At 67.2% G+C, this 57,247-nt stretch carries 53 protein-coding genes, 3 tRNA genes and 1 other RNA gene; 5 read left to right on the top strand and 52 right to left on the bottom strand.

Annotated features, from left to right (window positions below):
- The 14 genes from QUS11_11910 to upp all read right to left on the bottom strand — a co-directional run.
- Positions 1 to 708 (bottom strand): DUF116 domain-containing protein (locus tag QUS11_11910; protein ID MDM7994000.1); only part of this gene is annotated, 708 nt, incomplete at its 3' end.
- Positions 701 to 1,621 carry a methionyl-tRNA formyltransferase gene (locus QUS11_11905; GenBank protein ID MDM7993999.1) on the bottom strand — a complete coding sequence of 307 codons (921 nt, stop codon included), beginning with the start codon at positions 1,619 to 1,621 and terminating at the stop codon, positions 701 to 703. The genes QUS11_11910 and QUS11_11905, both read right to left, overlap by 8 nt.
- A complete protein-coding gene (locus tag QUS11_11900; protein ID MDM7993998.1) occupies positions 1,618 to 2,121 on the bottom strand; it encodes a peptide deformylase in 504 nt (167 codons plus the stop codon). The genes QUS11_11905 and QUS11_11900 overlap by 4 nt, the downstream gene beginning before the upstream one ends.
- Entirely contained in the window at positions 2,118 to 2,483 is a 366-nt protein-coding gene (gene yajC / locus QUS11_11895; protein MDM7993997.1) for a preprotein translocase subunit YajC, read from the bottom strand. The genes QUS11_11900 and yajC overlap by 4 nt, the downstream gene beginning before the upstream one ends.
- Before the next feature lie 22 nt (positions 2,484 to 2,505).
- Positions 2,506 to 3,378: a permease-like cell division protein FtsX gene (locus tag QUS11_11890; protein MDM7993996.1), complete on the bottom strand. Its 873-nt coding sequence runs from the start codon at positions 3,376 to 3,378 to the stop codon at positions 2,506 to 2,508.
- Positions 3,375 to 4,055: an ATP-binding cassette domain-containing protein gene (locus QUS11_11885; protein ID MDM7993995.1), complete on the bottom strand. Its 681-nt coding sequence runs from the start codon at positions 4,053 to 4,055 to the stop codon at positions 3,375 to 3,377. Before QUS11_11885 ends, QUS11_11890 begins: the two co-directional genes overlap by 4 nt.
- A gap of 69 nt (positions 4,056 to 4,124) precedes the next feature.
- The gene (locus QUS11_11880; protein ID MDM7993994.1) at positions 4,125 to 4,409 is read right to left on the bottom strand and encodes a S4 domain-containing protein; all 285 of its coding nucleotides are present in this window, start codon (positions 4,407 to 4,409) and stop codon (positions 4,125 to 4,127) included.
- On the bottom strand, positions 4,399 to 5,661 hold the full coding sequence (locus tag QUS11_11875; protein ID MDM7993993.1) for a peptidylprolyl isomerase: 1,263 nt from the start codon (positions 5,659 to 5,661) through the stop codon (positions 4,399 to 4,401). Before QUS11_11875 ends, QUS11_11880 begins: the two co-directional genes overlap by 11 nt.
- Positions 5,649 to 6,515 carry a hypothetical protein gene (locus QUS11_11870; GenBank protein ID MDM7993992.1) on the bottom strand — a complete coding sequence of 289 codons (867 nt, stop codon included), beginning with the start codon at positions 6,513 to 6,515 and terminating at the stop codon, positions 5,649 to 5,651. Before QUS11_11870 ends, QUS11_11875 begins: the two co-directional genes overlap by 13 nt.
- A complete protein-coding gene (locus tag QUS11_11865) occupies positions 6,496 to 7,317 on the bottom strand; it encodes a peptidylprolyl isomerase (GenBank protein MDM7993991.1) in 822 nt (273 codons plus the stop codon). The genes QUS11_11870 and QUS11_11865 overlap by 20 nt, the downstream gene beginning before the upstream one ends.
- Positions 7,318 to 7,336: 19 nt before the next feature.
- On the bottom strand, positions 7,337 to 8,944 hold the full coding sequence (locus QUS11_11860) for a peptidylprolyl isomerase (GenBank protein MDM7993990.1): 1,608 nt from the start codon (positions 8,942 to 8,944) through the stop codon (positions 7,337 to 7,339).
- Positions 8,945 to 8,992: 48 nt separating this feature from the next.
- Entirely contained in the window at positions 8,993 to 12,355 is a 3,363-nt protein-coding gene (gene mfd, locus QUS11_11855) for a transcription-repair coupling factor (GenBank protein ID MDM7993989.1), read from the bottom strand.
- On the bottom strand, positions 12,345 to 13,733 hold the full coding sequence (locus QUS11_11850; protein ID MDM7993988.1) for a M23 family metallopeptidase: 1,389 nt from the start codon (positions 13,731 to 13,733) through the stop codon (positions 12,345 to 12,347). Before QUS11_11850 ends, mfd begins: the two co-directional genes overlap by 11 nt.
- 12 nt (positions 13,734 to 13,745) lie before the next feature.
- A complete protein-coding gene (gene upp, locus QUS11_11845; protein ID MDM7993987.1) occupies positions 13,746 to 14,381 on the bottom strand; it encodes a uracil phosphoribosyltransferase in 636 nt (211 codons plus the stop codon).
- A 103-nt stretch (positions 14,382 to 14,484) separates the two neighbouring features.
- On the opposite strand from upp, the gene tyrS reads away from it, so the two are divergent.
- The gene (tyrS, locus tag QUS11_11840) at positions 14,485 to 15,714 is read left to right on the top strand and encodes a tyrosine--tRNA ligase (GenBank protein ID MDM7993986.1); all 1,230 of its coding nucleotides are present in this window, start codon (positions 14,485 to 14,487) and stop codon (positions 15,712 to 15,714) included.
- A gap of 78 nt (positions 15,715 to 15,792) precedes the next feature.
- Here tyrS and QUS11_11835 read toward each other — a convergent pair whose 3' ends face one another.
- The 21 genes from QUS11_11835 to QUS11_11735 form a co-directional block, all read right to left on the bottom strand.
- Positions 15,793 to 16,368 carry a hypothetical protein gene (locus tag QUS11_11835; GenBank protein MDM7993985.1) on the bottom strand — a complete coding sequence of 192 codons (576 nt, stop codon included), beginning with the start codon at positions 16,366 to 16,368 and terminating at the stop codon, positions 15,793 to 15,795.
- A 1-nt stretch (position 16,369) separates the two neighbouring features.
- A complete protein-coding gene (amrA, locus tag QUS11_11830) occupies positions 16,370 to 16,924 on the bottom strand; it encodes an AmmeMemoRadiSam system protein A (GenBank protein MDM7993984.1) in 555 nt (184 codons plus the stop codon).
- On the bottom strand, positions 16,917 to 17,759 hold the full coding sequence (gene amrB, locus QUS11_11825) for an AmmeMemoRadiSam system protein B (GenBank protein ID MDM7993983.1): 843 nt from the start codon (positions 17,757 to 17,759) through the stop codon (positions 16,917 to 16,919). Before amrB ends, amrA begins: the two co-directional genes overlap by 8 nt.
- Positions 17,738 to 18,478: a 4-hydroxy-tetrahydrodipicolinate reductase gene (gene dapB / locus QUS11_11820; GenBank protein ID MDM7993982.1), complete on the bottom strand. Its 741-nt coding sequence runs from the start codon at positions 18,476 to 18,478 to the stop codon at positions 17,738 to 17,740. Before dapB ends, amrB begins: the two co-directional genes overlap by 22 nt.
- Positions 18,475 to 19,344, bottom strand: coding sequence for a 4-hydroxy-tetrahydrodipicolinate synthase (dapA, locus tag QUS11_11815; protein MDM7993981.1), 870 nt, complete (start codon positions 19,342 to 19,344; stop codon positions 18,475 to 18,477). Before dapA ends, dapB begins: the two co-directional genes overlap by 4 nt.
- Positions 19,341 to 20,099, bottom strand: coding sequence for a slipin family protein (locus QUS11_11810; GenBank protein MDM7993980.1), 759 nt, complete (start codon positions 20,097 to 20,099; stop codon positions 19,341 to 19,343). Before QUS11_11810 ends, dapA begins: the two co-directional genes overlap by 4 nt.
- Positions 20,100 to 20,135: 36 nt before the next feature.
- Entirely contained in the window at positions 20,136 to 20,444 is a 309-nt protein-coding gene (locus QUS11_11805; GenBank protein MDM7993979.1) for an NfeD family protein, read from the bottom strand.
- A gap of 1 nt (position 20,445) precedes the next feature.
- Complete coding sequence (locus QUS11_11800; protein ID MDM7993978.1) at positions 20,446 to 21,549, bottom strand: PilT/PilU family type 4a pilus ATPase; 1,104 nt, start codon at positions 21,547 to 21,549, stop codon at positions 20,446 to 20,448.
- Positions 21,527 to 22,108 (bottom strand): nicotinate-nucleotide adenylyltransferase, encoded by a 582-nt coding sequence (gene nadD / locus QUS11_11795; GenBank protein ID MDM7993977.1) that lies wholly within the window; start codon positions 22,106 to 22,108, stop codon positions 21,527 to 21,529. Before nadD ends, QUS11_11800 begins: the two co-directional genes overlap by 23 nt.
- Positions 22,105 to 22,872 carry an outer membrane protein assembly factor BamD gene (gene bamD / locus QUS11_11790; GenBank protein ID MDM7993976.1) on the bottom strand — a complete coding sequence of 256 codons (768 nt, stop codon included), beginning with the start codon at positions 22,870 to 22,872 and terminating at the stop codon, positions 22,105 to 22,107. The genes nadD and bamD overlap by 4 nt, the downstream gene beginning before the upstream one ends.
- Positions 22,873 to 22,882: 10 nt before the next feature.
- On the bottom strand, positions 22,883 to 23,866 hold the full coding sequence (locus tag QUS11_11785) for a hypothetical protein (protein MDM7993975.1): 984 nt from the start codon (positions 23,864 to 23,866) through the stop codon (positions 22,883 to 22,885).
- Positions 23,863 to 24,489, bottom strand: a complete 627-nt coding sequence (locus QUS11_11780; GenBank protein ID MDM7993974.1) for a hypothetical protein — start codon at positions 24,487 to 24,489, stop codon at positions 23,863 to 23,865. The genes QUS11_11785 and QUS11_11780 overlap by 4 nt, the downstream gene beginning before the upstream one ends.
- Positions 24,490 to 24,567: 78 nt before the next feature.
- Positions 24,568 to 25,848, bottom strand: a complete 1,281-nt coding sequence (locus QUS11_11775; protein ID MDM7993973.1) for a radical SAM protein — start codon at positions 25,846 to 25,848, stop codon at positions 24,568 to 24,570.
- The gene (locus QUS11_11770; GenBank protein MDM7993972.1) at positions 25,838 to 26,434 is read right to left on the bottom strand and encodes an outer membrane lipoprotein carrier protein LolA; all 597 of its coding nucleotides are present in this window, start codon (positions 26,432 to 26,434) and stop codon (positions 25,838 to 25,840) included. The genes QUS11_11775 and QUS11_11770 overlap by 11 nt, the downstream gene beginning before the upstream one ends.
- Entirely contained in the window at positions 26,431 to 27,066 is a 636-nt protein-coding gene (locus QUS11_11765) for a hypothetical protein (protein ID MDM7993971.1), read from the bottom strand. Before QUS11_11765 ends, QUS11_11770 begins: the two co-directional genes overlap by 4 nt.
- Positions 27,063 to 29,372 carry a DNA translocase FtsK gene (locus tag QUS11_11760; GenBank protein ID MDM7993970.1) on the bottom strand — a complete coding sequence of 770 codons (2,310 nt, stop codon included), beginning with the start codon at positions 29,370 to 29,372 and terminating at the stop codon, positions 27,063 to 27,065. Before QUS11_11760 ends, QUS11_11765 begins: the two co-directional genes overlap by 4 nt.
- On the bottom strand, positions 29,369 to 29,905 hold the full coding sequence (locus QUS11_11755; GenBank protein MDM7993969.1) for an HU family DNA-binding protein: 537 nt from the start codon (positions 29,903 to 29,905) through the stop codon (positions 29,369 to 29,371). Before QUS11_11755 ends, QUS11_11760 begins: the two co-directional genes overlap by 4 nt.
- Positions 29,906 to 29,957: 52 nt before the next feature.
- Complete coding sequence (locus QUS11_11750) at positions 29,958 to 30,476, bottom strand: shikimate kinase (protein ID MDM7993968.1); 519 nt, start codon at positions 30,474 to 30,476, stop codon at positions 29,958 to 29,960.
- Positions 30,469 to 31,479 (bottom strand): radical SAM protein, encoded by a 1,011-nt coding sequence (locus QUS11_11745; protein MDM7993967.1) that lies wholly within the window; start codon positions 31,477 to 31,479, stop codon positions 30,469 to 30,471. The genes QUS11_11750 and QUS11_11745 overlap by 8 nt, the downstream gene beginning before the upstream one ends.
- On the bottom strand, positions 31,457 to 32,287 hold the full coding sequence (locus QUS11_11740; GenBank protein MDM7993966.1) for a hypothetical protein: 831 nt from the start codon (positions 32,285 to 32,287) through the stop codon (positions 31,457 to 31,459). The genes QUS11_11745 and QUS11_11740 overlap by 23 nt, the downstream gene beginning before the upstream one ends.
- Positions 32,280 to 33,509 (bottom strand): cobalamin-dependent protein, encoded by a 1,230-nt coding sequence (locus QUS11_11735; protein ID MDM7993965.1) that lies wholly within the window; start codon positions 33,507 to 33,509, stop codon positions 32,280 to 32,282. The genes QUS11_11740 and QUS11_11735 overlap by 8 nt, the downstream gene beginning before the upstream one ends.
- Before the next feature lie 63 nt (positions 33,510 to 33,572).
- On the opposite strand from QUS11_11735, the gene QUS11_11730 reads away from it, so the two are divergent.
- From QUS11_11730 to QUS11_11720, 3 genes are read left to right on the top strand one after another with little or no spacing between them, the layout of a single operon-like run.
- Positions 33,573 to 34,535: a hypothetical protein gene (locus QUS11_11730; protein MDM7993964.1), complete on the top strand. Its 963-nt coding sequence runs from the start codon at positions 33,573 to 33,575 to the stop codon at positions 34,533 to 34,535.
- A gap of 1 nt (position 34,536) precedes the next feature.
- Positions 34,537 to 36,195, top strand: a complete 1,659-nt coding sequence (locus tag QUS11_11725; protein ID MDM7993963.1) for an HD-GYP domain-containing protein — start codon at positions 34,537 to 34,539, stop codon at positions 36,193 to 36,195.
- Complete coding sequence (locus QUS11_11720) at positions 36,179 to 37,735, top strand: HD domain-containing phosphohydrolase (GenBank protein ID MDM7993962.1); 1,557 nt, start codon at positions 36,179 to 36,181, stop codon at positions 37,733 to 37,735. Before QUS11_11725 ends, QUS11_11720 begins: the two co-directional genes overlap by 17 nt.
- A 9-nt stretch (positions 37,736 to 37,744) precedes the next feature.
- Here QUS11_11720 and QUS11_11715 read toward each other — a convergent pair whose 3' ends face one another.
- The 17 genes from QUS11_11715 to QUS11_11635 all read right to left on the bottom strand — a co-directional run bounded on the left by QUS11_11715 (position 37,745) and on the right by QUS11_11635 (position 56,751).
- Positions 37,745 to 38,341, bottom strand: coding sequence for a type II secretion system protein (locus QUS11_11715; GenBank protein MDM7993961.1), 597 nt, complete (start codon positions 38,339 to 38,341; stop codon positions 37,745 to 37,747).
- The gene (locus QUS11_11710; protein MDM7993960.1) at positions 38,316 to 39,722 is read right to left on the bottom strand and encodes a hypothetical protein; all 1,407 of its coding nucleotides are present in this window, start codon (positions 39,720 to 39,722) and stop codon (positions 38,316 to 38,318) included. The genes QUS11_11715 and QUS11_11710 overlap by 26 nt, the downstream gene beginning before the upstream one ends.
- Before the next feature lie 19 nt (positions 39,723 to 39,741).
- On the bottom strand, positions 39,742 to 41,271 hold the full coding sequence (locus QUS11_11705) for a pilus assembly PilX N-terminal domain-containing protein (protein ID MDM7993959.1): 1,530 nt from the start codon (positions 41,269 to 41,271) through the stop codon (positions 39,742 to 39,744).
- A gap of 11 nt (positions 41,272 to 41,282) precedes the next feature.
- Positions 41,283 to 45,179: a prepilin-type N-terminal cleavage/methylation domain-containing protein gene (locus tag QUS11_11700; protein MDM7993958.1), complete on the bottom strand. Its 3,897-nt coding sequence runs from the start codon at positions 45,177 to 45,179 to the stop codon at positions 41,283 to 41,285.
- 11 nt (positions 45,180 to 45,190) lie between these two features.
- Positions 45,191 to 45,559, bottom strand: coding sequence for a prepilin-type N-terminal cleavage/methylation domain-containing protein (locus tag QUS11_11695; GenBank protein MDM7993957.1), 369 nt, complete (start codon positions 45,557 to 45,559; stop codon positions 45,191 to 45,193).
- Entirely contained in the window at positions 45,556 to 45,936 is a 381-nt protein-coding gene (locus tag QUS11_11690; GenBank protein MDM7993956.1) for a hypothetical protein, read from the bottom strand. The genes QUS11_11695 and QUS11_11690 overlap by 4 nt, the downstream gene beginning before the upstream one ends.
- The gene (locus QUS11_11685; GenBank protein MDM7993955.1) at positions 45,933 to 47,330 is read right to left on the bottom strand and encodes a hypothetical protein; all 1,398 of its coding nucleotides are present in this window, start codon (positions 47,328 to 47,330) and stop codon (positions 45,933 to 45,935) included. Before QUS11_11685 ends, QUS11_11690 begins: the two co-directional genes overlap by 4 nt.
- A gap of 123 nt (positions 47,331 to 47,453) precedes the next feature.
- The gene (dprA, locus tag QUS11_11680; GenBank protein MDM7993954.1) at positions 47,454 to 48,335 is read right to left on the bottom strand and encodes a DNA-processing protein DprA; all 882 of its coding nucleotides are present in this window, start codon (positions 48,333 to 48,335) and stop codon (positions 47,454 to 47,456) included.
- A gap of 65 nt (positions 48,336 to 48,400) precedes the next feature.
- Complete coding sequence (gene obgE, locus QUS11_11675; protein MDM7993953.1) at positions 48,401 to 49,465, bottom strand: GTPase ObgE; 1,065 nt, start codon at positions 49,463 to 49,465, stop codon at positions 48,401 to 48,403.
- A 64-nt stretch (positions 49,466 to 49,529) separates the two neighbouring features.
- Positions 49,530 to 51,098 carry a tetratricopeptide repeat protein gene (locus QUS11_11670; GenBank protein MDM7993952.1) on the bottom strand — a complete coding sequence of 523 codons (1,569 nt, stop codon included), beginning with the start codon at positions 51,096 to 51,098 and terminating at the stop codon, positions 49,530 to 49,532.
- An 83-nt stretch (positions 51,099 to 51,181) separates the two neighbouring features.
- Positions 51,182 to 51,805 (bottom strand): polyphenol oxidase family protein, encoded by a 624-nt coding sequence (locus tag QUS11_11665; protein MDM7993951.1) that lies wholly within the window; start codon positions 51,803 to 51,805, stop codon positions 51,182 to 51,184.
- Positions 51,805 to 53,670 carry an ATP-dependent DNA helicase gene (locus tag QUS11_11660; protein ID MDM7993950.1) on the bottom strand — a complete coding sequence of 622 codons (1,866 nt, stop codon included), beginning with the start codon at positions 53,668 to 53,670 and terminating at the stop codon, positions 51,805 to 51,807. The genes QUS11_11665 and QUS11_11660 overlap by 1 nt, the downstream gene beginning before the upstream one ends.
- A complete protein-coding gene (gene recJ, locus QUS11_11655; protein ID MDM7993949.1) occupies positions 53,657 to 55,363 on the bottom strand; it encodes a single-stranded-DNA-specific exonuclease RecJ in 1,707 nt (568 codons plus the stop codon). The genes QUS11_11660 and recJ overlap by 14 nt, the downstream gene beginning before the upstream one ends.
- A gap of 20 nt (positions 55,364 to 55,383) precedes the next feature.
- An RNA gene (gene rnpB, locus QUS11_11650) (RNase P RNA component class A) lies at positions 55,384 to 55,737 on the bottom strand.
- 9 nt (positions 55,738 to 55,746) lie between these two features.
- Positions 55,747 to 56,475: a hypothetical protein gene (locus QUS11_11645; GenBank protein ID MDM7993948.1), complete on the bottom strand. Its 729-nt coding sequence runs from the start codon at positions 56,473 to 56,475 to the stop codon at positions 55,747 to 55,749.
- Between the two features lie 110 nt (positions 56,476 to 56,585).
- A tRNA-Val gene (locus tag QUS11_11640) sits at positions 56,586 to 56,662 on the bottom strand.
- Between the two features lie 12 nt (positions 56,663 to 56,674).
- Positions 56,675 to 56,751 (bottom strand) — tRNA-Ile (locus tag QUS11_11635).
- 102 nt (positions 56,752 to 56,853) lie between these two features.
- Between QUS11_11635 and QUS11_11630 the strand changes: the two genes are divergently transcribed.
- A tRNA-Leu gene (locus QUS11_11630) sits at positions 56,854 to 56,939 on the top strand.
- The last annotated feature ends 308 nt before the right edge of the window (positions 56,940 to 57,247 follow it).

Genomic DNA, 57,247 nt, shown 5'->3' with positions numbered 1-57,247 from the left:
CGCTGTCTCGTGGGCTCGGAGATGTGTATAAGAGACAGCGATCAGGGATGTGTCGACCCGCGTATCGAAGCAGTCGCCGTTCGGCCGGCTGTTGAGGACTCCGTATACCGGCACCGAAGCGGAATCCAGTATCCCTGACGAAAGATCGCGGGGGCAGGCCACTGCGACGACCATGCCGGGTCTCGCCTCCTCCACCGCCCTGCGCGCGGCGGTGCCGCCCGTCGCGATCGACAGCCCGATTCCGCGCTTCCCCGCGAGTTCGAGCAGGGCCGCCATGTCGCACGCGCCGCACCTCGTACAGAGGGAATGGTCGTGGACTATCCGGTGGACGCAGACGTGCGTCTGGAGGCAGTGGGGAAGCAGCAGGAGCACCCTGTCCGGGGTCAGGCCCCCGGAGCGCAGGACGCCCTCCAGAGCCCTGTCGTTCACCTCGACGACCATGGTCTCTGCAAGCAGGGCCTTCTTCGCCCCGGGGGGCATCGCGATCCGGAGAGCGTGATACGAAACCCCGAGCAGGCCTATGAGCAGTCGGCGCATCCCGGGGGCCATGGAGGCCGATGCGGCGATCTGGGGAAGCAGTACGGCCGCGGCGGAAAGGGCTGCCCAGCCGGCTCCCCCCGTGGCCGCCATCAGGAGGAGTCCGACCAGGAGGAATGGCATGGATGCACCCAGCAGCCCGGCTCTGAAGAGCAGGACCGACCTAGCCAAGGGGTTCCCCGGGAAGGGGTCGGTAGCCCGCCAGGAACGCGCCGCCGTCCATCGCCTTCCTCGATTCGGGCTGGAGCCTCAGGAGCTCCATCGAGCCTTCACCGCATCCCGCGAGGAGCCGTCCGTCACGGACCGCCAGCGAGCCGGCGGGAATCGTGCTGTCGGATGCGGCCGCGGCCAGGACCTTGAGCAGCCTGCCCCGGAACGATGTCCTGGCGCCGGGCGCCGGGGCGAAAGCACGCACCGTCCTGAGCAGCTCCCCCGCCGGCCTGCTCCAGTCGAGCAGGGCCTCCCGGTCCGTCAGTTTGTCCGCGTGAGTGGCCTCGCCGGACTGAGGAGCCGGTTCCAGGAGTCCCCCCAGGTATCCGTCGATGATCCCTCCCATCTCGCGCGCGGCCAGTTCCGCCAGCCGCGAGGAGAGCATCCCGGAATCCTCGTCCTCCCCGACGGGGGTCCGGATGGCGCTCACCACGGGCCCCGTGTCCCAGCCGGAGTCGGTCAGCATGAAGGAGATCCCGGTCTCCGGGTCGCCTTCGAGTATCGCCCTCTCCACCGGACAGGGTCCGCGGTGCCTGGGCAGGAGGGAGGGATGCACGTTGAGCACGCCCTGCGGGAACAATGCGATGAACTTCGCGGGGAGCCACAGGCCGAAGGCCGCGGAGACCGCGAACCGGCATCCCTCGGGGACCCCGGCGACCGATGACGGATGGGCGGTCTTCACGACCGGCAGCCCGAGGGTGCAGGCCGCCGCGGCGACCGGGGTGACGGATTCCCTAAGCCCGCGTCCCGCCTTCGAGTCCACCCGGGTCACCACGAGAGAAGGGCGGTGGCGTGACCCTGCGAGCGATTCGAGGATGGGTACGGCAAAGGCGGCCGTCCCGAGGAAAACGGGTCCCGGAGGGGATCCGGTCATCCTCCGGCCAGCTTCTGGAGCTTCGCCCTCAGCAGTTTGCGCCTCAGGGCGCCGAGCCTGTCGACGAAGAGGATGCCGTCGAGATGGTCGTTCTCGTGCTGGGCTGCGCGTGCGGCCATACCGTCGAGTTCGAGCTCGAACCGGACGCCCGAGGGGTCGAGCGCGCTCATCCTGAGAAGCGACGGCCTGGTCACGGGTTCGTAGATGCCGGGCACGCTGAGGCATCCCTCCTCCCGCCTGGACGGAGGTCCGTAGGCTTCGAGCTTCGGATTCACGAACACCCTGTGGCCGCAGAGAGAGGGCAGCATCGAGGTCTCCAGGATGAAGACCCTGATGTTCTCCCCTGCCTGCGGCGCCGCGAGGCCGATCCCCTCCTCCTCCGTCAGCAGCCTGTCCATCTCCGGCAGGAGCTCGCCGAGGAGGGACGCGTCGGCGGCCGGATCCACATCCCTCGATACCGATCTCAGCCCGGGCGATCCGAAGATGCGGATCGACCTCACTGATCCGCCTCTGGGCCCTTCTCGATCAGGGCGATGGCCGACCTGTCCAGGTCGATCTTCACGCCGTCGGCGATCCTGACCGAGACCACCTCGCCCTTGATGGCGGCCACCACGCCGTGGATACCGCCCGTGGTGACGATCCTGTCGTCCTTCTTGAGCGAGTCGCGCATCGATTTGAGGTCCTTCTGCTGCTTCTGCTGGGGTCTGATGATCAGGAAGTAGAAGATCGCGACCATGGCCACGATGGGCAGGAGACTCGTTAGGCTGGTCGGATCCATGCAGCCCGGCTGCATCGCCCCGGTGGAGTCGGCGGCCTGGGATACCGTGGCGGCGAGGGCGAGATCGTGAAGGAGGCAGGCCATGATCATAGTGTCTCCCGTTCTTTCATTTCCTGGGTCTGGGAAGGCTGCTGGAGAGCCCTACCCAGCTCCCTGCAAGCCCGGTTGCGGCACCGAGGAACAGCACTCCGGCGATCCAGCGGCCGGGAAGGAACTCGTGGCCTATCGATCCGGAGAGGATGAGCGATACGGCATATGTGAACAGCAGCCCGCCGGCGGCCCCGGCTACGCCGGAGACGAGCCCCTCGAGCAGGAACGGCCCCCTGATGAAACCGTCGGATGCCCCGGAGATGCTCATGATCTCGACCGTGAGAGCCCTTCCGGCAACGGCGAGCCTGATCGCTCCGGCTACGACGAGCGAGACTCCGAGCAGGACCATCGTTCCGGCGAAGAGATCGAGCCTGTGGAGCGTCCCGATGAGGCTGGTCAGCCCCGGGAGGTAGCTCTCGCCGTACACCACGTCATACACGCCCTCGAATCCCGAAAGCGAACCGGCGAGCGTCGCCATCCTGTCGGAGTTCCTCCAGGAGGGCAGCAGGGCGATCTGGAGGGATGCGGGGAGCTGGAATCCCTCTCCCATCAGGTCGAGGAGCCCTGCCCTGTCGGGGATCTCGGCCCTGAATACCGCCTCCGCCTCGGCCGGAGAGACGTAGTAGACGGACAGCACTCCGTCCATTCCGCTCACGATGTCGGCCAGCGCGCGGGCATCGGCCTCCGCCGTGCCCGTCTCGAGGAAGACCTCGATCCCGACCTCGCTCTGCTCACGCTCCAGGATCCTCCTGAGATTCCAGGTGACGACCAGGAAGGTGTCGAACACGACGAACGACAGGCTCACCATGAGAAACGTCGAGGCAAGGGCGGACTTCTTGCCGCTCATGTTGAGCCAGGTCTCCCTGATGACGGGCATGGCGGGGATCACACGTACTCCCCCGGCCTGAAGTCCGACGGATCCCTCAGGCGGCCCTGGTCTATGAAGACGAGCCTGGCGAGCCCCGGAGGAATCTGCCTGGGGTCGTGCGTGGCCATCAGGACTGCGGTGCCGCTCCTGTTTATGTCCACCAGGAGCTCGATGACCCTGCGGGAGACAATCGGATCCAGATTGCCGGTGGGCTCGTCGGCCAGCAGCACGGAAGGATGCGCCACCATGGCCCGGGCCACGGCAACTCTCTGCTGCTCGCCGCCCGAGAGCTCGTGGGGCATGGACAGCCGCCTGTGGCTGAGCCCCAGCTCGCCGAGTAGGGAGAAGACCCTCTTACGTACGGCGCGCGGGCCGGCGCCTGCCACCTGCAGGGGCAGCGCCACGTTGTCGAAGACGGTCCTGTCCGGCAGGAGCCTGAAGTCCTGGAAGACCACGCCAATCTTCCGGCGGAGCTCGTGGAAGTCGGACGGCTTCATCCTGTCCGAAGCGAAGCCCGCCACCTCCACGCGGCCCCTCGAGGGAAGATCGCCCATCCATATCAGCCGGAGTATCGTCGTCTTCCCCGCCCCGCTCGGGCCGGTCAGCACCACGAACTCGCCGGGATCCACGGTGAAGGAGACGTCCTCGAGAGCGGGCCACTCGGAATAGGATCGGCAGACCCTGTCGAACCTTATCATCGCACGTGCCCCCGGCACCGGAGGTGCCGGCCCGGGACGGGCACTGCGGGAGGCGATCCCCCGGCGGGATCAGGCCTGACCGGCACTGCCGGGCGCTCCATCGGGCGTGACTTCGTGGAAGAGAGACGGACGGTCGCGCCTGGCCACCTGCCTGCCGGCGGGCAGGGCGTCGACGATGAACGACGCATCACGGCCGTCGGGCATGGACATGTCGATCCTGTCGCCGGCGGATATCTTCGCAGCCGGCTTGGCGGTCCGTCCGTTGATCCTGACGAATCCGCCGTCGCAGGCGTCGCCGGCGAGGCTCCTCGTTCTGAGGATGCCTGCCAGCCGGAGGAAGACGTCAATCCGCATCCCGGGTGTAGATGACGGGCACCGCCGTCCGGAGGGAGTCGACGAGCGAGTTCAGCCCGTGAGTGTAGACGACGTTCCTCACCAGGTCGTCGAGCCAGTCGCGTTCGAAGCCGGTCCAGTCGAATCCCTGCGTGGCGCCGTCGTCCCTGATGATGGCATAGGCTGATGCGTCACCGAGGAGGACGGGGCCGGATATCGACCCGGGGCTGGACGACGCCAGGAGTCCGGCCGCCTCGGGGATGGAGTTCTCGACCAGCACGATGCCCAGGGTTCCGCCGTCCCTCGATGACAGGGGATCGGCGCTCCACCGCAGGGCGGCCTCCCCGAAGGAGACGGTGCCGGACCTGACGAGCGAGGCCACCGAGTCGGCCAGGCTGCCTGCACTGTCGGCATCATCCTGTTCCAGCTCGAGGAGGATCAGGATGTGACTCGCCGTCATCATCCCGGTCGAATCACGGGAGTCGAGCCTCGCGAGGTGCGCCCCGTAGGGAGAGAGGAACGGCCGGGACATGCCGCCCGGCTCGAGGGCGTCCAGGGCGGCCACGAACGTGGGGGTCATGTCGCCCGGTCCGAACTGGCCCAGGAAGCCGCCTTCGGCCGCCGAACCAGGATCCTGGGAATACTGCACGGCCAGGTCGTCGAAGGACTCGCCGGCCGAAATCCTGTCGGCGAGACCCGCGAGGAACGCCAGGGCCGAGTCGGCCTCCGGCCCTCCGGGGAGCACGGGTATCAGGATCCACGACAGGTTCCTGGGCATCAGCTCCTCTTCGAGGATGTCGAGATTGGAGTTGAGGTAGCTCACGGGGTCGGCGGGCAGCGTTTCGAGAAGCTTCGACGTCTTCGACTGGACGAAATCCGAGACGGCCCGCTGCTCACCCATGAGGTCCGAGAGCTGCAGCCTGAGTTCGTCCTCGGAGAGCCCGGCCTCCGCGAGAGCCGTGAGATACTGCTGTTCGGATCCGAACTCCTCCCTCATCTCCTCGATCCTGCCTTCGACCATGGCCGCGACCGCCTCAGGGCCGGGGAAGAACCCGGCGTCCCTGGCGCCCTCTACCAGGAGCCTCTCCTCGACGATCTCCGAGAGGGCGACGGCGAAGGAGGCGGAGTCGTCGGGGACGGGACGCGAGAGGGTCTCAGCCGTCGCAGCGAGCCTGTCGGAGATCTCCGATCTGAGGATGGGATAGTCGCCGACCACAGCCTCGATCCGGTCGGCGGTACCCCAGGCGGAAACCAGGATCATCAGCGCCAGCATGACTCATCGACCTCTACTTCCCTGACTGCCCTGGCGGCGTCCAGGAGGCTGTCCACCACGGCGAGCCGCCCCTGTTCGAGCATCACCTGGGACAGGCTCTGTACAACCCTGGCCGTGTCCGTCAGCGGCCTCGTCTCGGTCACCAGGAAGATGTGCCATCCGAGATCGGAGCCCACCACTCCGCCCAGTCCCTCCAGGCGGCCCGTGACGGCCGGAAAGCCCCTGCCCGTGAGTTCGCCCCCTACCATGAACCCCATGTCACCGCCGATTGCAGCCTTCTGGCCCAGGGAGAGGTTCTCGGCCGTCACCTGGAAGCTCTGACCGGCCGAGATCCTTGCCCGGAGCGATTCCGCCGCGAGGCTGTCGGCGGTCAGTATCTCGAAGTAGTGCCTCTCGACGAGGTACAGCAGGCTGTCGGTGCGCATGAGGGCCATCACCTCGTCGGCCGTGGGCTCCTCCACCGACGCCAGGGCCGACTCGAGGATCAGGTCGCGGAGATAGAGCTGTCTGGCCCTGCGCTGGATGAACCCGGAGACCACAGGATCCTCGAGGCCCGATTCGACCGCGAGCTGGGCAAGCAGCTCGTCCTCGACCCACGATTCGGGCCCGGGCCCGGCTCCGACAAGGCTTATCTCGTCGGCATAGAGGCACCTGTCACCGACGCTCGCGGCCACATGGCGATCAGGATCGGCGCCGCCTCCACCGGTGGCCGGCATCCCGTCGTCGACGGCGGCGGACCGGCCTGCGAGAAGGAAGGCCCCCAGGATGACCATGACGGAGACGGCCACCGCGACCGCCGGCAGCAGCCTGCCGGTCCCGGCACCGTTGCCGGGCTCACTGGCTGACGTGCTCAAGCAGTCTCTCCGGATATACCGAAACGGCATGGAGGGTCTCGAGGGAGTCGAGCAGGGTCATGACGGCTGTTTCCTGTGCGTCCATCATGAGCTCGTCACCTGCGAGCTGGAAGATCTCCTCGTCGGACGGGGCCGGCACGATGGGCCTGGTCTCCAGCAGCTTGATGATGTGGAACCCCATGGAAGTCTCGATTATGCCGCTCGTCTGACCCGGGGACAGGGAGAAGGCGGCCTCCTCGAACCCGAGCACGGCCTGGCCGCGGCGGAGCCAGCCGAGGTCGCCGCCCTCGGCTGCGCTGGGGCAGATCGATATCTCCTGGGCCAGGACGTCGAAGCTCTCGCCCGCCTGCAGCCTGGCCTGGGCAGCCTGAGCCTGCGCCATGTCGGGGAGCAGTATGTGCCTGGCGTGGATCTCTATCTCGTAACTGCCCCTCCAGGCCGACACGTAGTTCTCGACCGTGAGGAGGGACGTCTCCACGTCCGCGGTCTGCTCTCCGAGGTAGGCCTCCAGAAGGATCTGCCGCACCGCCTGGTCGATGGCATAGGCGATCTCGGGCCTCTGATCCATGCCGTCGGCCATGGCGGCACGGACCACCAGCTCTTCGCGCACCCAGCTCCTGAGCATCTCCTCGGCTTCGGCCTCGCTGCCGACCGCCAGATACTGCCGGTTCTCCTCCCCGCCCACCATGGCTACGAGCTGTTCCCATGTGAGGGTGGACTCGTCGACAGAGGCGAGCACGTCGGCCCGGGCCGCCGTGGGAAGCAGGATGAGAATCGTCGCGGCGAGGACAGCATATCGCATTGGAAACCCCCGTCTCGTTTCAGTAGGAACCGGACCACGGATCGACGTTCTCGACCGCGGAAGTGTCTATCTCTACACCCATGTCGGCAGCCAGTTCCTCCATGAAGGAGTCGAAGGTCTCCTGGATGCGCACGGCCCTGCAGTCGTCCGTCAGGATGCCCCAGATCTCGGCGGGTTCGGCGGGCTGCCCGGGCAGGATCTCCACGACCTGGAAGTAGGCTCTGGCCCCCTCCACGCCCATCTCGAGCGGACCGCAGACGACACCCGGAGACTGCGAGAACACCGCATCCGCGATCGCTCCGAAGGCCTCCGCCGGCTGAGGCGGTGTGGGGGCGGGGGAACCGGATTCGTCGACGAAGGTCCAGGGGGAGAGCTCGTCGAAGGAATCAGGGGTCCCGACCGAATCGGCCGCCTCCTCCGGGAGGTAGGCCAGCAGTGCGGACCTTCGCTCGGGGATCATGTAGGAAGCCTCGTTCGATTCGTACCAGGCCATCACCGCGGCCGAATCGGGCGTCTCGACCGCATCCAGCACGTTCAGCCGGAGAAGGTGCTCGACCGAAGCCATGGCCGCGACCGGTGCGAGGATCGAATCCGGCACGCCCTCCGAACGGGCTCTGGCGGCCGCCCACCTGGTCTGTGCCACGGAGCCGACGTAATACCAGAGATCTATGCCGGCGCCGGCTCCCGACTGGGCCGGCGGCAGGAACGCCGAAAGCTCGACGGGGGGGTTGCCGAAGAAACGCCAGCGTCCCGTGCGGGTTGCCAGATCGACCATGTCGCCTGCCGTCACCTGTCCGCCGGTGTAGAAGGCCAGCACCTCCGACCTGTCGATCCCGGATGTGTCCGGCATCCCGTACTGGCCGCCTTCGACCGAGAGCCTGCGGCCGAGAGCCTCGATGGCCGCGCTCCTCGGATCGAGCGCCAGTTCCGACTTGAGCACCTTCTGGAATGCCGATACCGCGACCTCGGGGGGCACGGAATCGAGAAGGGCCTCCTGCCCGGTCTCGAGTTCGGCGACTGCCCAGGCGCCGTAGAGGGGTGCAATGAACGGCCCGGTTCCGGCATGGCCCGAGAACGCCTCCTCGATGTCCGCCGGGAACTGCCAGAGGTAGCCGTCCATGCGCCTGTAGCTCGAACCGTCCGTGCTCCAGGGCGCCAGGGCCATGGGCATGCCGGCCGGGAAGTCCGGGGAGCCCCATGTGTCGAGTGCGTGAACCGCACTCATGCTGTCCGGCAGGAGTATCACTTCCAGGGAGAACGTGCGGGACAGATCGATGAAGTCCTCCATGTCGGGGTTTTCCTGCATGTAGGCGGAGAACCTCTGCTCCGTCCAGGAAGCCGACAGGGCGGCATCCTGGTAGAGTGACACCCACCATTCCGATCCGGGTGCGCCCATGCGCTCCGCGGCCTGCTCGAGGAGGTCCTTGTCGATCAGCCTCTCGACGAGCGAGAGCCTTCCTCCGGGAGAGAGCACCTCCACCTGCTCGGAAGGGCTGAGCCGCTGGAAGGCCTGCTCGAAATCCTGCTCCGTGATCTGCCTGTCGCCCACTGTGGCCAGCACGTCGGGCTTCGACCCGCATCCGGCTGCGAGGACGACGGCCGCAAGACCCAGCGCTCCATAACGCATCGGTGTCACCTCTCGAAAATGTGGGTGTAGTCGGGTATTGATAGCATCTCAGGCGAGCAGCCGCAATATGGAGGTCACCGACCCGGTCGTCTCTCCGGGGCCGGCGCAGTCGATCCCGATGACCATCCTGCCGGTCTTCTCATGCCTTATGGAGAGGCCGGGTCTCCCGGAGAGCGCCTTCGAGGCCTGGGCGCCCCTCCCGGGGCCGAGGACGATGCGCACCGACCTGCCGCTCCCGATCACTTCCTCCGCGCCCGCGCCGCGAGCCAGGAGATGGATCCTCGCCCTCTCCGCGCAGTTCACCACCTGCTCCGGAGGGTCGCCGAACCTGTCCCTCACGAAGCCCTTCCAGTCCTCTATCTCCGACTCGCTCCCGGCCCTCCAGACGTACCTGTAGAGGCGCACCCTCTCGACGACGTCCGGCATGTAGTCCTCGGGCAGGAAGGCCTCCATGGGGAGCTCGATCCTGACCTGCTGCACGGCATCCCCGGCCGATCCCGAAAGCCTCTCGGCCTCCTCACGTATGAGGGACTCGAACATCGAGTACCCTATGGATTCGATGTGGCCGTGCTGCCGCGCCCCCAGGAACTCGCCCGCACCCCTTATCTCGAGGTCCCTCATGGCCATGTGCCATCCGGACCCCAGCTCGGTGAACCTCTGGATCGACTCGAGCCTGTTGCGGGCCTCCGGGCTCATGCCGGCCCTGCCGGCTGGATGGATCAGGTAGCAGTATGCGCGGAGGTAGCTCCTCCCGACGCGCCCCCTGAGCTGGTAGAGGTCGGCCATCCCGAACGTGTGGGCGTTGTCTATGAAGATGGTGTTCACCCTCGGCAGGTCGAGGCCGGATTCGATGATCGCGGTCGACAGGAGCACGTCGCAGTCTCCCTGCATGAAGGAGGACATCACGTCCTCGAGCTGCTCGGGCTTCATCTGGCCGTGGGCCGTGGCGATCCTGACGCCCCCCAGGAAGCCCGCGAGTTCGGCCCGCACCTTCTCGAGGGTGTGGATCCGGTTGTGGACGAAGAAGACCTGCCCTTCGCGCTCCAGCTCCCGCTGGATGGCCGTCTGTATCACCCTTCGGTTGAAGGTGACGAGCTCGGTGTGGATGGGGTACCTGTCGCGCGGCGGGGTGGCGATGATGGAGATGTCCCTGAAGCCCGAGAGGGCCATGTGCAGCGTCCTGGGGATCGGAGTAGCGGTCATCGAGAGGGTGTCCACCGAGGTCCTCATCTCCCTGAGGTATTCCTTCTGTCTGACCCCGAACCGGTGCTCCTCGTCGATTATCACGAGCCCCAGCCTGTTGAAGCGCACGTCCTTCGAAAGCAGCATGTGGGTCCCGATCACTATGCCGGCCGTGCCTTCCGCCAGTTCCTCGAGCACCTTCCGCCTGGTCTCCCTGTCCTGGAAACGGCTCAGGCAGGCCACCTTCACCGGGAACTCGGCCAGCCTGTCGCGGAAGGTCTGGTAATGCTGCTCTGCGAGGATCGTGGTGGGCACCATCACGGCCACCTGCCTCCCGGCCTCGGCCATCCTGAACGCCGCACGGAGCGCCACCTCCGTCTTGCCGTACCCGACGTCGCCGCAGACCAGCCTGTCCATGGGCGTGTCGGAGAGGAAGTCCCGTTTCGTCCTGTCGATGGCCTCCTGCTGGTCGGGCGTCTCCTCGAAGGGGAAGGTCCTCTCCAGGGTCTCCATCAGGTGTCCGGCCGGGCCTAGGGGTTCGCGCCTCCTGGCCATCCGCTCCGCATAGATCACTGCGAGCCTGCCGGCGATCTCGCCCGCGCGGGCCCTCGCCCTCGAGACCTTCGCGTTCCACTGGCCGGTACCGATCCTGTCGAGCTGCGGGGAGGCATCGCCGGGGACCATGTACCTGTGGACCTGACCGACCTCGGAGACCGGGATGAGCAGCCTGTCGCCGTCGGCATACTCGATGGCCAGGCAGTCCAGGATTTCTCCTCCGGACTCCACCCTCTCAAGGCCCCTGAACAGCCCGACGCCGTACTGCCTGTGGACCACGAGGCTCCCCGGCGGGAGATCGTCGACCGACGAAACCGCCTCGCCGCCCCTGAAGCGCCTCACGATGCCGGGCCTCCGCCTGCCCGAGAGCAGCCGCCGTTCGACGAGCACCGCAATCCTCTCCTCCGGCATCCTGAAACCCTCGGAGAGGGAGGCCACGTCCACGGACACGGAGGACTCCAGCGCAGGCGGCAGGAGGGAGCGGAAGGTCTCGGCCTCGGCAGGCGTGTCGCAGCAGATCCCGATCCTGTATCCCTCCGACCTCCACTGGGCGAAGAGCCGCATCATCTCCTCGGGATGGCCCAGGAAGCTCTCCTGCGGCATGGTGTGCGTGTAGCAGTCGACGTCGGAGGAGGGAGCCAGCTCCATCACGAGCGACCTGGGGCAGGCCGCCAGTGCCGCGAGCACCTGGTCCGGCTCGAAGAACTGGTCTCCGAACCCGAAGGGCAGGCTCCCGGGGAACGACTCCCGCAGGACGGCGTGCGAGGATTCCATCGATTCGCGGATCCTGTCCGGCTCGACCAGGACGACGGTGCCGATCGAGGGCAGGTAGTCGAGGAGCGACGAAAGCCCGTCCATGAAGACCGGGAGATGGTGCTCGATGCCGGGAAAGCTGGTCGAGCTCATCAGGAGCGGCTCCAGGACGTGTCCATCGCCCAGCCTCTCCAGAGCGGCGTCCCATGCCTCGGGGGGGAGGAACACCTCCCTGGCCGGGAGGAGCGTCACCGACTGGACCTCCCTGATGCTCCTCTGGGACCTCTGGTCGAAGATCCGCAGGGACTCGACCTCGTCCCCCGCGAACTCGAGTCTGACGGGGTTGTCCAGGCCGAACGAGCCGACGTCGATCACTCCTCCGCGGAGCGCCCACCTGCCCTGCTCGTAGACCGAGTCCTCGCGGGCGTAGCCGGCGGAGACCAGCCAGCTCCCGAGGGCGTTCATCTCGATCTGCATGCCCCTGTAGACCCTGAGGCGCTCGAAGCGGGCGGGGGGCGGGATCTTCTTGACGAGGGCCTGGGCGGGGACGACGACTATCGTCCCGGCCCTGCCGGATGAGAGCCCGGCCATGCACTCGACCCTGTCCGCGACGACTCCTGGATGGGCGGGTTCGCCCTCGTAGGGGAGCATGTCGTACTGGGGGAAGTACAGGACCTCCCCTGTTATGGCCCGGAGATCGTCCCGCAGGCTCTCGGCTTCACGCGGGGAAGGCGCGACCACGACCGTGGGGCCTGCCAGCCTGTGGACCGATGCGATAGCCAGGCTCCGGGCGGCGCCACCCAGCCCTCCCGAGCGGGTGGTCCTGAGGGTGGACACACGGTCGAGCAGGGAGGAGAAGACCCCGTCCCAGTAGAGCTCGTCGGCCAGCCATCCTCCGGGGGCGCGATCCTCAGGGGGCAACTGGCTCCTCCGGAGGAGGGGGGAGATCGTCCGACATACGGGCCCAGCAGGCTTCGATAGCCGTGACTCCGGCCTGGAACGCCTCGAGTTCGGCGCCCTCGAGTGGGTCGACCGGCGGCAGGATCTCCTCGGAAGGGTTCACGTACGTCCCGTTCCTCTTCATCTCGAAATGGACGTGGGGGCCCGTGGAGAGCCCCGTGGAGCCCACATAGCCGATGATCTCGCCCTGCCTCACGTAGGTCCCCACCGACTGCCCGGCGGCGAACGAACTCATGTGGCCGTACCCCGTCTCGTAGCCGTTGCCGTGCCTGATCCTGACGAGGTTGCCGTAACCGCCGCTCGACTGCCTCACCGTGATGACCCCGTCGCCGACCGCGTAGATCTCGGTGCCTTCCGGAGCCGCGTAGTCGGTTCCGTTGTGGGCCCTGCTGTAGCCCAGGACGGGATGGAGCCTCGACCCGGAGAAGGGAGAGCTGATCCGGCCGAACGGCACGGGCATCTTGAGGAACATGGTCCGGATCGATGCCCCGTCGCGGTGGTAGTGGTCGAGGACGGCGACGTCCGACGAGTCGGGGACGTGGTAGAACGGGAAGACCTCGATGGTCCTCCCGGCGGCGAAGGCGTACTTGACCGCTATGATGCGCCTGAAGCCGGTCTCCGAGGCGTCGGGGTACCTGACCTCCTCGAGGAGGATGAAGACCCTGTCGCCGGACTGGACGTCGTAGTAGAAGTCGATGTCGTATGCCAGCAGCCTGTCGGTCAGCTCGTGCTGCAGCTCGGAGATGTACGCCCAGGCCCTGGAGGAGTCCCTGTCGGTGATGATCGAACCGCTGGGAGTGAGGTCCTCCGGCAGGGCGCCGTCCCACAGGCTCTGCCAGACGGTGCTGGTGACCGTGCAGGACACGGCTCTGATCCTCGTCCACTCCTCCTGCCTGACGTACTGCCAGGATTCCGGGCCGCCCCCGGCGCCGAAGAGGATCGAGTAGAAGCCCCTGCCGCCCCGCGGCAGGGCTCTTACCTCGACGAGCCGCCCGCGGGTGAAGGAAGCCTCAATCGTGTCGCCGGCGTGCTGCACGGACCAGCCCAGGCTGTCCCTCAGCACGGTGCAGACATCCACATAGTCGTCGCCGGTCACGCCCACGTCCCACAGGGCTCCGCCGAGGAAGCCGTCACCTATCGTGGTCACCCTGACCTGGAGGGTATCCGCGAGTATCGCCCCGAGGGAGTCGACCATGCGGCAGAGCCTCACCCGGTCGTCGCAGAAGCTCCAGGCCGGTCCGGAATTCCAGGCGGGCGGCTCCATGAAGAACAGGGTGGCCGCTATGCCGGCCGCCACGGCGAGGATTATCCTCTTCCTCAGACGGAACAGGCTCGGCAAGACTTTATGAGGCTAGGGCCCGGGTTCCGGGGAGCCCTCTCCGAAGAGCCTGTCCCCGTAGTCGCCGAGACCTGGGAGGATGTACCATCTGTCGTCCAGTTCGCGGTCGACCGCCGCCGCGATGATGAGGAGCCCGTCGAACCTGCAGAGCTCCGCAACCCCTTCCGGCGCGGCCACCACGCATGCGAGGGTGACTTCTGCCGCGCCTCTTCCGAATACGTACTCCACCACGGCCCCGGAGGTTCCCCCGGTGGCGAGCATCGGATCGAGCACGATCACCTGCCTGCCCTCGAGCGGAGGGACCGAGTCGTAGAACCAGAGCGGTTTCGCAGTGGTCTCGTCGCGCCTCACCGCCACGAAACCCACCGGAGAGCCCGGAAGAAGGTCCTGGAATGCCGGCAGCAGACCCATGCCGGCCCTGAGGACGGGAAGGAGCACGGGGGGCATCGTGCACAGCTCGCCGAAGGTCTCCTCCAGGGGCGTCTTCACCTGGATAGGCGAGGTTCCGAGCCTCCTGGTGCACTCCACGGCGAGGAGGTGGCCCATGGCGCGCGACAGGGACCGGAAGGCCCCGGGTCCCGTCCTCTCGTCCCTGAGCCTGCAGAGGATGTCCCTCGCAAGGGGGTGTTCCATCTCGACGATGTGCATCCCGTCCTCCCGTCACGGGCTCCGGGGAGCCCAGTCCGTTGACAACATATCGACCTGTCCGTACTGTCCGCCAGTCGCGAAGAGATGGAGGTGCCTCTTGGACGTGCTGAGAACGCTCGACGAACGCGGGCTCGTATACCAGATGACCGACGAGGAGAGCCTCGGAAGGCTCCTTTCGGGCGGGAAGCTCGTGTTCTACGTCGGATTCGACGCCACTGCCCCGAGCCTCCATCTAGGGCACCTGGTCCCCCTGATGGCCGCATCCTGGCTCCAGAAGGCCGGACACAAGCCCCTGATACTCGTCGGCGGCGCCACGGCCCTGGTCGGTGATCCCACCGGCAGGAGCACCGAGCGCACGCTGGAGGAGCGGGAGACGATCGATTCCTGGGCCGGTTCGATCTCGACCCAGCTCCGCAGATTCCTCTCGTTCGGGCGCGGACCCTGCGATGCCGAGCTCCTCAACAATTCCGACTGGCTCGGGAAGCTGGGCTACATCGACTTCCTGAGGGATACCGGCAGGCACTTCAGCGTGAACCGCATGCTGACGGCCGACTCGGTGAAGGCCCGACTGGAACGCGGTCTGTCCTTCCTCGAATTCAACTACATGCTCCTGCAGGCGTATGACTTCCTCCACCTCTACAGGAGCCGCGGATGCACGCTCGAGATAGGCGGCGCGGACCAGTGGGGGAACATCGTGGCCGGGATCGAGCTAGTGCGGAGGACCGAGGGCGGGGAGGCCTACGGCCTCACATGCCCGCTCGTGACGTCATCCACCGGCGAGAAGATGAGCAAGTCCATGCCCGGAGGGGCGGTCTGGCTCGACCCCGCCATGACGTCGCCCTACGACTACTACCAGTTCTGGATGAACGTCGACGACAGGGACGCGGCCTGCTTCCTGAAGCTCTACACGTTCCTCCCTGTCGCAGAGATCGAGGGCTACGCCGCTCTGAAGGGAGAGGAGGTCAACGAGGCCAAGAGCAGGCTTGCATGGGAGGCGACCGCCATCGCCCACGGCACGGCCGAGGCCGACAGGGCCAGGGATGCGGCCAGGGCCCTCTTCGTCGGGTCGGGCGACATCGGATCGGTGCCAACGTTCGAGATCCCTCTCGCTGGCCTCTCGGATCGTACGCTCTCCTACACGGACATCTTCGTGGCTTCGGGGCTCTGCCCCAGCCGCACGGAGGTCAGGAGGCTCGCGAAGCAGAACGGCCTGAGCGCAGGCGGATCGCCGGTGACGGACCCCGACGCCCGGATCGATCCTTCGTGCGCGGAGGGGAACTCGATCCTCCTGAGGGTAGGCAAGAAGAAGTACTGCAGGATCCTCTTCGCATAGACCGGCGCTTCCGCAACGGGAGAGGCGGCAGGGAGCGGGGCTCCCGGCCGCCTCCATGTCATCCCGGGATCCGTGCGGTCAGCGGCTCGTGCCTCCGCCGGAGCCTCCGCTGGAGCCTCCGCCCGTGCCGCCCGACCTGCCGCTCGAGCCGCCCGATGTCCCGCCGGACCTGCCGCTGGTACCGCCGCTCGTGCCGCTCCGCGATGTTCCGCTCGTGCCCGAGCTCTGCGTTGTGTGCAGCGAGGCCACTTCGCCTTCGAGATCGTCGATGCGGTCCTCGAGAGAATCGACCGAGGCCATGGAGGCTTCGAGCATCTGATAGGCGGCATCGAGGCTGTCCCTCAGGGATGCGACGAGCAGTTCCATCTCGGCCATCCCCGCCTGCAGGGAGTCGACGGTCTCGATGGCTTCCGCCAGACCGGCCATCGAGCCGTCCTGCACGCCCTCTCCGCCCATGACCTGCTCGATCGCGGCCAGCCTCCCGTCGATCCCGGCAAGGTCGATGTCGGCGGCTTCGCCGGCAGCCTCTTCGAGAGCATCGAGCCTCTGGGTCATGGTCGATATCTTCTCGTCGATCTCCCCGAAACCGGGCACCTTGCATCCGGCGATCAGCAGGCCCGAGGCGGCCACGAACAGGATACCACACTTCGGCATGTCATCCCTTCCTTCCAGAGTCGCCGAAAACCTCGGCCGTGTATGTCGATACGACCACCGATCCGTTGCGCCAGGCGCCGGGCGGCAGCCCGGCCTTCAGGCAGGCGTGGGTCAGCAGCTCCTCCCGCGACCAGCCCTGCTCGACGGCCACCTGCGGCAGGAGCGTCCCGGAACGCCCGCCGCCCTGTACGAGCACCCCGTGGACACCTGGCACGACGAGCTCCGGTGAGGATCTCAGGATCGGCCCGAGGACGGAGATGTCGATTTCCAGATCGTCGACCTCGGACGCCTGCACGGGCGGGAATCTGGGGTCGTCCACGGCGGCGGCGGCGGCCATCGCGACGACGGTCCTCCCCAGGCTGCCGGTGCCCCTGAAGAGGCCTATGCAGCCCCTGAGATCCCCCTTCGAGGTCAGGGTCACGAAGGCCCCCGCGTCTGCGTAACCGCCGCATCCCGGGAGTTCGGGCGGGACGGGGGGCCTCGAGCCGGCAGCGGCGGCCCTCACGGCCTCCCGCGCGGCGCAGAGGAGCGCCGACCGGGACGCCTCGTCAAGCACCGGGCCGCCTCCCGACGGTTCCGGCCATGTACCCTACCACGGCTCCCGCGTCTCCTGAGGCGGAGGCCGAAGTCGAGTACCCGACGATCTCCGCTTCGTATCCGTCCGGGTGCCTCAGCTCGGACAGGTACAGCAGGGTCAGGATCGGTCCGGCTCCGCAGGCCTCGGACGAGCCCTCCCCCACGTGCCGTGACAGCGCCGAAGGGTCGCGCCTCCGGAAGTCGTCCATGAGGATCCCGTCCATGGCGTTCGCCTCGGCCAGGGGGTGGTAGTGCGAGAGATCCGAGGATGCGACCACCAGGATGTCCTGATCCCCGCCGATCGCGGCGTGGAGGTCGCGGGCGAAGCCCCGGCAGAAGGCGGGATCGATCGTCCCCATCAGGACCGGCGTCACGGCCGCCGCCGGCCATCTCACCTGGATGAACGGTATCTGGACCTCTTCCGCGTGTTCGGCGGAATGAGCCTGGATGGTCCAGCCGTGCCCCATCCCCGAGAGATGTTCGACGAGATCGCGGTCCGCTACGGCCTCCCCCAGGGGAGTCACATACGATTCTCCCCCGAAGACCGACACCGTTCGCACCGGGTATCTGTGGCACGGAGCCAGCACGACCACGGACCTGATCCCGGAGGGAGCCGAGGCATACGCCATGCCGGCTACCGATCCGGAATAGACGTATCCCGCATGCGGACACACCAGCCCTGTCACGCCGGGGCAGGGCTCCATGCGCGCATTCCGGAGGAAACCCTCGACCTGCGATCTGAGGGTCCCCGGGACGGAAGGGTAGAAGAGGCCGGATACGGCCGGCTGCCTCTTCAGATGCAGCCTCCCCTCCACTCCGCGAGATCGTCCATCCCGTACAGACCGGCCGGCTTCCCCACGATGGCCTCGGCGGCCATGAGCGCCCCGAGCGCGAATGTCCTGCGCCCGGAGGACCTGTGCGCGAGGACCAGCCTGTCGCCGTCGCCGAGGAGGTTCACCTCGTGGTCGCCCGCCACGTCGCCGCCACGCACCGAGAAGACACCGGCCTCGTCTGGATCCCTCTGGGAGGATGTCCCCGACCTTCCGCTGGTGAGCCTGAGATCCCTGCCGGTGCCGGCCTTCCAGGCTTCCAGGAGCCTGAGGGCTGTGCCGCTCGGGCTGTCCTGCTTGCCCCTGTGGTGGTACTCGACCAGCTCGAAGTCGTACCTGTCGCCGGAGATGCGGGCCGCCTCGAACACCAGCCGGGACAGCAGATAGACGCCGTAGCTCATGTTGGGGGAATGGAATACGGCACGGTCGCGCGACCAGCGCTCGAGCAGCATCCGCTCCCGGCCGCCCAGGCCTGTGGTCCCGGAGACGAGTGCGGCCCTGGATCCGGCGAGCAGCGCATCCAGGGAGAGGAAGGCCTCCGGCCTGGAGAAATCGATTATCACGTCGGCATCCTCCACGGGTGCATCCATGCCGGATCCAACGCCAGGATCGACCACGGACACGATGCTGAACCCGGGGCCGGCGGCCTCCCGCACGGCTCTGCCCATGCGGCCGCCCCCGCCGAAGAGGATCAGCGTCGTCACGTCACTCCGGCGGCCCGGAGGGCGGACGACAGGGCGGGCCTGAGGTCGTCGCGCATCGGAGTCAGGGGAAGCCTGAGCTCGTCAGCGATCATGCCCATCATCGACAGGGCGCACTTGACCGGGATGGGGTTCGATTCGAGGAAGAGCGCCTCCATCAGGGGATGGAGCCTGCCGTTGATCCGCCTCGCGGCGTCGTACCTGTTCTCCGAAGCCAGCTTCATCATCTCCGCGACAGCCGCCGGGGCGACGTTCGAGACCACTGAGATCACCCCGTCGGCTCCGAGGGCCATCTCGGCCAGCGCGAGGTGGTCGTCTCCGCTGAGGATCCCGATCCCGCACAGCGACCTGATCGCGGTCACCCTCTCGGCGGCTCCGCCGGCGTCCTTGATGCAGGTTATGAGCGGATTCGCCGCCATCGCAGCCACGGTGGAAGGCGCGATGGAGACGCCGGTCCTGCCCGGAACGTTGTAGGCGACCACGGGGATGCCCGCGGCTTCCGCCACCGCCTCGAAGTGGGCCGTCAGGCCCCTCTGGGTCGGTTTGTTGTAGTAGGGCGTTATGACCAGCAGGGCATCCACACCCAGTGCGGCCACCTCGCGCGAGAGCGCGGTCGTGGCACTGGTGTCGTTCCTGCCGCTGCCCCCCATGACGGGCACCCTGCCCCGGGCCCTCTCGACGGTGAACCTCACGACCCCGAGGTGTTCGTCATGTCCGAGGGTGGCGGCCTCACCGGTGCATCCGCAAGCCACCAGACCGTCTATCCCCTGGTCGATCTGCCAGTCGATAAGCCTGCCGAGGGAGTCGTAGTCGACGGCTCCCCCCCGGAAGGGCGTCACCAGAGCGGTCCAGGCCCCCGTGAACCTCACTGATCCATCTCCCTGGCGGCCTTGAGGAAGGGCTTCAGGAGCTCGATGGGGAGAGGGAAGATGGTGGTGGAGTTGTTCTCCGACGCGATCTCGGTCAGGGTGTGGAGGTACCGCAGCTGCAGCGCGATGGGGTGGGCGCTGATGATGTCGGCCGCATCCGCCAGCTTCTGCGAGGCCTGGTACTCGGCGTCGGCATGGATGATCTTGGCGCGGCGGTCCCTCTCGGCCTCGGCCTGGCGCGCCATGACCCTCTGCATCTCAACGGGCAGGTCGACGTGCTTCACCTCGACCATCGTCACCTTGATGCCCCAGGGATCGGTCAGCCTGTCGAGGATCGTCTGGAGCTGGGCGTTGATCTGCTCGCGGTTGGACAGCAGCTCGTCCATCACCGACTCGCCCAGCACGCTTCGCAGGGTGGTCTGGGCGAGCTGGCTGGTGGCGTAGTGGTAGTTCTCGACCTCGATCGTGGCCTTGATCGGGTCGAGGACGCGGAAGTAGACCACCGCGTTGACCTTCACCGAGACGTTGTCCTTGGTGATGACGTCCTGCGGGGGGACGTCCATCGTCACGACCCTGAGGTCCACCCTCTTCATCTGGTCGATGACCGGCCACACCACGATGAGCCCGGGGCCCTTGACCCCGGCCACCTTGCCGAGCCTGAAGATGACGCCCCTCTGGTACTCCTTGAGCACCCTGAGGGAAGTGAGCAGCACGAAGAGGAACGCGATGACGAGAACGGTCAGCGCCGGACCCATATCCTACCTCCCTGAAACCCCCGGATCATTCCTGGATCATCTCGCCGGAGCATTCTCCAGCGGTGCCACCTCGAGCGTCAGATCGTCGATGCCGGTGACCCTGACCTCGGTGCCGGGAGGGATCTCGGCCTTGCCCGTGCACCACCAGAGCTCCCCGCGCACCTCGACCACCTGCCTGTCCCTGAATCCCCTGCGGCTGGTGATGAAGCCGGTGAGGCCGACCATCCCCTCGTTCCCGGTCATCACGGGCTTCCTCTGGGCCTTCACGCCGAGCCAGACCAGGAATGCCGCGAAAACGGCCAGGAGCAGGAGCGTCAGCAGGAAGAACGAGAACTGCAGTTCCACGCTACATCCTCCAGTCGGATGGAGCCTCCACACCCTTCAGCTTGAGCTGGAGCGCCGTCGGGTTGGTGGCGGCGGCCAGCGCCGTGACCTCGTCTATGCTGCCCTGGGCGAGGAGCCTGAGGAGGGCCATGTCGAAACTCTGCATCCCGTACTGAGGCCCGCTCGTCTCGATCGCGTCCCGGATCAGATGGGTCTTCTGGGGATCGATGATGTAGTTCTGGATGAGAGCGGTGTGGACCATGACCTCCGCGGCGAGCACCAGCCCCTTGCCCTCGCGGTTGGTCAGCAGCCTCTGGCTTATCACTGCCTTGAGGAGGCCGCCGAGCTGGGTCCGTACCTGCTTCTGCTGGTGGGCCGGGAACATGTCGATGATCCTGTTCACCGTCTCGGGGGCGTCGGATGTATGGAGGGTGCTCATGACGAGATGGCCGGTCTCGGCTCCGGTGATCGCCACCGCTGCGCTGGCGGCGTCCCTCATCTCGCCGATCAGGATGACGTCGGGATCCTGCCTGAACACGGACCTGAGGGCGGAGGTCCAGCTCTCGGTGTCGATGCCGACCTCCCTCTGGCAGACGCTGGACACCTTGTCGTGATGCAGGAACTCGATCGGGTCCTCCACGGTGACGATGTGGCGCTTCTCGTTCTCGTTGATGAAGTCGATCATGGAGGCGAGCGTGGTGGACTTGCCGCTGCCGGTTGCACCCGTGACCAGCACCAGCCCGCGCTGCTCGAGGGCTATGCGCTTCACGATCGGCGGGAGGCCGAGGGTGTCTATGTCGGGGATTTCGAACGGTATGCGCCGCATGACTATGGCCGTGGATCCACGCTGCCTGTAGACGTTCACCCTGAACCTGGCGGTGCCCGGCAGGGAGTGGGCGAGGTCTATCTCATCGCCCCCAGCGAACCTCTTCCTCTGGGGCTCGGTCATCATCTCGAAGGCTAGCTGATCCACATGCTCGGGCTGGAGTGCGCCCACCGACTCGGCCCTCACGATGAGCCCGGCCTTTCGGAGGATGGGCGGGCTCCCCACCTTGAAGTGGATGTCGCTCACATCCTCGGCGAGCAGGACTGAGAGGAGGCGGTCAACGCCCTTCTCGGAAGCCATAGAGCCCCCTTCGGGAAATGAAGCTGCGGACGGACTCGGGAATAAGATATCGAGTGGGCATGGACCGGGCAAACCGTTCCCGGAGCTCGCTCGAGGAAACGAGGATCCCGGGGATCTCGAAAACCTCGATCCTGCCGGCGGCTGCGGGAGGGATGACGGGCCGCCCGCATCCCGCCCTGGTTCCCGCCACGAAGCGGGCCAGGTCGAGGAAGAGCGGATAATCCTTCCAGGACGGCATCTCGGAAAGGCTGTCCGACCCCGTGATGAAGACCGGGTCCATGCCTCCGGCGCGCGCACTGCGCAGCAGATCGATCGTGTAGGACGGACCTGACACGGACTCGAGGTCCGCCACCTCGAGCAGGGGGTCGCCGGCCGCGGCCAGCGAGAGCATCTCGAGCCTGTCCTCGAAGGGCGTGACGGGGCCGTTCATCTTGTGGGGGGGCAGACGTGACGGCACCAGGAGCACCCTGTCCAGCGAGAAGCGTGCCGCCGCCTCACCGGCGAGGATCAGGTGGCCGATGTGGGGCGGGTCGAACGTCCCCCCCAGGATGCCGGTCACATCCCTCCAGCCCTGGCGAGGCCCTCCTCGGCCCTGTCGAGGAGATCCCCCGAGAGGCCGCACTCGGATATGGCCCTGTTGTAGCTGGATCTCGCCGCGAACGAGTTGCCCGTCTTCAGGTAGAGGTCGCCCATCGAGACCAGGAGTTCGCCCATGCAGCCCCTTCCCTCGTAGTCCTCGAGGGCTTCGCGATAGTAGAGGATCGCAGCCTCGTCCCTGTCCCTGCGCTCGTAGAACTGGCCTATGAACAGCGAGCGCCTGGCCAGGTGGGAGAGACAGCTGTCCTCCAGGGCCTCCACCTGGGGCATGAGATCGGATCCGGGGAATTCCTCGAAGAACACCCTCACCTCGGCGATGGACAGCGTGACGGGGGTCAGATCCCTCCTGAAGTCGCGGTTCTGGAGCCAGTACGTAAGGGCTATCCTGTACTGGGCCTCGTCGGCCAGCGCACTGCCGGGGAACTCGGAGAGGATCCTCCTGAACTGGAAGTCGGCGTCGGCCCACAGCTTCTGTCCCGCATCCGCGACACCCAGCCTGTAGAGATAGAGGTCGGTGTCGGTCGCGCCGGGATAATTGAAGAGGAGTTGCGTATAGAGGATCTCGGCTTCGGGCCAGTTCCCGCTGTCGTACGCCTCCGCTGCGAGGGCCTCGAGCCCGGGCCTGTCCAGGCCCTGCCCGTCGTACTGCCTGCCGCAGCCGGCAGGGAGGAGGGCGAGGACGGCGAGGACGAACCCCGTTCCCGGCGAGCTCAAGAAGGATCTCATCTGGCTCCCGTCAGTTGCTCAGGAATGTAAGCGAATCACGCCTGGCCGCGGCTTCGACCGCGGCAGGGGAACCCAGGCCCGGGGAGGCGCTGCACGCCGAGCGGTACCAGTCCAGTGCCTCCTCGGCCCTCCCGGACTCCTCGGCCATGATGCCGAGCATCAGGGCCGCCTCGACCCGGTCGGTCGCGAAGTCGGAATCCCACACTTCGAGGAGCTTCTCCCTCGCGAGAGTGCTCCTCCCCTGCGCCATGTCCTCCGTGGCGCCCGAGAGAAGGAGGCGCATGCGGCGCTCCCTCAGTGCGGGATCTATCCCGCCCATCCTGTCCAGTTCCGTCAGGACCTCCAGTTCCTCAGTCCTCCTGTCGGTGAAGGGCAGTAGCAGGGCGGAGGCGCCCAGGATCTGGCTCCTGAGGTCGGTCCGCATCAGGGGGATCCTGGAGAGCTCCACGAGGTGTCTCTCGGCGCTTTCGTCCAGCAGCGCGTCCCCTTCCGGGGTCGAGGCGAGGGAGTCGGGCAGTCCGGCCACCAGTGAGAGATGGCGGGATGCGTAGACCCCCCTGAAGAGCCATTCGTCCTCGAAGACCTGGATCATGTCAGGACAGACCAGGGAGCTCTCGAGGGCCGCATACGCCTGCAGGGAATCCCTGTCCCTGAGCATCTCCCATGCCAGGCGCCGCCAGAGTTCGGCGAGCCTCGCCCCGCCTCTGAGGACCGAATCGGCCTGGAGGACCGTCAGCACCTCGAGGGTCTGCTGGCGCACCGGACGGCTCCTCTCGGCTCCGCAGGCCAGGAGGGCGGTGTCGGCGTACTCGAGCCACGCATCCCTGTCGTACTGGACCCCCTCTCCCGAGAGGGCCTCCCCGTAGAGGACCAGGGCTTCGGAAAAGTGTCCGGCCTGCCTCAGCACGCGGGCTTCCTCGAGGAGGGACGGCCCCCCTCCGCCTCCGCACGAAGCGGCGATCAGCAGGAAGGCAGCGGCGGGGATCCTCCTCATTCGGCCCTGCTGGAATAGAAGAGATAGATCAGGCTGGCGACGACACCCGTGACCACGAGCGGTTCCAGCAGGCCGCCGGTCGAGGCCTGAGGCTCTCCGCCGGTGAGCCAGGCCTGGTCGGAGGAACCCCTGAGTTCGGGGAGATCGGAGACGGGCACCCTGTCCGAACGGGTGGCACTGCTCCTGACCGAGCCGATGACCGTGCCCGAGGAGTCGGCCATTTCGGCATACAGCTCGCACGTGACGGTCCTCTCGACCTTCTGTGGTCCTACGAGCCAGGATCGGCTGGTGTTGCCGAGGATGACCGAGAGTTCCATGGGTCTCACCCTGAGGGCGACGGCACCGGTCGCAGGGGCGGCCGGCTGCGACTCGCGAGTGGAAGGAGCGCCCGCGGAGAGCACTACGAGGCCCGATCCGTCCATCTCGGCCTTGATGCACTGCTCCACGAGCCAGTTGCCGGGATGGTCACCCGCCATCTCCAGACGGACGCTGTCGATGCCGGAAGCCAGCACCGAATCCGAAATGGAGGAACAGGCTTCGCCGACGGCCTGCTCGGCGAGCTCGAGGTTCGACAGGGGCAGGGCGAAGAGGGCGGATGTGAGCACAACTGCAGTGGTCAGCACGACAGCACCTTCCCATCTCGAGTCGGACAGCCGGGACACGGATGAACGGGGAAACCATCGGAAAGGCCGATTCCGCTGTCAATTCCCCCCGGATACGGTCACAGTGGTAGAAAGGCCCTCGCACCCTTCGACGATCGCCTCGTAGAAGGCTCCTGTGCGCACCGGGGATGTGAACAGGGCGCTGCCGTCGACCATCGGCGCGTCGAACACAGTCCTCCCGCGGCGGGAGGTTTCAGCCAGGACGGAGATCCGCCTGCCCGTGAGCCTGCCGCCCCAGGCTTCCGCGGCTTCCTCGCCTATGGAGTCGAGGATGCCGAGCCTTTCGTCGACGATGGCCGGATCGACGAGGTCGCCGTCGCCCCTGCCGTACTCGACGGAACCCTCCTCGTGCCAGTAGGGGAAGACCACAAGGCTCCTCAGGCTGGACGCACCCCTCAGGAACGAGCAGAGATCCTCGAAGTCACCGTCGGTCTCGCCGGGGTAGCCGGCGATCACGGTGAACCTGCACGCGATGTCGAGACCGGCATGCGACACCATGTCGCTTATCCTCTCCAGCGCGGCCCTCCCGTAGCCCCTGTTCATCCTCGCCAGCACGCGGTCCGAAGCGTGCTGGACGGGGATGTCCAGGTAGGGCGCCAGGTTGCGGAAGCGGGTCATCGCCTCGAGGATGGATTCGTCGAATCTCCGTGGATTCAGGTAATAGAGGCGGAACCACCTGTCGGGATGGCGCGAGGCCAGTTCGGAGACCAGATCGGCCGGCCCCATCGGGCCGTCCCTCCACGCGAGGAGATCCTGGGCCACCACCCCTATCTCGCGGGCACCCGAGGCCGCCAGACCGTCCGCCTCTGCGATGATGCCGGAGGCCCGTGCGGGCCTGAACGGCCCCCTTATGGCCGGGAGGACGCAGAAGGAGCACCTGTTGAGGCAGCCGTCGGCTATCTTGAGGTATCTGTCGAACCTGCGGGAGATGCGCGAGCGCCCCCGGGCATCGTGGTCGACCCCGAGGAAGGCGGCCAGCGAGGCGGTGTCGGCCGGCCCGACCAGGGCGTCTATCCCTTCCAGCCCGCCCGAACCGTCGTCTCCGAACCTCCCGGGAAGGCATCCCGCCAGGACGAACCTCCTGCCCCTGCCGCCTGCGCGCCATGCCAGCGCCTCGGACAGGGCCTCGACAGACTCCTCCACGGCAGGGGCGATGAAGGCGCATGTGTTGAGGAGGAGGAGCACGGCCTCTTCCGGGTCGCGGACGATGCGGTAACCGGCGCGGCGGATGACCGCCGCGAAGGACTCCGAATCCACCTCGTTGCGGGGGCAGCCCAGGGTGACGATGCAGGCGGCGCGCCTGCCGCGGTCAGAGGTCACCGGCCCTCAGGACCTCGTAGCCGCCGGGCACGACCATGTCGAAGGAACTGCCTGGATCGCCTCCGGTCACGGAGACGGAGCGGAGCGTCCAGGTGCTGCGGTTGCCGTTGCCGTCATACGTGCTCAGCACCCTGGGAAGGCTGTCCGACATCAGGTAGGCGAAGCTCATGCGCGAGATGCCCTGTCCGATCTCCCCCTCCAGGTCGACGAAGACCGTGTCGCCGCTGATCCTCGAAGCGGTGGCGAGCCCGGGGTCGCCGGCGGATTCCAGGAGAGCGGTGAAGCTGGCGGGTTCCGACGATGGATCGAGGAGAACCTGCATGTAGAGAGGATCCACCGTGTATACGACCGATCCGTCGAAACCCATCCGCCTTCCCTCCGGATCGGCGTAGTCGAGCAGGAATCTCCCGTCCCTCGCGAGCAGGAGCCTGCCGGAGGAGGATTCGGTCTCCCTGGTCAACGCCCAGTAGTCGGACTGGGAGAAATCGGCCGACAGCAGGGAGGCGGACTCCAGCTTCTCGAGCATGCCGCATGCGGGGCCGGAGGCGGCGCAGGCGGCAGCGAGCAGAATCGTGATCGTCGTCAAATCGACCCTCCGGAACCGGTGGACGGGGCGCGGGGGGATACGGCTGCGTCTCCGCCGATCACGACCACCAGCCCGTCGTGGCCTGGCACTATGGCATCCATCATCTGGCCGCCCGGCTGTACGGGTATCGAAGCCGGGGAGGTCAGCCATGCATGGAGGGAATCTCCGGCGACCGAGGCCTCCTGGGCCAGGCCGTCGGGGAAGAGGACCACCGTGATATCGGGGGCCCCTTCGTCGAGGACCGGCCATGAGGTCCAGCCGGAGGCCTGGAGGGCGCCCACGACCTGGGAGATGCGCGCGGAGTTCACAGGGAGCCCGACGACCGCGATCTCGACGGATCGGGAGGGCGCCTGGCCGGAATCCCCCGCCGGCACCGAGCCCAGGTCCTGCTCTATTCTCCGGATCGCGAGGCCCGCGTCCTCGGCGAGCTGTGAATCGGGGAACCTGTAGATCAGCACGTTGAAGCCGTCCCTCGCCCTGGACAGGTTGCCCCTGAAATAGAGCTGTGAAGCCCGGGCGAAGGCGTCGAGATCGCTCTCCTCCACTACGAGGCCCGCGTCGTCGGTTTCGAGCGGTTCGCGCCCGCACGACGCGACCGCAGCGAGCAGCAGGAAGGGCAGGAACCTCCTCAAGAGCCATCCTCCTCCGGAGTGTCGACCGGGGCCACCAGCCCGGCCTCCTCCCTGGTCACGAGGACCTTCCGGGCCCGCCCGTCGCGGGAGGGTCCCACCACGCCCCTCTCCTCCAGCTCGTCCATGATCCTCCCCGCCCTGGAGAATCCCAGCCTGAGCTTCCTCTGGAGCAGCGACGTGGAGCCGATCTGATACCTGATCACGAGTTCCTTCGCCTTCTGGATGAGGGGATCATCGGCATCTAGGCTCACCGGGTCGGGATTGTTCCCTCCCGAGAGCACGGCCGGGTCGAAGGCGAACTGGTACTGGAGATCCTGCTGCCTCCAGTCGTTCACTATCTGCCTGATCTCCTTCGTGGTCACGAGGGAGCCCTGGACCCTGAGGGGCTCCGGCGAGGAGGAGTGGAGGAAGAGCATGTCCCCCTTCCCCAGGAGCGCCTCTGCGCCGTTCATGTCGAGGATGGTCCTGGAATCCGTCTTGGAGCTCACCATGAACGCGATCCGGGAAGGGAAGTTGGCCTTGATGATGCCGGTGATGACGTCCACCGAGGGCCTCTGCGTGGCCAGCACGAGGTGGATGCCCACGGCCCGGGCCATCTGGGCGAGCCTGACTATCGGCTGCTCGATCTCGCTCGCCGAGGTGACCATGAAGTCGGCCAGCTCGTCTATGATGAGCACTATGTAGGGCATCGGGCCGGTCGAGTCGGGCCTCGGGGCTATCTCCCGGTTGTATTCCGCTATCGACCTCACGCCGTTCTGGGAGAGCCTGACGTAGCGGTTCTCCATGGTGTTCACCAGGTCCTCGAGCAGCAGCTTGGCCTCCCGTGCGTTGGTGATCACGGGCGACCAGAGGTGGGGCAGATCCTCGTAGTTCCTGAATTCGGCCCCCCTCTTGGGGTCGATGAGCGCCAGCCTGACCTCGTCGGGGCGCTTCTTCATGAGCAGGGTGCAGATGATGGTGTGGAGGCACACGCTCTTGCCCTGTCCCGTGGCCCCCGCCACCAGGAGATGGGGCATCTCGGCGATGTCCACCACGATCGGCTCGCCCTCCATGCGCCTTCCCAGGGCGACGGGGAGCGCCTCTCCCGAGACGGACCGGAGTATCTCGCGCAGGAAGACGGCCTCCGGAACCGGATTCGGCACCTCTATGCCCACTGCGTCCCTGCCGGGGATGGGGGCGAGGATGCGTATCCGGGAGGCCTTCAGGGCCAGGGCGAGATCGTCCGTACGGCCCACTATGCTGTTCACCTTCACGCCGGGGCCCGGCCTGAGCTCGAACCTCGTCAGGACGGGACCCGGCCTGTAGTCGACTATCTCGCAGGCCACCCCGAATTCGGACAGCTTCCTCACGAGGAGTCCCGCCCTCTCCCTGAGCTCGGCCTCCGAGACCCCCGACTTCGACGTGGAGGAAGGGGACATCAGCACGGTCTCGGGCGGAAGGACCCCGGGAGGGGCGGGACGGCCCTCCTCCACGGTTCCGGAGCCCTGACGCCGGGCGCCGGCGGGGCCGGACACGGCGGGCTCCTCCCCGGGTTCCCCCGGCTCCTCCGCCGCGGCGGGTTGCCGGGATGTGACGGCATGACGCACTGGAGGATCCTCATCCGGAGGTTCCCCCCCGCGGGGCTGCGCGAAGGCCTCCTTCACGGCCGTGCCGGGAAGGAAGCTGGGCACCTCGGGCGGGGGACCGGATTCCTTCACCCTGGACCAGGTGTTGCCCGATTCCGTCACGGCCGGCAGAGGCACGCGGCCTTGCTCATCCTGCCCGCGCCTGCCGGTGTTCACCCTCGGGATGCGCACCGGGACGCTCGCGAGGTCGCCGGCTATGTCCCAACCCGTGAACACCATCAGGGACAGCACGAAACCCATCAGCAGGATCAGATAGGCGAACACGGGGCCCGCCCAGCCGGCCAGGACGTCGACCGCCCTGCCGGCAAGCGCGCCTCCCGGCCTCCAGGCGAGCACCGGGTTGATGCGCCTCCCGACCATGTCGGTCAGCGCGGAGAGGAACAGCAGGTTGACCGAGAGCCCGTGCAGGAACTGGAATGCCCCCGGCAGGATCCCGGGTTTCAGGAGCCTGGCCGAGCAGAGCAGGAGCGCCAGCGGCGGCAGGAATCCGAGGAAGCCGAGGATCCTGTAGACGAAGGAGCGCACCGCCCCGGCCGCCCCTCCCCCCGCACCCAGGCCGGGCACGGCCAGGAGTATCAGCAGGCCGGCGCCCGTGAAGAACAGGACGACGATGGATACGGCCCTGAGTCCCCTGCGGCGGGGCTGGATCCTTTTCGAACCGGGCCTCCTCCGGGTCGTCACAGCGATCTGACCGACCTGCCCGAGGCATCCCTTGGGACGCCGGGGGCGGGATCGGGAACGAGCATCCCGTCCACGTCGAACATGTAGGCTAGACAGCCCCCGGAAGGAAGGCGGAGCTCGGCCACCCAGCTCCCGTCCGGGAGCCTCCGCATCGGGCTTTCCATGACATCCCGCCCGTCGCATACACCGCTGACGGAGACCCTCGAGACCCCCGGGCCGCCGGGGTGGAAGAAGGCCACGTCGACGTATTCCGCGAGGGCGGCACCCACCGACTCCCTCAGCCTGTCATAGGGCCTGAAGAACGGGCGCGCCCTTCCGGGTATGTCGATGATCCCCTCCCCCCTGGGATCGCGGGCCCGGCGCCTCCCGCCCCGCCTGGGCTCGAAGCATCCGAATCCCCTGAGGAACACGCTCCGCCCGCCGCAGAGTGCCTCCTCGACGATGCCGAGCATCGCCTCCAGCGCCGCTCCGGCCTCCCGGCGCGACAGCCCGGTGCGCAGGGCCATCTCCCTCGCGAGCTCTTCCCTGGTCAAGAAACCCTCCGTGAAGGTACGGGTTTTGAAATGGGGAAGCCCGCCGTCTCCGTCAAGACCCGGCCTCCCCGCTCAGCATTGCGATTATCGCCTCCGCGCAGCCGACCGGGGAAAGCCCTGCACAGTCGACTCCTCCCGGGAGGCTTCCGTAATGTTCGCTCCTCGCGGCCAGGAGGCCCGACAGCGCTTCGCGATCCGCGGCAAGGGGCCTCCCGGATCCCTCCAGCCGCTCCAGGAGCGTTCCAGCCGGGACCAGGAGAGTCACGAGGGTCGATTTCTCCAGCACGGCCGCCAGGTTGAGCGGATCGAGGAGGGTGCCCCCCCCGAGGGCCAGCACGAACCGGCCGCTTCGCCGGAGGATCGAAAGCAGCGCCGACCTCTCGACACCCCTGAACCCATCCTCACCGTACGCTCCGAAGATGGACGGGATGGGCAGGCCGGCCTCCCTCGCCACCTCGGAGTCGAGGTCCACGAACGGGCGCCCGGCGAGCCCCGCCAGGACCTCTCCGACAGTGGTCTTGCCCGAGCAGGGCGGGCCGGCGATGGATATCCTGTCCGGGAGGTCAGCCAAGGGCCTCCTCGGTCGACTCGACGAGGCCGGCTTCCGCGATGACCGCCCGCGCGTGCTCCAGGCTGACGAAGTACCGCTTCGAGTAGAGCTCGTATCCATCCCTGCGGGCGGGCGGGGTCATGTTCACCGTGATGACGTTGGCGCCTGCCTCGAAGCAGGCGAGCTGGCCGCCAGGCCTCAGGCGCTCGAAGGTGCTCGTGGCCGGGATGAGTGTGCGCTCGAGGAATACCCTCATGGCGGCCACGAACCTCAACGCGAGGTCCACGTCTCCCGTAGGGCACTGTGCGAGGGGCGTGCCGGCCGCCGGGAGGAACACGGACACGCTGGACATGTCGACGTCGAGATCCGAAAGCAGCAGCAGGTCGTCGACGAGCGAGGCGATGGACTGGCCGGGGAGCCCCAGGAGCGGGCCCGAGCCGATTGCGTAACCATGCCTCTTCAGGGTCCTGAGCCATCCTATCCTCTCCTCCAGGCTCAGCCCCGGCTTCATGGAGGCGAAGAGGCCCGGATCGGAGGTCTCGTGCTTCAGGATGAACTTGGATGCGCCTGCATCCCGCCAGAGGTCGAGATCCGACTCGTCCCTCGCGCCGACGCAGAGGAGCACGTTCATCCCCATGCCCGAGACATCGCGGATGATGTCCGCCAGCCATGCCGCGTCGTACTCCTCGGTTTCAGCGGACTGGAGGAAGAACGTCCCGATCCCCTCCCCCGCAGCCATCCTGGCCGCCTCGAGGATGGCCGCCGCGTCGAGCCTGAAACGCTCGAGCGACGTGTTGTCGCGCCTCATGCCGCAGTAGTGGCAGTTGCACCTGCAGTTGTTGGAGAACTCGATCACGGCCCTGAGGTAGGCCCTGTTCCCGAAATGTGCGTTCCTGACGCCCCTCGCCCGGGCGAAGAGGGCGGGAAGACCGTCGGGCGGGGTTTTCAGAATGCTCTCGAGCATGGCCCTGGTCTCCGACTCCTGAACGGGGGCGGTCCGGTCACCGGGTCCGGGAACGGGCATCTCCACACCTTTCCGGGATGGCCGGGTCCATGCCCCCGGCGCATGCCAGGCCTATGGCGGCCATTTCCGCCTCCTCCGGGACGGCGACGCCCGTCCAGCGCCGGAAGGAGAGGGCGGCCTGGGCGATCAGCATGCGCTCGCCCGTGGCGACCCCCGTTCCGCTCCGTGCCAGGGCGTTCCTGTAGCTCCATCCCGGATTGTAGTTGAGATCCATGAAGGCGAAGCCTCCGGGCAGTCCGCCGGGGGCGGGGAACGGATCGTCGTCGCGCCATCCCAGCGGGGTGGCGTTGACGACCGTGCCGCCCCGCCTGCGCCGCATCTCGTCCGCGAGCAGGGCGAGGCTCGCCACACCGCGCCCCGGAGTCCTTCCGAAGCAGAGATGATCCATCCCCATTATCTCCGCGGCCCGGGCCGCGGCGCGCCCGGCCCCTCCGGAGCCGACTATCAGCAGCGGGGCGGGGAAACCGGTGGCGCGGAAGGCCCTGGCGAAGCCCTCGACGTCGGTGTTCCCCCCGGTCCATCCCCCGCTTTCCGCCGAAAGGGTGTTCACCGCCCCGATGCTCCCGGCATCGGAGTCGAGGCTTGCGCAGTGAAGGGCCGCGGCGGTCTTGTGCGGAAACGTCACGTTGAGACCCGAGAAGCCCTCCGACAGGAGCCGTTCGAGCTCCGCCCCGAGCCTCGCCGGCTCCACCGGGATGGCCGAATAGGAACCCGCGAGGCCGGCTTCGGCGAGGAAGGCGGAGTGGATGGCCGGGGAGAGCGATCCGGCCAGGGGCCAGCCCACGAGCCCCAGTCTGATCTCAGTCATGCCTCGTCCTCCTGAGGGCCTGGAACGCCCCGAGGAGCAGGCCTGAGGCGCCGCCTGCAGGGAGGAAGACCGGGTCGAGGAAGTCGCAGTCGCCCGGCACCCTCCCGTCGGCCTTCATCTCCTCGGCGATCCTGGAACCCCTGTAGACGCGGATGGTGCCTATGTGAACAGTGGTGTGCCGGTATCCCAGCAGGAGCCTCGCCGAGACCATGAAGGCGAACTTGGCCAGGAGCGCGGCGAACCCCTCGCCCGGATTTCCGGAGAAGAAGTTCACCCCGACGTCCATGCCGGCCGACCTGGCCCTCCGTACCGACCTGACGATCGAGCGGAAGTCGCCCGTCTTCCCCAGGCGCCTCATCCCCGCCCTGGTGATGGCGTCCGGCGAGAAGTCGACCTTCCTGCACCCTGCCGCCGCCATCGCGTCGATGTCCTCCACGGGGATCCCCGCGTCGATCCAGGCGCCCCATTCGAGACCGCCGGAGATGCCGGGATCCAGTCCGATCAGCTCGTGGAAGAAGGTGGCGGGAGCGTCGAACACCGAGTCCACGAACATGAACCTGGTGCCTCCGAGCGACCTGATGCTCCCGATGTCGGATGCGACCGAAGCCGCGCTCCTGCACCTGAAGGCCCTGCCGCCCAGGAACGCGTATGTGCAGTAGGTGCAGCCGAAGGCGCAGCCCCTCCTGCTCTGGACACCGATCCCGAAATGCCTGTCGTAGGGCCCGAGGGGCAGGATCGAATAGTCGGGCGGCCGTATGGCGGCCAGATCCACGGGCGCAGCCCTGTGCAGGGCCCTGGACCGCCTCAGCCCGGAAGGACCGTTCAGCAGTCCGGGCAGTATCTCCTCGCCCTCCCCCGCCACACCGGCGTCTATCCTCCCGTATCTCCGCATTATCTCGGGGGCGTTTATCGTGAAGCCGGGGCCTCCGGCCAGCAGCGTGCCGTCCCATCCCTCCAGGATGCCGAGCATCGACTCGAAGGGCCGCAGATAGGACCAGGTGTCCGGGTAGCTGCTGTCGTCGATGTTGCGAAGCGACACGGCCACGACGTCGGGCGGGCTCGAACCGGTTACGGTCTCGCGGAGACGGTCGGAAGGGTCTACCGACATGTCCAGCGCGGAAACCTCGTGCCCTTCGAGCTGCCCTGCCAGGAATGCCAGCCCGAGAGGGAAGACAGGCGGTTCACCGCGACCCGAAGGCGACTGAACGAGCAGAACCCTCAACTCTCCGAGGCCTCCTCCGGAATGCGCGAGCCCATGGACGGCGGGATTGACTATAATGATTTCATGGTTTCGTGCCTTGCCGCACTGCTCGCCATTGCCGCCCCGGCGGCTCCCGGCACCAGGATGCCCCAGCTCGACAGCATCGCAGCAGACGTCTCCGCCCTGGGATTCATCCCCGAGTCCGGCAGACTGATCGTCCTTGCCGCCGCAAGGGGATGGCCGGGCCGGGTGGGCAGCATCTCCGTCACCGAGGAGGGCGTTCCGCCCGCAGGGGGTCTGTTCTCCGACGGAGACATGCTGTGGGGTTTCGACAGCCTCCCCGGCGGAGGAGTCCTCGTGACCGCGCCGGTGCCCGCCTGCGTTCCCGAAGGGCTGCCGGTCACCGTGGAGCCGGGCGACTCCGCCTCATTCTCGATCTCCGGCGCCGCGGCGGACACCATACTGGTCCAGGATCCCGGAGGAAGCGTGGCGGGATGCCCCAGAGGCCCTGACGGAATATGCAGGCTGCGGTTCGCCGGGCGCGGCGTCTACTGGGTGGAGGCGCTGGCCGACAGGGGCTCGGGGCCCGAGGTCCTGATGCTCGTCCCTGTGCTCTGCGGGGTATCGACCCCCGAGGTGCTGGGAGGAGGGTATCTGCCCGATTCCGACGCATCGACGCTCTCGGACGTCCTGGCCGAACTCGACTCCATCCGTGCGGCCTCCGGAGCAGGGCCGCTTGCGACCGACGGGAGGCTCGAAGCCATAGCCCGCGGCAGGGCGGGCGACATAGCCCTGTCCGGTGCCGTGGTGCACGGCGAGGGACTCGCGGGGGTCCTCGGCGGGGACGGGACGATCTACGCCGAGAACATCGGGCGCGGATCGGGCCTCGACGAGGCCTGGTCGATGATACTCACCAGCCCCGCGCACAGGGCCTCGTGCCTCCTCGAAGGCTACTCGCGGGTCGGCATGGCGGCAGCCGTCGAGATCGAGAGGGACGGATGGCAGTACGTGCTGGTGCAGGTCTTCGAGGGCACGGCGGCCGACTGACATGAGGATGCCGATCGACATGAGGGCCGTCCTCCGCATCAAGCCCTCCCTTCCCCTCGCGCTGTCGCTCGCGGTCCTGGCGGCCTCCGCCCTGGTCTCCGACTGCGTCACTCCCCTGCGGATCATACTCCTGGCCTCCACGGTCATCCTCGGCCTGATGCCCTTCTGGCGCGAGGGCGACCAGAGGCTCTCGCTCGACCGCATCCCGGCGACAGCCATGTTCGCGGCCTGCAGCCCGGAGTACGCATATCTCCTCTCCTTCTCGGCATTCCTGTTCTCGACCCTGCTCTACTTCTCCATCCGGGACAGGAGGCCGGATCTGCGGAGAGCCCTCCTCGACGCGGCGCTGTCCCCCGCGGTGACCCTGGGCCTTGCCTCGATCATGCCCGTGCGGGGATGGCTGTCCTTCGCCCTGCTCTTCCTCGGTGCAGGCGCCGGAGGGCTGCTGGCGAAGTCCGTCTCGACGAGGATGACCAGCGCCATCCTCCACGTCAGGCCCTGGAGCGTATCCTTCGCCCTGTCGCTTCCGCTGTCGATGCTCGTGTCCCATGCCGCCTCCGCGGGCGACACGGCTGCGGCCGCCGTGCTCCTCGGCTCCGCGGCGGCCTTCTCCACCCTCGCGAAGACGAGGCTGGACGCCCAGAAGACCTACGTCGAGCTCGCATCCGAGACCGCCCTGCAGAACAACCTCGCGGCCGAGCTCTCGACCGCCTCCTCGGTCGGCCAGTACATGGGTCTGCTGGAGGCGTACCTGCACAGTGCCACGGGCGAGACGACCATCCTCTCCCGCCAGGAGTCGGGGGGTTGGACGGGCTGGACCGAGAACCGGCAGCACGCGGTGGTGGACAGGTACCTTCCCCCGGCATCCGCGCATCCCCCGGGCTCGGTCGCCGAGGGCTTCCACTTCGGCGGGGCCGAGGGCACTCTCCTCGGTCTGTCGTCCTCTCCCGACATGCTGATGTTCGTACCGGGAAAGGCCGGGAAGTCTCTCGCGGCGATGGACCCCGTCCTCAGGAAGAACCTCGTTTCGCTGATCACGCACTCCTGGAAGGCGGTCGGCCACTCGATGGCCATCGAGGAGGCGTTCATAGCCGCGGCGATGATGCTAGCGAGGCTGGCCGACTCGAAGGACGACTACACCCACGGCCACTCCATCAGGGTCAGCAGGCTGAGCCAGAAGATCGGGCGTGAGCTCGAACTCTCCCCCGACATGCTGAGGACGCTGATGGTCGGCGCCCTCCTGCACGATCTCGGAAAGGTGGCGATCCCGGTGGAGATCCTCACGAAGAGGGGTCTCCTGACCAGGGAGGAACGCGGGATCATCGAGAGGCACCCCGCCGAGGGCACGAGGATCCTGGGGACCCTGGGCGGATACGACATGGTCAGGAGCATCGTGCAGAGCCATCACGAGAGGCTCGACGGGAAGGGCTACCCGCTCGGGCTCTCGGGGAGGGACATCCCCTTCCCCGCACGCATCGTGGCGGTGGCCGACACTTTCGACGCGATCACCTCGCGGCGGTCCTACCGCGAGAACAGCGACGTGAGGACCGCGGTCGACGCCATCAACGCCGGCGCAGGGACCCAGTTCGACGCCCGGATCGTATCCGCACTGGTGCGGGTGCTCGCGGGGGGTGAACCGGCCGATGGCGCAGGCGCCTGAGCGCGATCCCGGCCTGACCGTCTTCCAGGCCGTCCTGTGGCTGGCCGCGGGGCTCGCCATCCCGGGCGTCGAGCCCGGCTGGAACAGGGACATCACACTGGAGATGCTGCTGGTGACATGGGCGGTCGCGCTCGTGGCATCCTCGTTCGCATACCTCACATCAAGGGGCGTCAGCGTCACCCTGCTGCCCGCGTTCGCAGCCTTCCTCTCGACGGCCGGTTTCACGGGGGCGATAGAGGCCGCCTTCACTGCCTCGATCTTCGTGGGGCATCTCGGCTATTCGATCAGGATAGGCAGGACGAGGAGCTCTGCGCTCAGACACTCAGCACGGATGGCCATGGTATCGTGGGTGGGTCTCAGGGCGGCCAGGGCGGCCGCATCGGCCGTCCTCCCGGACCCGGAGGGGCTCCCCGCCATGGCCGGCGTGCTGGTGCTGTCGCACCTCGTGTTCGTGTTCGCAGTGGCGATCCTGAGGGGTCTCGGCGCAGGAGACAGGCTGTTCCCCGGGCTCTCCGCGATCCCCGGGACGACCCAGCGCCTGCTCCTGCCCATGGCCTTCCTCCCGCTGTTCATCCCCGCCGTGGACGACGTGCTCTCGGACATCGGCAAGGGGGGGGATCCCCTCTTCATGATCCTGGGGGCATCGGCCCTGATCTCCGCCCAGATAGCGATCACCGTATCCCTCGAGAAGTCGAAGTGGGCCAAGGGGAGATCCCTGTCGATCCAGAGGTCCCTGGCGTCCCTCTCCGAGAGGCTCTCCAGATCGACATCCACCGTCCACGCCCTCCAGGCACTCGCCCTCGAGGCCCAGGGCGCCTTCGCACCCCGCTCGGTCCGCATAGGGTACCCCGGATTCGCGGTCCTCCGTCCCTCAGGTACCGCTCCTCCGCCCGAGCCGCCCCTGACGAGGCGGGGGCGCACCGGGCTGACCGTCGAGGTCTGGGCGGACGAGATCACGGTCCTCGACAAGTCGCGTCTCGACAGCTTCATCTCCCTGACCGAGGCCGCCCTGCAGAACCTCGAGCTTGGCAAGAGGGTGTCGCTGGAGGCCTGGAGCTGCATGGAGGCGATGGTCTACTCGCTCGACCGGGCCGACCACCGCCTGTCCGGCCACAGCCGCAGGGTCGCGAGGCTGGCCGTCGAGATCGGCAGGAGGCTGGGCCTCCAGAGCGGCCTGCTGGATGCGGTGAGGATGTCCGCCCTGCTCCATCACGTCGCGCCTGCGGTTCTCGGCGCCCCGGCGGACGAAGGGTTCGACGACCAGGAGCTGAGCGCCTTCTCGCTGCCGGAGGAGGCCATGACCGGCCTCGTGGGGATGAACGAGCACTACGACGGCTCGGGGCAGCCCTCCGGGCTCTCGGCGAGCAGCATCCCCATCTCCGCCAGGATACTGGCCGTGGCCGACGAATACGTGTCCGAGCTCGAGAGGGGAACGCCCCAGACCGCGATGAGCGTCGTCAGCCTCCGGGCAGGCAGCCTGTTCGACCCCGCCGTGGTGAGCACTCTCGCATCCTCGCTCGAACTCGGCTTCGAGGTCTGACCGCCCGGATCAGAGTGACAGATTAGGAGGGCTCGCGCTGCCGGACAGGGCTCCCGCCCCGCCGGCGGTTTCGATCCGGAAGTCGATCCTGCGGATCATGTCGCACCCGGAGGCGGACGAGAGATCCTCTTCGGACAGCCGCCCGCCGGTCCCGTCGAAGTACGCGAACTCCAGCAGGAGCCCGGCGGCCGACTCGAACGAGGCCGCCTGGCCCTCGCGGATCGTGAAGCCGCCTCCCGGGCGGGGTTCGATGACGATCTCGCAGGCATCGCCCCGGCCCGAGCGCCCGTGGAAGACGATCCTGCCGACGGACGCCTCCGTGACGGGATGCGCGGCCGGCGCTCCGTCGCGGGAACCTGCCGTCTGGAGGCATGTCTCCAAGGCGTCGAGCGCGGTGCGGGCGTCCATCGATGCTTCCGCCGACTCGCCCGCCATGTCCGCAGACCTGCTGCCGGCCTGGAATAGGAGCAGCACCGCGCCGAGCAGCACTCCCATAACCGCGATGACGATGGCGATCTCGATCAGGGTGAAGCCCCGCGCGGATACCGGGGGTGATCCGGGCGCGCCCGCGCCCGGGGCGTCAGAAGAGGTCCTCGTCGATCTCATGCCCGTCGTGATCCGGGTCGGGCACCCAGGAGTAGATCTTCCACTGCTCCAGGGACGGGAAGGCGGGGGGATGCACGGAGGTCAGCCTCCCGTCGTACACGATGGTCATGTCGTAGCCGTGGGTCCCGGCGCTCAGGGCGCCCATCCTCCCCACGGCCAGGCCTCCGACGACGTTGAAGGACAGGCTGCGCCCCCCGGCGGTCGGGTCCTCGGCCCGTATCGCGCCGTCCGGTGCGCAGAGGAAGGCTTCCACGGTCAGGTGCCCGTCGGTCTCTATCTGCCACGGCGGAGGCCAGTCCGCCCCCGCATGGGAGTCGGGATCCACCGGGATGTAGATCCCCGACAGCGAGACGAGCCCCAGGGGGGCGCCGGTGAACTCCCCGGTCGAGCAGTGGATGTTCCCCATCAGGCCTATCTGACCGTTGGCCACGATCGTGAGCGGCGACGTGAGAGCCCCCGCCGTCTTCACGAGCACGTCGGAGAACGATGCGACGTAGACCAGGTCCGTCGTCGCGAGATCGACAGTGTCGCTGACGACGCCCTGTTCGGAGGAGACCAGCAGCCTGTCTCCGTCGATCAGGAGGCGCCTCGCGCCCCATATCACCTCGCCCGAGTCGGCCGCGGCCGCCCTCAGGTCGGCGAAGAGGTCTGAGAGCCTGCCGAAGTCCACCGGATCCGCGAAGGGGTCCCACGTCGGCCTGCCCTGCCTGTGGCTGGGGTAGGGCCTCACCCAGACCCTGCTGCCGTCCGGATGGGGCGAGAACCCGGTCCCGGCGTCGCAGAACCTGAAGCCTCCGCGCGAGGTCGTCGATATCGAGGCCACCCAGGGGTCGCCCGTGGAATCGGGGGAAGTGCTCGCGATGTCCACGATGCCGTTCGAGTGGACGGGGCCTTCGAGCCTCGCGCCGTCGCCCAGGATCCCGGGCGGGATGCCCATGTCCGTCAGCAGCGCGTACCGGGATGGATAGTCGGGGGCGGCCCTGACGGAGACCTCGCGGGTCATCTCGCCCGCGAGGCCCAGCGCCCGGATCTCCACGGTCCCCACGCTGTAGGGGGATCCGTTCACCACGGACGGGTCGATCACGACCCAGACCCTGTCCCCCGAGGGCAGGGCTATCCACTGGGCGCTGTCCCCGGGCATCGAGTACGGCTCCCCGGAAGGCGCCCGGTCGCCCTGCGCCAGGGTGTGGAGGGCGAGGCTCACTCCGGACTCGGCCGCGAGCTGCGCCCTCACCCTCCCCGCCCTGAACCTGTACGAGGACACGTTGGCCTGGAAGAGCACGAAGACCGCCGCCACGAGGATGGCGAGCGCCCCGGAGAGCACCACCAGGATGGCGAGCACCGCCCCGGTGCCGCCCCGCCTCCTCCTCCGGATCTCCATGCCCTTCACCTCTCCCGGCTCAGTAGAGGTCGTCGTCCAGGAGGTCGAGTGTCAGCTCGGGCCATTCCTTCCAGTAGCCGACGTCCCACCTCCCGGTCTGGGGGAAGAACGGAGGGTGCATGGTCATCAGGCGCGAGTCGTAGTAGATGACCGTGTACCACCCGCGCGTCCCGATGGTGGTGATGCCCTCGCCGTTCACGATGTATCCGCCCACGAACATGAAGTCTGCGGCAGGGTTCGGATAATTGGCGTCCTGGGCGACGAACTCCCCGTTGAGAACCATGACAGTGCAGTCGTACTCGATGTCGCTGTCGGCTACGATCTTCCACAGGGGATCGCTCAGGGGCCAGTCCGTCCCGCCTACCAGGTCTGGATCCCGCGCTATCACGAAGTCGCCGTATACGATGACGATCCCCAGCAGCGTGGTGTTGTCCATGTCGAGGATGTTCCGGTCGTGGTACTGCAGGGGTCCCAGGGTGTAGACGTGGCCGTTGCACCCTATCGTCAGGGGCTGCGTGATACCTTCCGGCGATATGGGGTCGGACCACGGCGAGTAATTGGGGTAGCTCTTGAGGTAGATCCTGTCCGTCGCCCCGTTTTCGATCCAGATCACGCGGTTCGACAGGCTCCCGATGTAGATCCTCTGCACCGGCCCTCCGTCGGAGGTGCACATCAGCAGAGTGTCGCCCAGGAGGGTGTCGCCCCTGAGGATCATCCGGGTTCCGTTGGGTACCTGGGCCGCCGTGAGGTACAGCCCTCCGCTGATGGCTGCGTCACGCGCGTCCTGCCAGTTCACCTCGTCGGGCCCGAACGGGATGGGGTCCACCCCCAGCTCGAAGTACGGCGGGCCCATCAGCATCCTCTCGATGGGCTGCACCGTGAGGTTCGAGTACTGCGGCGAGGTCTGGTGCGAGCCCGAGCCGCTGGTCCCGTAGATGTAGTAGTCGGAGGCCAGGCTGAACCTGTAGAACCAGATGTCGTTGGTGGACGATGAGCTGGAGCTCCACAGGCACACCGGCCCGTTCCCGAAGAACGGCCCGTCGAACCTGTACCCGTCGCCGTAGTACCCGTCGAGCGGCGGCTCGTTGAGGAAGGTGGCGAACCTCGCGAAGTTCTCGGGCAGCACCACTGTCTCCATGCCGTAGGTGTAGGTGGAGTCGCCCGAACCGATGTGGGCCAGCGCCCTCACGGCATACGCGTTGGAGGTGGCCACCTCGGCGTTCCGCTGGCTCGGGTCGACGAACACGCGCACCGTTCCCAGGTCCTCGCCCGGGAGGTCGTAGAAGCCCAGAGCGGGCGGCTCGGGGAGGAACTGCTCGGGGTAGGTGCCCTGCGGTATGTCGGCCCCTCCCATGATCATGTGGACGGAGAGGTTCACGCCGGCCTCGGCCGTGTACCTGGCCTGTATCCTGTCCCTGTTGTAGGCGTGGCTCCTGACGTTCACCTGGAACAGGGTGTAGACGGCCCCGGCCAGGATCGAGAGCACAAGCCCGAACAGCACCACCAGCGCCAGCGCGGCGCCTGTCCTGCGGGATCGATTCCTGATCATCGCCGTGCCTCCTACCTTGCGAAGAACTGGATGTTGTCGAGGTTCCACCCGCCGCGTTCGCCGAACGGGCCGGAGGACTCCATGAACCTTATGAAGAAGAATGCCCTGCCCAGGGTCCATGCGGCATCGAACTGCGTCGTGAGGTCGATTGCCTCGTAGTCCCATATCTCCTCTCCAACGCCGTAGTACGAACGCACGGTGACCCATTCCGAGGATGCAGAATCGGGCGGGACCTCGGTGTCGGTGAACGCCATCTGGATGAACGCGTCGTCGTTGGGGGCGTTCTGCAGGCACTTGAACACCTGCACCGCCACACTGTCGTAGGCGGCCTCGTCGGGCATCGGGTAGGGGGGCGAGAGGAACCAGGCCCATTCGCCCGGGCTGTAGAAGCCGTCGTCCGTCAGGTCCGTGCCCGCGATCGACGTCCCGTTCTCCGACGTCAGGGGCGGATCGACGCTCAGCACGACCGGGGTGCCTATCTCCCAGTCGTCGAGATCCCCGCCGTGAGTCCACGCCCCGGCGCTGCCCTCGGTGCCCATCTCCGACGGGGTGAAGATCATCTCGCAGTCGTTGAACGAGCTGCCGTTGTTGAGCGGCACGGAGGCGTCCGGATTGGTGCCGCCCTCGACCACCAGCTCGCCGTCGGTGGTCACCAGCCTGATGTTGGGCCTGTTGTTGTAGAGCAGCAGCAGGATCGGGTCGACAAGGTCGCTCTCGGCCTGGCGGCACCTGATCTCTCCGCCCGTGCTGCAGAGCCAGTCTATCTCGCTCGCGGTCCAGCCGGCGTCGAGCTGTTCGATCTTCAGGTAGAGGTTCTCACCGGGGGACAGCACGAACGGGTTCTCGAGCGCCAGTGTGTTCCATCCCCCGGTGCCAACGGTGAAGGGCACGGCGGAGCCCACCTGGACCATCGCGGCCTTGTCCCATTCGCCCGCCGATGCGAAGGAGCTGTCGGTGCCCGAGGACATGTACACGTCGCACAGGTAGTTCCAGGCGGCGGGCACGGTCTGGGCCTGGAACTGGATGGAGGAGATCTGGTAGCCCACGGCCTGGCCGTGGACCAGGAAGTTGTCGATGAGCCATCCCGTGTTCGTGGTGGAGCCGTCGGAGCCGAACACGAACCTGAACCTCACGGTGTGCCCCTTGTAGGCGTCGAGGGCCACCCTCTCTATCCGGGGGCTGTTGATGTCAGTGCCGCCGAAGATGCGAATCCCTGATCCGCCTGGGAAGTTCGCGGTGGAAGTGTAGTTGTAGAGCAGCCCAGACGAGGCGGTCAGGGTGGTCCAGACCCCTCCGTCGACGGATATCTGGACGTACCCGCCGTCGTCGCCGTTGCCGGCTTCGGCCAGCATCCTGTGGCTGAACTCGAACACGGGAGCGTCGATCCAGTCGGGCACCGATATCGAGGGGCTCTGCAAGAAGCAGTAGGAGTTGTTGCTGTAGTTGCTGCCGGAGGAGGTCTGGCTCACCCACGAGTCGGCGAAGGCCGGGATGATGTTCTTGAAGTTCCAGTCGTCGACCCTGTTCATGGCCATGCGGCCGTGGCGCCAGCCGTCGGCGACGGTGCCCGGCCTCAGGACCGTCACCTCGACGTCGTCCCACAGGCGGCCGCCCGATCCCGGCATGGTGCCGGAGCCGGACTGGCTGAGAAGGACCCTGTAGTTTGCAGCGAACGGATAGGAGTTGTCCCTGGCCGCCTGGTCGAGGTCGATGGAAGTCGACGCCCAGGAGGCCGACCCCGCGCAGGTCCCGATCGGGGAGTACGTGCTGTCGCCGTATGCGGTGACGGTGATGTCATCGAGCGAGATGCCGTCGTTGGCATTGATGGCGGTGGCCCTTCTGCTGCCATACCAGCCGAATGCCACGTAGAGCGGATCGGGTACGACCGCCGGCGCCGCGAACGCGGCGTTCCTGGTGTACCATGTGGAGTTGTCGAAACCGCCGGGGTTGAGGTAGTAGAGGAGGGTCGGAGGGATGTAGGCCCCGCTGGAGTTCCAAGCGACGAAGTCCGCGTTCCAGCCCGGGGCCCCCCCGGCGTCGGATCCGTCCGAATGATCGTGGAACCTGTAGGAGATCACGATGGCGTCGCCCGCGGAGACGCCCGCGGTCGGGAAGGACAACCTCATGCGCTCGGAGCCGGCTGTGTAATCAACGTTGGCATCCATCGTGACGAAGTAGCCGTTGCCTCCCCAGCCCGCTGTGTTCAGGTACCTGTACCTGCCTCCGGTGCCCGAGAAGGTGACGCTCGCGGGGATGCCGGACTCGAAGTCTACGGATGCCAGCTGAGTAGCGGTGAAGTCGTTGAAGAACACGCCGTCGGCGGAGTCTGCGGCGCCCTCCCCGCTGTAGGACCGGTAGGTGAGCCTCAGTTCGTCTGCGTACTCGTCGAATGCAGAGAGGTCGAGACCCAGCGAGGCGAGGTTCCTTGTTTCGGCCCCGGCGGCGGACCTGTCCATCCGGAGGGAGTTGTTGTAGATGTCGATCCTGCCGCCCCCGAGGGGCGCCATGATCCAGTTCGAGGCATAGCCTCCCGTGAACTGGTCGATGAAAATCTGCGTCGTGTCGGTTCCCGCGCCGGGGACGATGTCGTCGCTCCAGACGATGATGTCCTGGGCCGTGGCCTGCGGGCCCTCGAAGTCCTCGAGCGTGGTGATGGGCGTGCCGAGGTAGCCCTCCTCGTCCATCGCGAGCCACTTCACGATGTTGAAGAACACCTCCCACCCGCGCTCGGTGTAGCTTCGGCTCTGCCACGCGCTGAAGTGTACGCGGCGCAGGCTGTCGGGCACGAGTTCGAGGTTGGTGGCGTATACGCCCGAGGAGTCGGAGAACGTTCCCGGATTCAGGTAGAGGGTGTCGCCGAGCACCGGGGTCATGCCGGTGAGCACGGACTGGTACCCGTTGGTCATCGCCTCGTACACGTCGAACGTGCCGGTGAAATGTGCCGGGGGGCCGAACTTCACGACGGTCATCTGGTCGTTCTGTATCTCGCCGTAGGATGTGCCCATCGCGAAGAGGTCCACCGCGTCCTGGGCCGACAGGGTGATTGTCGGCACGGGCAGGTCGGCGAAGAACGTCGGATAGGCGCCGTTGTAGTGCGATCCGCCGGGGATGTGCCTGAGGATCAGGGCGTCGACCTCGGTGTAGTCGTAGCCGATGAGCTGGTCGTCGGTCAGTTCGCGCACCGTGTATCCCCAGTACTGCAGCCTCGTGCTGAACTCGTCCTCGTCGACGGTGGGGGCGGGATTCAGGCTGTCACCGCCGACGTTGAGGACGATGAGGCCCCTCATGGGCTCGGGGGGCCAGAACATCGGATCGATGTTGTGGTTCACCCCGAGGTTCCGGGGGGAGACCGAGGTGTGCAGGATGGTCTGGAGCACGTTGTCGCCGTGGATGGACGTGAGGATCAGCGTGATCCTGACGTGCCGGATCATGTCCCTGGAGGTGGAGTCGATGGGGAACGGGATCTGGCTGCCCCCCTCGTCCAGGTAGACGTACTGGAGCGAGGTGACGTCGTTTCCGACGTTCTGGGTCCTGCTCCCCTCGTCGGTGATCCTCACCTGGTCGTTGATCCGGGTGATGTGCCTGTAGTCGGTGGGCTCGAGCGAGGCGGACTCGTCCAGGTCCGCGTAGAAGGACATCGAGTCCGGGGTGGCCTTGGTGATGGGGTGCCACTCGTCGTTGTCCCATCCACCGACGGGCATGTAGCCCGCCCAGATGATCTCGTTGGACACCCTGTCCAGGATCATCCTCGCGTCCATGTCCAGCTCGTTCTGCTGGCGGGCGAACTCGAAGTGCTCGGTGCCGCTGATGAACATCATGAAGACGCCGGCCATGATCACGCCGAGGACCACGATCACGATGGTCACCTCGACGAGGCTCATGCCTCTCCTGGTCTCGTTTGCTTTCATCCCGACCACCCCTAGAAGACGGTGCTGAGTGAGAGGGAGTCGGGGCCGTTGGCCCCGGTCCACACCACCAGGCACTGGACGAGCCTTGCGTTCGAGAGCAAGGGGAATGGAGAGCTGACGATCACGTACTTCGAGAACTTGTCCGTCACCTCGGGGCCGATGGAGCCGTCGGCCACGGTGTCCATGCTCACCGAGCGCATCTCCTCGATGCCCATGCGGGCTATCTCGAGGGCCTGCGTCTTGTCGTCCATGATGACGGACTGAGTGATGATGTGCCCGAAGAAAGAGCCGATGCCCACCACGAGGACGGCGAGGATCAGGCTGGCTATGAGCACCTCGACCAGCGTGAAACCGCCCCTCGCTCCGCAGGGACTCCTCATCTCCATTCCGCTCCTTTCGATTCCACGAAACGCCTCTCGAGGGTGACGGGTCCTCCCGAGGGACCGGTCACCGTCACGATGACTGTCAGATCGATGAAGGAACCGCCCGAATCCTCCGATACGAGCCTTGTGTCTATCGAGTATTCCCTTCCGTCCACTTCGACCGTCCGGCTGCCCGGAGCCACGGAACCGGGCCCCGATTCGGCGTCCGCCATCTCGTCGGCCGCGATGACGAGCGAGGAAGCCCTGCAGGATACCGACTCCTGGCCGTCCGAAAACGCCTTCACGGACACGGCGAGCGCCCCCGTCACGACGATCAGGATGGCGGAGGCCAGGACGGTCTCGATCAGGGAATAGCCGGCCCGGGAGTCCGTCATGCGCCGCCGGTCCTCACCGAGAGGGCTCCGCTGCCGTCCATGTAGACGGGGACGAACAGCGTGTCGATCCTCGTGCTGCCCTGCTCCTCCAGAGTGGAGAGCCTCCACAGCGAGCCCGTACCCTCGCCTTCCACGGGGTCGAGCACGACGGACAGCGAGCTGCCGTTCCAGATGACCGCGTCGGGCGGGCCGCCGTCGATGTCTGCGAAGACGGGCCTGCCTTCCGCGAGCAGCATCGATTCGCCGCTCGCGCAGGATGCGATGCGGAGACCGCCCGCGTCACCCGCCACACAGTTGCAGTCCTCATGGAGGAGACCGGTCCAGCGGGGTCCCGACAGGGCGGCCACGGGATCGAGGCTCTGGAAGCCGGACCAGCCCAGGCGCCTCCATGTGCGTCCGGAGGCGCCTTCCCAGCATACGACGAATCCCGACGAAACCCTGCTGAAGCCCCATGCCGCGGGAGAGGCCCCGGGGACCGAGTCGGAGAATACCGTTCCCGAGGCGGTGAAGCAGGTTATCCTCGAGGAGGAGACGGCCGCCAGGTCGTCAGCGCCGTCCATGTCCGCATCGCAGCGCACGATGGAGTAGGGGCCCTCCCCCGCTTGCACCGGCGTTCCGGCGCAATCGAGCCCGAGGGCTGCTTCGAGGGCGGAGCCGCCGGTGAGCAGGGAGCCGTTGCGGAGTATGGCTGTGAAGGGGCCGTCGGCCCGGTAGATCACGACCGCAGGCATCCCGTCGAGGAGCCCTGCCTCGGCGGCCGTCCAGGCGGATCCCGGGGCCGGGGCTGCGCATCTCGTCACCGAACCGTCGCGTGCGGTGAAGAGCACCGAAAGCTCGGGACCTGCCGTGATCACCGCGAAGAGGTATCCGGATCCGGAGCCCGTTCCGGCGATCACGGATCCCTCGGGGGCGCAGACGGGAGGGAGCTGCTCGAACCCGCGGCCGGACGGATCGAAGACCCTCACTTCCAGCGAATCGCCCGAGGGCGTGAGGAGACTGATGGAGCCGTCGGACGCGACGAAAGCGGTGCCGGCCGGGAATTCCCCGATCGTGACGGAGGCGGGAGGTACGGGGGCGGTCGACAGGAGATCCATCCGGGTCGAGAATCCCCCCGATTCGAAGCTCGTCCCGTCCAGATCGCGCGGCTGGAGCCCTCCCCCGGAGAGGGACCACGCCAGCCATTCGCCGGCGCCGGCGCTCGTGAGACCGGCCTGGGCCGCCCTCTCCCGGGCGGTCTGCCCGCTCCTCATCCTGCCGACGTAACCCAGCAGGAGCAGGGCCGACAGCATCACCACCGCCGCCGCCGCGGAGGCCAGCACCAGCATGGCCCCCCTGCGGCCCGCATCGTCGTCCGGGCGGATGAACGGGTCCTTCATGTCAGGGTTCATGTTCATGCCCAGCATGGGAGCAAGGAACCTGCCACCCTGCGGTGTCGCAATAATCAATTCTACGTGATGTATTGCGTCATGGAATCCGGGGTATCGAGCAGCAGGGGCGACGCGGGTGTAAAGCGCTCTTTACGGAAGGGTGTAGAATCCGCCGGGGCGGCGTACGATCCGGCCCGACATCTCGAGCATGAGCAGGCGGGCCTGCAGTTCGGGAGCCTCCATGCCCGTCGATCCGGCGAGCTCGTCGAAGTGGGCCGGGCCCCTCGTCAGGGCGTCAGTCACCGGGTCGCCGCAGGAGGCCTGCGGATCCCCTCCGGAGGACGGCTCGTCTGTGATGCCGAGAGACTCTAGGATGTCGCCGGGGCATGTCGCGACCATGGCGCCCTCCCTGAGGAGCCTGTTGGTGCCCCGGGAGCCGGTGCGGGTGATCTCGCCGGGGACGGCGAACACGTCCCTGCCCTGCTCGAGCGCGGCGTCGACGGTGATCATGGTGCCGCTCCTGTCGCCGGCCTCGACGACGACCAGAGCCCTGGAGAATCCGCTTATCAGCCTGTTCCTCCTGGGGAAGTTGAAGGCCTCGGGCCGGGTGCCGGGCGGGAATTCAGTCACGAGGGCGCCGTTCGCGGCGATCTCCTCGGCGAGGCCAGCGTGTTCACGCGGATAGACCACGTCGATGCCGCAGCCGAGAACCGCAATCGTGGACCCGCCGACCTCGAGGCAGCCCCTGTGGGCTTCGCCGTCGATGCCCCTGGCCATGCCGCTGACGATCCCCACCCCCCGAGACGCGATGCCCGAAGCGAGGGCCCGCGCGGCGCGCAGGCCGTACTGGGATGCCCTGCGCGAGCCTATCACGGCGACCGAGGGGATCGAGGAGAAACGGCCGAGGTCGCCCCTGAGGAAGAGGATGGCCGGCGGATCGGGGATGTCGTCGAGTATGGAGGGGAACTCTGGAGATCCGGCATGCACGATGCCGCTGCCGGTGCGCTCGAGGGCGGAGGCGGCCTTCAGCACGGCTTCCTTCGGGGGGCCGCTTCCGGGGAATCTGGAACCCAGACTGTCGAGTGCTTCGGAAGGGGTCAGGGAGGCGAGCAGCCTTCGGAGCAGGACCCGTCCGACCCCTCTTGCGAGGGACAGGGCGACGAGAGCCTCGAATTCCTCGTCTCCGACACCGCCCGGGCCAGGACCTCCAGGAACCGTGCCACCCCCTCTCCCGTCGCCGCGCTGAGGGCGATCGTGCCTTCCGGCATGCCTTCGAGTTTATCCCGGACTCCCTCCGGGGTCAACACGTCGGTCTTTGAAAGGACGATGATCTCCCTGGCGCTCCAGGAGTCTCCGTAGGCCCTCATCTCCGACCTGAGTATCCTGAGCTGCTCCATGGGCGTCTCCCCGAGGTCCGGAGCGAGCACGAACACCAGGATCGCGGTTCTCTCGGCATGGCGGAGGAACCTCAGGCCCAGGCCGGCGCCGTCGGAAGCCCCCTCGACCAGGCCCGGGAGATCCGCGACCACGAAGTCGAACCCCTCCCCCATGCGTACGACGCCGAGGCAGGGATGGAGGGTCGTGAAGGGGTAGTTCCCTATCTTCGGCCTGGCTCTGGACACTGCCGAGAGGAGGGTGGACTTGCCCGCGTTGGGGAGCCCGACCAGCCCTGCGTCGGCAATGAGCTTGAGATCCAGGATCAGCTTCCGCTCGACACTCCTGCCTCCGGGCGTCGCGAACCTCGGAGTCTGCCTGGTGGACGTGGCGAATCGTGCGTTTCCGCGGCCCGGCACACCGCCCTCCGCGACGATCAGTGTCTGCCCGTCCTCGACCAGGTCGCCCAGGCGCTCTCCCGTCACTGCGTCGGTCACGACGGTGCCCGGCGGAACTGGCAGCAGGAGGTCGCTCCCGTCACGCCCCGTCATCCGGTTGCCTCCGCCCTGCGCTCCGCTCGCGGCCTTGAAGACGGATCCGCCCCTGAAGTCGAGCAGTGTGGAGAGGGACCTGCGGACGACGAGTATCACGCTGCCGCCACGCCCGCCGTCGCCTCCGCTCGGGCCGCCCTTGGGCACGAAGGCCTCGCGCCGGAAGGCGACGATCCCGTCGCCCCCCCTGCCGGAGGCTACGCGGATTTCGACCCTGTCTACGAATCTCGATTCCAGGGCGTCCCCCCGAAGCAGGCCGCCCCAGCCGGGCGGGCTGCGGCGGCCGCCTGTCCGGACATTGTTACTCGCTGTACCTGCGGACCCTGTCTATCTTCTCCTCGCACAGGGCTATGGCGTTCTGGGCGGCGGCGACCATCTCCTGGGCCTGGCCGCTCCTGTAGCCGGTGACCTGGTTGAGGTAGGAGACTGCCGTCCCGAGGTTCTGCACGGCCTCCTCCCAGACGGGGATGTTGGAGGCCACCAGTTCGGAGACCTGGGCCTGCCGCGTCCCGCTCTGGTAGTAGAAGGCGCCCACCATGTAGTTGGCGACCGGATCGTTGGGATAGGCGCTGTGCAGCCTGGAGAAGACCTGCTGCATCGAGCCGTACTGCCCGCCGTCGCGGTAGATCGTGGCGAGCATCATGTAGGCCTGCCTGTCGCCCGATGAGGAGATGATGGACTCGAGGCGGCTGATGGCCGAGGAGCTCCTTCCGGCCGCGGCCTCGAGCTGGGCCGTGTAGAGCGCGAGCTGCATGTTGTCGGGCTGCTCTTCGAGGACGAGTATGGCGTTGTCTGCTGCCTCGGCGTGCCTGCCGGTCTCCGAATAGGCAGATACGAGCTTCAGCCTGAGGTTGGCGAACTCCGGATGAGCCGCCAGGACACCTTCGAGATGAGGGATCGCGGCCTCGTAGTCACCGAGCTGCTCGTACAGCAGGCCGAGCGCATAGCGCGCCTGCAGGTTCTGGGGATTCTGGGCCAGGGCGCTCTCGAAGCTGTTCACGGCCTCGTCTATCATGCCCATGGCATTGAACGCGGAGGCCAGGCCGACATAGGCCGAGGCGTTGTCGGGATCGGCCTCGATGGCCTGCTCGAAGTAGGTGCGGGCCTGCTCGGGCAGGTCGTTGCGGAGGCTGATCTGTCCGAGCCCGGCGAGGGCCTCGGAATTGGCGGGGTCGGCTGCGAGGATGGTGCCGTAGATCTCGCCGGCCCTGTCGACGGAGTCGACTTCGGCCTTCATGTAGATCGATGCGAGCAGGATGTTGGCGTCCAGCAGCGCCGGATCGACCGAAAGGGCCTGCTTCAGGGAGGTGATCGCCATCGGCCAGTTCTCGGTGCTGATGTGGTACTCGGCCATGTCGAGGGAGTTCTGCGCGCGCTGCCCGACTTCCTGCGAGATGGAGGCGACCATCTGGCCCGCGAGGGTCGAAACGGCGTCGCCGTTCTTGATGACCGTCGAGGGCTGGGGGGTCACGGTGCTGCCCGAGCCGACTATCCCGATGTTCCAGGAGACCGTGTAGTTCCCTGCGCCTGCGTTCGAGACGAACCCGTAGACCACCAGGTCCGCTCCCGCCGCCGATGCGGCCTGGCAGGCGATGTCGGGCGGGATGCCGTACTGGAAGTCGCTCGAACTGAAGCCGAGGTCGGAGGCGGCGTCCTCGAAGTCGCCGCCGGAGATGAAGGTGTACCCGGAGGCTGCTCCTATCTCGGATTCGAGGTTGTCGAGCAGCTTGTCGCTTATCCAGCGGCCGTCGGAGTCTCCGTAGCCGAACGGGGCCACGGCGACCGAGGTCTCGCCCGATGCGTCGGATGCGATGGCCTGGCTGCATGCGAGGAGAGGGAGACAGAGCCCTATGAAACTGATCCTTAACAAGATATCCTCCTCCCGGATGGTCCGAGAATCATGGTTGAGCTTGGAATATGCCCGCGCCCGGGCTCCGGATCAACCTCGGTATTCTACCCTTCGAGCCAGGCGATGTTTCGCAGACCGGTCCCGTCCCTCCTGAAGGAATGGAACATGTCGGGCCTGCACATCGTACAGGGTCCCGAATGCATGATGGCGCACGCCAGTCCGGCGGCCCTCGCCTGGGACACGAGCGCGGCGCGGAGATCGAGCCTCCCTTCGGGATGCTCCCCGCCCGAGCGGTCGACGACCAGCTTCCTCACATTCCCGCCGACGCCGTAGCAGGAGGCGCATATGCACGGTCCGGCGACCGCCAGCTCCGGCTCCTCGGGGAACGCCCTCACGATGGCTTCGACGGCCCCGGAAGCGAGCCCCCGCCAGCCCGCGTGCACCGCTCCCAGGAATCCCCGCGAGGCGATGAAGAGGGATGCGCAGTCGGCCAGCTTCAGAGCGGGCCTGCCCTCCCCCCTGCGAAGGATCATGCCGTCCGCCTCCTCCCCGCCCTGCGGATCCCGGACGATCCTGGCGCCGTGAACCTGTCTGAGGAACACCATCCTGCCATGCCCCGTATCGCGGAAGGCGCAGGTCCCCCTGACGTGGAACGCACAGCCGGCCGCGAGGGGCGCGTCCAGCCGACCGCCGGGCCCGGGCATGGGGAGTGGTGCTGCAGTGTCCATCAGCCGCGGTCCGCCCCGGCGATCGACCGTGCGAAGGCCAGGGCCTCGTCCGGCGCGACCCCCCTGAAGGCCGGCAGGGAACGCATGATCAGCCGGCCGTACGAGGACGAGCTCAGCCGCCTGTCCAGGATCACCACGACCCCCCTGTCCCTGGAGGATCTGATGAGACGCCCGACTCCCTGGCGGAGCCTGATGACCGCGGATGGAAGCATCAGGCCCATGAACGAGCTGCTCCCGTCCTCCTCCATGGCCTTCATCCTGGAGGCGGTCCAGGGATGGCCCGGCGAAGGGAAGGGAAGCCTGTCGATGACCACCGCCTGTAGCATGTCGCCGGGGAGGTCGATCCCCTCCCAGAAGCTGGATGTCCCGAAGATCACCGCACCCGGATCGCTCCTGAAGGACTCCAGGATGGCCCGTCTCGAAGCCTCTCCCTGCACGAGCATCCTCACCCCGGGGGGCAGCGACCCGCGCGCGGCGGAGGCGGCGAGCTGGAGGTTCCTGTTGCTCGTGAACAGGAGCATCGTCCTCCCCCCGAGGATCGAGGCGAGATCGCTCCCCCACCTCCAGGCCTCGCCGGCCAGGGCGCCGTGTTCGTCGGGATGAGGGAGGCCGGGGGGACAGGTTATGACCGCCTGGTCGGCATAGTCGAAGGGGCTCCCGAAGTCGCACTCCCCGTCGCGTTCGCCGAGCCCGAGGCGGGAAGCCATGTAATCGAAGCTCCCGCCCACGGAAAGAGTGGCGGAGGTGGCGATCACCACCCTGAACCTCGAGAAGACCTCGGACTCGATCAGCCTGCCGGGATCGAGCGGTACCGCACGTATCCTGGGACGTCCGCCCTCGGCTTCGAGGAAGATGCTGTTCTCGTCGATCGATGCCGCGAGGAGCGAGTCGCATGTCGCGGCTATCTTCCGGCAGGCCGCGGAAGGTCCGGCGAGGCCCTCCGCCCCGGCCATGGAAGCCCCCAGTGAGGAGGCCTCCGACGACACGGCCTCCAGATCCTCCCTGTGCTCCTCCGGGATCCAGTGCGCGGTTTCGGCCGGCCTGCCCAGGAGCCCCTCCATCAGGGACGTGACGATCCGGGCTGAGGAGAGCCAGCCGGCCTTCTCCGTCAGAGGGGAATCGCTCCAGGCGATGCCGTCGATGACCGGCATCATCATGCCTGCCGACAGGGTGAGGCCCATGCATTCCGCAGCGGCGTCCTCGAGCCTGTGGGCCTCGTCAACGATCAGCACGTCGGAGTCGGGCAGGATGTCCTCTCCCTGGGAGGCGGATACGAGCAGATGGTGGTTGACGACGAGGATGTCGGCCCTGCGGGCCTCTGCCCTGGCCTTCATCAGGAAGCAGCCGGCCCTCGCCGGGCAGGAGGGCCCGAGGCAGTCGAGGGAATCCGACCTCACCCTCGACAGCGCGGCGGGGTCCGGTTCGCCGGGCAGTTCGGAGAAATCCCCCGAAAGGGTCTCTTCAGGCCATTCCCCGAGGTCGGCCGGGATCTCGGAGGGTGGCATCGACCTCCACTTCCTGAGGCAGAGATAGTTCCCCCTCCCCTTGAGGAGCGCGGTCCCGGCAGGGATCGAGAGCAGCCCCGCCACGTCGGGGATGTCCCTCAGGAAGAGCTGGTCCTGGAGCGTCAGGGTGGCGGTGGAAATCATCGTGCGTCTGCCCGACAGCATGGAGGGCACCAGATAGGCCAGGCTCTTGCCCACCCCCGTGCCCGCCTCCAGGATGTACCGGCCCCCGTCCTCGATGGATCTGGAAACAATCAGGGCCATCGCGGTCTGCCTCGGCCTCCGGCCGAACCTCCCGGCCGACCCGCCCTCGAGGCCGTGGTCGAAGAAGCCGGCCACGGCCTCCTCAAGACCTTCCATCGGACCTCCTGGAGGGCCTGACGTCCTGGAGATGGAGCCTGAGCTCCCTCCGGCCCCTGAACTCGTCGATCCTCAGGCAGTATGCGAGATCGAGCGAACCCTGCTCCGGACGCTCGAGCCCTCCCATCCCGAATCCTATCGCCCTGAGCTTCCTGCCTCCGATCGAGAACGAGCAGCTCAGGTGCCTGCCGCCCCCGACCCTGCTCCACTCGACGGGCCTGGCGTCACCCGTGATCCAGACCGGCTCCTCGTTGCCCTCGCCGAAGGGTTCCATCCTCGAGAGCTCCCTGGCCAGATCCATGGTCAGGTCATCCTCCGACAGCCTCCCGTCCAGCAGCACCGAACCGGCATCCGGGCCCTCCGGCAGCCTCGCACGGACCTCGGCGTTGAACCTGGCCCGCAGCTCCCCGAGGTCGGATGCCCTGAATTCGAGCCCGGCGGCTCCGGCGTGGCCGCCGAAGTTCCCGAGCATGCCGCTCATGGAGGAGAGGATCTCGAAGAGGTTGATCCCGGGGACGCCCCTGGCGGAACCCCTCGCGCCGCCGTCCCGGTCCAGCGCGCAGAGGACGACCGGCCGGCCCTCCTCCGACGCAAGCCTGGAGGCGGCTATCCCTATCACGCCCTTGTGCCATTCCGGCGAAGCCAGGAAGAGAGCCGGATCGCCCTCGAAACCGGCCGAGAGCCTGGCGGCCTCCTCCGTCACCTTCCGGTCGAGGATCCGCCTGGCGTCGTTCGTCCTCTCCATCTCGTCAGCGGCTTCGACCGCCTCCTCGAACGAATCGGCGAGTAGGAGTTCGAGCACGGGGGCGGCAGAAGCGATGCGCCCGCAGGAATTCAGCCTTGGGCCTATCCGGAACGAGACATCGGTTCCGGTAGTGCCCTCCAGATCGAAGCCCGCCCGGGCGGCCAGCGCGGAGATGCCCGGCAAGGCTCCATTCCTGAGCATCTCGAGTCCGAGTCTCGCGATGATCCTGTTGTCACCCGAGAGCGGGACGATGTCGCAGATCGTTCCGATGCACGCAAGGGCGATGGATCTCCCGGGCATCCCGGGAGTCCCGGTCATCTCCGAGAGAGCCCTTCCGAGCAGGAAGGCGGTGCCCGAGCCCGAGAGGGACGCCCAGGGGCAGGAATCTCCGGTACGGCTCATGCGGGGGTCGACTATCGCCGAAGCCTTCGGGAGTTCGGGGCCGGGTTCGTGGTGGTCGGTGACCACCGTCCTGATGCCGGCCGATTCGAGGGCCGCGACCTCGGCACAGGCGTTGATGCCGCAGTCGACCGTGACCAGCGTTCCGGCCCCGGTCTCCGATGCGATCTCGACGGCCCTGCCGCCCAGTCCGTACCCTTCCTCCATCCTGTCGGGGATGTGTATGGAGGGTACAGCCCCGGCCGCCTCGAGCGCCCCGTGCATCACGGCCGAGGCCGTCAGCCCGTCGGCGTCGAAGTCGCCCCAGATCAGCACCCGGCTTCCCCTGGAGGCGGCTTCGGCCAGGATCGCGGCTGCATCACGCATGCCCGGGATGGAGTCCCAGTTCGAGAGGTCGTCGATCGAGGGTGAGAGAAAGCGCCCGAAGCCGGCGGGATCGTGCCCGCGTCGAGCCAGGACCAGGGCCATGGGCAGAGGCAGGCCGTGATCCAGGGCTAGACCCGGATCAGGATTCGGACGCTCTGGATTCCGTGCGGTCCACCTCTTCATGGGTCCGCTTGCTCGGGAAGGGGCAGGGTCGGGCTGTAAGCCGGGTTCTGTGCCATGAGGCGGCAGCCATCCATCTGGGACTCCGGTCTCCCGGAGCCTCTAGCGGCCTACCCGGAGGTCGAGGGAGCGGGCAGCTCCCTGTCCCGGAGGACTCCCTCCCTATTGGGCCTTGCACCGGGCGAGGCTTGCCTTGCGAACCGGGTTGCCCCGGTCCCGGTGGGCTCTTACCCCACCTTTTCACCCTTGCCGCCGGGCGGCGGTTTCGTTTCTGTGGCGCTTTCTTTCCGTTACCGGAACCGGGTGCTACCCGGCGCCCTGCCCTACGGTGCCCGGACTTTCCTCCCCACCGAGGGGGCGGCTGCCCGCCCGGCCCTGCCTTTGCCCTAAACTCCCTCGGCGGGCGGCCGGTTCCCGTCGAGATCGACTACGTATCTGCCGCAGATCGGACAGGAATACGAGACACCCTGGCCGATCTCGACCGCATTCTGAGGAGGGACATTGGTATGGCAGCCGCCGCACGCGCCTCTGACCAGGCCGACGACGGCGCTCGATCTGCCCGACACCCTGAGCTGCTCGTACTTCCTCAGGAGTCTCACCGACACCTCTGCAGCGCGGGCCGTCCTGTCCCCTTCGAGCCTCGAGATCTCCTCCCGAAGCGATCTCTCGCGCTCCGCCAGGAGTTCCTTCTTCTTCGAGGCCCGTTCGGTGTATCTGTCGAGCTTCTTCCTCGCCTCCTCGATGGAGCCGCGGGTGCCGTCCTCCTCGTACATGAGTTCGAGCGTGCGGCTGTCGATGTCGTCGATCCTCTTCTCCACATATGCGATCTGTTCGAGCATCGCCTTGTACTCGGCATTCGTCCTCAGCGAGAGGAGCTTCGTCCTGTATTCGGCGAGCTTCTGGCGAGCCTCTGTCTTCTCGCTCTCGCATTTCTTCTGGGCCGACGCCAGATCGGCGAGCCTGCTCTCCACGCCTGCGAAATCGTTTCTTGCGGCAGCCAGTTCGGCCTCGACGATGGACAGTTCGCCCGGGATGCCGGCGAGTTCCGCCCTCTCCCTGTCCAGCAACAGGTCCACTTCCTGCAGCATCAGGAGACCCGAGAGAGAGCCTTCCAAATTCAGCCTCCGGGGGGATGCGAAAAGGGGTGTGCCCGGAGGCACACCCCGCCGTTCGTCCCGGCATGTCGTTCCGGGATCACTCGGAGCCCGGACATGGCGGGAAAGAGTGGTGGGCGGGACAGGAGTCGAACCTGCGACCCCAAACGTGTGAAGCTTGTGCTCTAGCCAACTGAGCTACCCGCCCTTCGAGATGATCTGGTGGGCCCACCTGGACTCGAACCAGGGACCGACCGGTCATGAGCCGGTGGCTCTAGCCAACTGAGCTATGGGCCCCTGGCCGGGGCGAAACTACACGGAACCGGTCCCCGGTGTCAAGAAATGCGTGTTGACCGCTTCCCGCGCCGCTCCTACATTCCCGGCACACGACGGATCGGTGCCGGAGTGGCGGAACGGCAGACGCGGTGGACTCAAAATCCACTGTCCGCGAGGGCGTGAGGGTTCGATCCCCTCCTCCGGCACCACGGTTATTCCCGCGTCCGCGGGAATAACCTGGCACGGCAGCGGCTTGCCAGTGTTCCGATAACCGGAACGGCAAGCCGCGAGAGTGCCCGGAGCGTACTTCCTCAGGCTAGAATCCGGATTCGCGTCCGCGGATCCGGCACGCATACCCGCAGAATCCCTGCGGGATTCTTCTGTAATGCTACCCGTCGATTCCGAGGAACGAAATCGATGACCTGCGAGAGCGCTTACGGGCGGCCGGACGCAGGTGTCCCGGCCGCGATGCGAGTCTGTCTCTTATACACATCTGACGCTGCCGACGAGTTCCGAA

This window comes from Candidatus Fermentibacter sp. (genome assembly GCA_030373045.1).
Lineage (GTDB): Bacteria > Fermentibacterota > Fermentibacteria > Fermentibacterales > Fermentibacteraceae > Fermentibacter.
The sequence above is the reverse complement of the archived record's forward strand: the minus strand, read 5'-3'. Positions and strand labels throughout refer to the sequence as shown.

Excerpts from the sequence above, each read along its gene's own strand:
- QUS11_11905 (MDM7993999.1), bottom strand. The coding sequence starts at position 1,621 with ATGACCGGATCCCCTCCGGGACCCGTTTTCCTCGGGACGGCCGCCTTT.
- yajC (MDM7993997.1), bottom strand. The coding sequence starts at position 2,483 with ATGGCCTGCCTCCTTCACGATCTCGCCCTCGCCGCCACGGTATCCCAG.
- QUS11_11885 (MDM7993995.1), bottom strand. The coding sequence starts at position 4,055 with ATGATAAGGTTCGACAGGGTCTGCCGATCCTATTCCGAGTGGCCCGCT.
- QUS11_11880 (MDM7993994.1), bottom strand. The coding sequence starts at position 4,409 with ATGCGGATTGACGTCTTCCTCCGGCTGGCAGGCATCCTCAGAACGAGG.
- QUS11_11875 (MDM7993993.1), bottom strand. The coding sequence starts at position 5,661 with ATGCTGGCGCTGATGATCCTGGTTTCCGCCTGGGGTACCGCCGACCGG.
- QUS11_11865 (MDM7993991.1), bottom strand. The coding sequence starts at position 7,317 with ATGCGATATGCTGTCCTCGCCGCGACGATTCTCATCCTGCTTCCCACG.
- QUS11_11860 (MDM7993990.1), bottom strand. The coding sequence starts at position 8,944 with ATGCGTTATGGAGCGCTGGGTCTTGCGGCCGTCGTCCTCGCAGCCGGA.
- upp (MDM7993987.1), bottom strand. The coding sequence starts at position 14,381 with ATGCACATCGTCGAGATGGAACACCCCCTTGCGAGGGACATCCTCTGC.
- QUS11_11835 (MDM7993985.1), bottom strand. The coding sequence starts at position 16,368 with ATGCCGAAGTGTGGTATCCTGTTCGTGGCCGCCTCGGGCCTGCTGATC.
- QUS11_11810 (MDM7993980.1), bottom strand. The coding sequence starts at position 20,099 with ATGGGTCCGGCGCTGACCGTTCTCGTCATCGCGTTCCTCTTCGTGCTG.
- QUS11_11800 (MDM7993978.1), bottom strand. The coding sequence starts at position 21,549 with ATGGCTTCCGAGAAGGGCGTTGACCGCCTCCTCTCAGTCCTGCTCGCC.
- bamD (MDM7993976.1), bottom strand. The coding sequence starts at position 22,872 with ATGAGATCCTTCTTGAGCTCGCCGGGAACGGGGTTCGTCCTCGCCGTC.
- QUS11_11785 (MDM7993975.1), bottom strand. The coding sequence starts at position 23,866 with ATGAGGAGGATCCCCGCCGCTGCCTTCCTGCTGATCGCCGCTTCGTGC.
- QUS11_11745 (MDM7993967.1), bottom strand. The coding sequence starts at position 31,479 with ATGCCCGTTCCCGGACCCGGTGACCGGACCGCCCCCGTTCAGGAGTCG.
- QUS11_11740 (MDM7993966.1), bottom strand. The coding sequence starts at position 32,287 with ATGACTGAGATCAGACTGGGGCTCGTGGGCTGGCCCCTGGCCGGATCG.
- QUS11_11730 (MDM7993964.1), top strand. The coding sequence starts at position 33,573 with ATGGTTTCGTGCCTTGCCGCACTGCTCGCCATTGCCGCCCCGGCGGCT.
- QUS11_11725 (MDM7993963.1), top strand. The coding sequence starts at position 34,537 with ATGAGGATGCCGATCGACATGAGGGCCGTCCTCCGCATCAAGCCCTCC.
- QUS11_11720 (MDM7993962.1), top strand. The coding sequence starts at position 36,179 with ATGGCGCAGGCGCCTGAGCGCGATCCCGGCCTGACCGTCTTCCAGGCC.
- QUS11_11715 (MDM7993961.1), bottom strand. The coding sequence starts at position 38,341 with ATGAGATCGACGAGGACCTCTTCTGACGCCCCGGGCGCGGGCGCGCCC.
- QUS11_11710 (MDM7993960.1), bottom strand. The coding sequence starts at position 39,722 with ATGGAGATCCGGAGGAGGAGGCGGGGCGGCACCGGGGCGGTGCTCGCC.
- QUS11_11705 (MDM7993959.1), bottom strand. The coding sequence starts at position 41,271 with ATGATCAGGAATCGATCCCGCAGGACAGGCGCCGCGCTGGCGCTGGTG.
- QUS11_11700 (MDM7993958.1), bottom strand. The coding sequence starts at position 45,179 with ATGAAAGCAAACGAGACCAGGAGAGGCATGAGCCTCGTCGAGGTGACC.
- QUS11_11695 (MDM7993957.1), bottom strand. The coding sequence starts at position 45,559 with ATGAGGAGTCCCTGCGGAGCGAGGGGCGGTTTCACGCTGGTCGAGGTG.
- QUS11_11690 (MDM7993956.1), bottom strand. The coding sequence starts at position 45,936 with ATGACGGACTCCCGGGCCGGCTATTCCCTGATCGAGACCGTCCTGGCC.
- QUS11_11685 (MDM7993955.1), bottom strand. The coding sequence starts at position 47,330 with ATGAACATGAACCCTGACATGAAGGACCCGTTCATCCGCCCGGACGAC.
- QUS11_11665 (MDM7993951.1), bottom strand. The coding sequence starts at position 51,805 with ATGGACACTGCAGCACCACTCCCCATGCCCGGGCCCGGCGGTCGGCTG.
- QUS11_11660 (MDM7993950.1), bottom strand. The coding sequence starts at position 53,670 with ATGGAAGGTCTTGAGGAGGCCGTGGCCGGCTTCTTCGACCACGGCCTC.
- recJ (MDM7993949.1), bottom strand. The coding sequence starts at position 55,363 with ATGAAGAGGTGGACCGCACGGAATCCAGAGCGTCCGAATCCTGATCCG.